The organism is Hydrogenobacter sp., assembly GCA_041287335.1.
In the GTDB taxonomy this organism is placed as follows: domain Bacteria; phylum Aquificota; class Aquificia; order Aquificales; family Aquificaceae; genus Hydrogenobacter.
The window spans coordinates 1-41,446 of the sequence record JBEULM010000009.1 but is presented as its reverse complement, the minus strand read 5'-3'; the positions used below and the strand labels follow the sequence as shown (position 1 = coordinate 41,446).

Below are 41,446 nucleotides of genomic sequence, written 5' to 3'. Positions count from 1 at the left end.
CTCAACCAGATACAGACAGTGGGTGCGGTTATATTAGGTATAGGTATACTCGTATCCCTGATAAACTGGGTAAAGAGCCTGAAGGGTCCAAAAGCTGAGGACAATCCATGGAAATCACCTTCCCTTGAATGGTCCATGACTGACACTCCTGTGGGTCCACACAACTTTAAAAAGACTCCAGTTGAAGTTCCCGACGACTGGCATCCCTATGCCTTTTACAAGGGATATCACACCCATGTGTGATGATGCACCCTTCTCCCCCTTCTGGGGGAGTTTTTTATAAAGGAGTATAACATGGATATGGACGAACTTGATCTACTTTATAGGACAAGGGTTGCACTGAGGGAAAGGGGCTTCGTCGTACTAAAGGAACCAGTACAGGAATTCTACAAAAATCTTTTCAAGTTTACCGGAGTGGGTCTTGGCGGGTTACTTTATATGGCAGGTAAAAGCGCAGGACTTATGGCCGGAAATGTGTTAAAGGATATAGCCGGATTAAGGAACATCCCACTTGATGACTTTAAAAAACTCCTTGAGGTTTTTCTCATAGAATCAGGCACTGTATCCGAAGTTATAGAGTGGGAGGTGAAGGGGGACGAAATAACCATAAGTGTGAAGGGAAGCGTTTTTGCGGTAAGCCAAGATAGCAAGAAGCCTATGTGTATACCTCTTCAGGGCGGTTTTGCAGGCACTTTTGAATCTGTTTACGGAGAAAAATGGAACTGTGGAGAAATTCAGTGCAGCACATCGGGTTATGATCACTGCAAGTTTGTTGTAGTGAAGGAAGAAAGATGAACTTTGAGGAGTTTCTTCCTAAAAATGGTGAAAAGGAACAATCAAAGAAGCTTTTAACTCAAGAAACGCTAAATTATAATCACAAAAAGGAGATGGGTTTGGTATGATAGGTGAAGAGGGTAAGAAGAGGCTTATTGGTATCCTTCTGGCTCTTTTTGTAATAGTCGGATTTATGGCTGGCTTTTTAGGTATGGCACTCTCTGAAAAGAACAGGGAATACTTTATTTATAGACTCAAGAACATAAAGAATGTGCCTTATATAATTCCGGAAAAAGAGAAACGATAATGGATCAGTTTAGCATAGGGCATGTACTTATGATCGTGTCAAGACTTTTTGAAATGCTTAGCTTTGGTATCATCCTACTCTTCGTTTTTAAAGGCATTGCCGTTAGATATATATTTTTTGTAGCGGGTGTGACGCTCCTTGGCATCTTTATATCGGTTATAAACTTCTTTTCAAAAAAATATCCAATAGAGTATTCCTTTATTTTTGAAGCTTTAGTCTTCCTTGTAGTACTCGGTACAGCCTTTTACGCCTTTATGGAAAAAAGAGAGAAAAAGTTCTTACCACCCCCACCTCCACCCAAAGGTACGAGGTGTCCAGTATGTAGTGCCTTCATTAAAAGAGAAGATGATTACTGCGTTGCACGGGAAGGTGAAGAACTTCTTTACTTCGATTCGTGTGAACACCTCTGGAGATTTTTAGAAGATTTCAGTATATACAAGGATCTCAGACGCATAAGGTTAAATAAAGTAGAAAGCATATATAAAAAGGGAAACAAAACTTGGGAAGATCTCAAATTTCCCATTTAACCTATCATTCTCCTTTTAAAATATGATTTATTAGTAAACAACTCTATTAATGATTAGCTACTAAATAGTAAATCTTGACAGTATAAGAAAATTTTTATATTATTATAAGTACAGCTTATAGTTTTATAAGCTGAATTGATAAAGGAGGTGCCACATGGAAGGACACGAGGATTTCTTTCCAAAAGGTGCGGTAGCCTTTCTGGTGTTTATGCTTGCCTTTTATGCCTTTGTATGGCTCTCTATTTACCTTACGCTTCTTGCAAGGGGGTGATACCATGGACAGGGCGGAGAAGGGTGCATTCATCACTGCAGTATTTTTTCTGGGATTTTTCTTTGCTCTCATAGTATACGCTGCCAAAGGATTAAATATTGACGTACCTACGTGTATAACGGACATCAAACCTTACACTCAAGGGCAGGTGATTCAGCATGCACCAGACAGATACGAGATCCACTACCTTGCTAAGATGTGGTACTTTGAGCCTGCAGACGTAGAAGTGCCAGCAGGTTCTACGGTGGACATTTATCTCACGAGTGGAGATGTGATTCACGGCTTTCAGATCGATGGAACTAACGTTAACCTTATGGCTGTTCCGGGTGCTGTATCTTACGCGAGGGTTAAGTTTGACAAACCGGGGGTGTATCACATAGTCTGCCACGAATACTGCGGTATAGGGCATCAGGATATGACCACAAAAATAGTGGTAAAAGGAGGTGAGCAGAAATGAAGGTAGAAGGGAGCATAAAAACGGTTATTTTGGGTGAGATCATCTTCCCTATCTTACTCCTTATCTTTGGTATCTATCACGGACTCATGCAAGCTCTTTACAGAGCCGGTATTATTAAGGACATGTCCTTTCTGGGTATAGAGTATTATCAGGGGCTTACCCTTCACGGTGTTATAAATGCTGTTGTTTTTACCACTATGGTTATAGTAGCCTTCGGTAATGCTGTCTTTCTCTATTACCTTAAAAAGCCTCTCAGACCTGCAGTTCAGTGGGTGAGTTTTCTCATGATGGTTGTAGGAACTCTGCTGGCGGCGTGGGCTATGTTTGCGGGCAGGGCTAATGTACTTTACACCTTTTACCTCCCTCTTGTAGCTCATCCTCTCTTTTACATAGGCGCGGCGCTTTTACTCGTAGGTTCCATAGTTCCCCTCTTTTTTGATTGGACACCTAACTACATATCTTGGAGGAGAGAACATCCAGGAGAGAAGGTACCTCTTGCAGTCTTCGGCGTCTTTGTAAATCATATCATGTGGGTTATAATGCTTGTCCCTGTTGTTATAACCGTTGTTTTTCAGATGCTTCCTCTGTCCCTGGGACTCGTGAGTGAGGTGAATCCATCTCTCAGTAGAACGCTCTTTTGGGCTTTTGGTCACCCACTCGTTTACTTTTGGCTTTTGCCTGCATATACTATGCTTTACACCATACTACCGAAGATAGTGACGGGTGAAGGAAAGCTCTACTCAGACAGTGCAGCCAGATTTGCCTTCATACTTTTTATCATATTCTCCTTCCCAGTAGGTCTCCACCATCAATTTACCGAGCCTGCTGTAACCAACAATTACAAACTCATTCAAGCCCTATTCACCTTTGGTGTGGCTGTTCCGAGCATTCTGACAGCCTTTACAGTGGCTGCATCCCTTGAGTATTCTATAAAGTCCAAGTATCCTGAGGTGAAAAACTCTCTCTTTTATTGGTGGACTAAGATACCTTACATAAGCTTAGAAGGTGACAAATGGCTCGTATCTTACTTTATGGCTGGACTCTTCCTCTTTTTCGTAGGAGGTATAACGGGTATAGTCAATGCCTCTTACAACGTGAATCTTGTGGTACACAATACAAGCTTTGTTCCCGGACACTTTCACACAACGGTGGGTGGACTTGTGACTCTTTCCCTTTTAGGTATATCCCTGTACCTGATCTCCAAACTCATGGGAAGAGAGATAAGGTTTAAAGGTCTTGCGGTGCTTGCTCCATGGCTATGGTGGCAGGGAATGCTCATTTTTGAGTATGCTATGTCTGTTGCAGGTCTTCACGGATTTCCCAGAAGAACTAATGCAGGCATATCTTACCTCAATCCTGACTCACCCCTTTACAGACCCGAATGGGTGGGCTATGCGGAACTTTCTGCCTTTGCAGCCTTCATAATAGTACTCGGATTTATCTTCTGGGCGTTATCCTTCTTCGGTACTTTGCTTTCTCCAAAGGTAAGAGAAGATACCCTTGAGTTCCCTACCGCAGAAGCTCTACATGATGAAAAAGCTCCAGCTCTCAATCGTCTCACTCCCTGGTTTGCCTTCAGTATATTGCTCTTTGTGATATCTTACATACCACCTCTTTATGATGTTACCAAGAGGGGTGTATTCTTTGATTCCCCAGGTTACAATGATAAAAACCCGGTTCCCATAACGAAACCTCAAAGTGCAAAACAGGAGGAAAAACCTACCGCACAGGCTAAGTGATATGCGTTCCCTCGTGCGCCTTTTGCTTGGGGGATTTTTCCCCCTCCTTTTATTTTTTGCTTTGGCGCACTCGCAAGGTACGGGCATACCTCCAAATGAATCAAAGACGATAGGAACTCATCTGCCCAACGTTAAACTTATGGATTCTTCCGGAAATATCTTTGAACTTTACCAGCTTAAAGGAAAACCGATAATTTTGAGTCCCATATACACACACTGCAGTTCAGCGTGCCCTATAATAACAGATTCCCTAAGGAAGGTAGTTTATAAGCTTGGCAGACCCGGACAGGATTTTTGGGTTCTGAGCCTTACCTTTGATCCGAAGGATAGCCTTAAAGACCTTCGGAGATTTCAAAAAGAGCATAGTATAGATGGTGTAGGCTGGAAAGTTGTGATGGCTGATAATCCAGAGGATCTCTTTAAACTCATGGATGCTATAGACTTCAGGTTTATGAGTTTACCAGAAAGCAGAGATTTTGTTCACCCTAACCTCATAGTATTCGTATCACCCGATATGACTGTAAAGAAGTACCTCTACGGTGTGGTTTTTAATGTTAAGGATGTCAAAAAGGCTTTAGAGTATGCAGAAGGTAAAGAAGATCTTCTTGAAAGAGCAAGACCTTTTCTCTTCTTCTTGAGTGTTTTGGGTTTTGGTATGTCATCCCTCTACGTACTTTTAAAACTCTTCCACAGATGAAAGAAAGGTGATATAATAAAAATAGGAAGGAGCCGTAGTTCAGCCCGGTCAGAACGTCGGCCTGTCAAGCCGAAGGGCGCGGGTTCAAATCCCGTCGGCTCCGCCACCTTAGATATGAGAGAGATACTTAGCAAGATATCCGAGTTTGAAAACTTGACAAAGGAAGAGGTAAAAACAGCTATAAAAGAAATAGTGGAGGGAAGAGCCACCGACGCTCAAATAGGTGCCTTTATCATGGGTATGAAGATGAAAGGTGAAAGTGTTGAGGAGATAGAGGGAACCGCTGAACTTTTCAGACAGTTGGCTACTAAGATAAACGTTTCTTACGCAGACAGGCTTGTAGACACCTGCGGGACAGGTGGGGACAGACAAGGAACATTTAATGTTTCAACAGTCACAGCCTTTGTACTTGCTGGTGCGGGGGTGAAGGTTGCTAAACATGGCAACAGATCTGTATCTTCAAAAAGCGGAAGTGCAGATCTGCTTGAACACCTCGGTGCAAAGATAGACTTAGCTCCCGATAAGGTAGCCTTAATGATTGAGGAGCTTGGCATAGGCTTTATGTTTGCACCTCTGTTTCACCCTGCCATGAAGAGAGTGTTGGGACCCAGAAAGGAAGTCGGGGTCAGATCGCTCTTTAATCTCGTAGGTCCCCTCTCAAACCCAGCAGGCGCAAAAAGGCAGCTCCTGGGAGTTTTTTCTGAAAAGCTGGTAGATAAGATAGCTCACGCTCTTAAGGGTCTTGGCTCTTTAATCGCGGTGGTAGTGCATGGCAAAGATGGTACAGACGAAGTTTCCATATCATCCCCAACGAAAGTGGCAGAGCTCAAAGATGATGAAGTTATTGTGTATGAGTTTTCACCTGAGGAGGTAGGTTTTAAAAGGTATCCACTGAGTTCTATATGCGTTTCAAACGTAGAAGAGGCTTCAAAGGTGGCTATATCCGTGCTAAAGGGTGAGGAGTCACCCGCTTACTATACGGTGCTTTTAAACTCCATGTTTGGAATCATGGTTTCGGGCATTACCCAGGACAGGAAAATGGCTTTGGAGCTTGCGATAGAGTCTATACATAGCGGTAAAGCTTATGAAAAACTAAGAAAATTCATAGAGATGTCCCAAAGGTTGTGATAAGGATAGGTAAAGTTTCTTATCTGAATACCATGCCACTCTTTTATAAGTGGGAAGATCCTAAGCTGGAACTTGTCAGCGGGCATCCCTCTAATCTGGTGCGCATGCTCAGAAAGGGAAGTATACACGCGGGAATAGTATCTTCCGCTGAATACCTTATAAACATGGATCTGTACACTTACGTGCCGAATGTTTCTATATCTTCAAGAGAAAGGGTATGCTCTGTGTTGTTCTTTTCAAAAGTCCCAATAGATAAGGTCAAGAAGGTTTATCTCACACCAAATTCCGTAACATCAAGATACTTGAGCGTGTACATACTTGAGGAGGTTTACCGCCTCAAACCCATCTATACGGAAGATAGAAAGGAGGCTGATTGCCTTCTCCTCATAGGAGATGAGGCACTTTTTGAAAAGAAAGCTGGAAGATACATCTACATTTATGACCTTGCGGAGGAATGGTATAGGATACATAAACTCCCATTTGTCTTTGCACTCTTCACAGTCAGAAAGGATGCTCCTTCTTGGCTTTCTGAGAGAATAGAAGAACTCTGTAAAATATCCATGGAAGCCTTTTACAAAGATCTCTTTGATGGAAAGATAGAGGTTGACGGTTTTAGGTACGACGAGCTTTTAACATACTTCACTAAGTGTCTCTACAACGGACTTCATGAAGATGGTTTGCGATCCCTCAAAATTTTCATGGAATTTTTATCCTCAAGGGGTTATACTCTTAAATAACTAAGGAGGTTTAGCATGAATAAAGTAGCCTTGTTCATGATACCGGTTATATTTCTCGTGAGCTGTGGTCAGGTAACATCTGAAAGGACTTATCAGGGTGCAGGTGTAGGTGCTGCAGGCGGTGCGATAGCGGGCGCACTCATAGATAAGAATAACAGGTGGAGAGGAGCCGTCATAGGAGGTGTTCTCGGTGCCGTTCTTGGAGGAACCATAACAGAAATAGCTGCAAGGGCTGCAAGGGAAGCAGCTGTAAACAATAGACCTGTTGAATATAGGTCCGAAGATGGAAGGGAGAAAGTTTATGCCGAACCTGTAGCCTCAAGGGGAGATTGCAAGATAGTAAAGACAAGATACTATCAGGATGGTAAGCTGGTAAAGGTAGAAGAGAAGGAAGTCTGCCCGTAAAAGCTCACATCACCTTACATTTGGTGTTTATAACACCAAAGTTCCCTCCCCTTTTTCTGTATAAGATCTTCAAAGTTCCTGTCTCCACATCCACAAAAGGTAGGAAGTATACACCTGTATCCTTAAGCTCAAACAAAGCATCCTCAAGGCTCATAGGTTTTTCAATAACGAGGTCCTCCTCAATTATCGGTGGAAGTTCTCTCTCTTCGGAAGGGATCACCTCCGCAGCTAAGATCTCCTCTTTCATTTTTGCTCCCCTTCTCCTTATCTCGTGTCTGCGCTGCTTTAACTTTATGATCTGTCTCTCTACCTCATCCATAACCCTGTCAAGCGCGGAAAATACATCTATGTCTTCTTCCCAGGCGTGAACGCTACCACCTCCCCAAGTCTTCAGGTAGATGTCTATATCTATTCTGTACAGGGTAGGTCTACTGTCACCTGCAAAATCTTTCTGTTTTGCTCTGGTGCTGGAAAGGGTAACCACAACTTCGACCTGATCCTCCTCAGCTTCCTTTAAAAACCTTGATAGCCTTTCAAGCTTACCTTCCACAAAACTTTTCATAGCATCAGTCCAGTCAACACCCTTTCCTATGAATTCCACATTCATACTAAGCCTCCTTCTGTGCACATATTCGGATATACTATCATAACATGAAATTAGGTATACTCGTGTCAGGTAGGGGGTCTAACCTACAAGCTCTCATAGACGCAATAAGCTCTGGCAAACTTCATTGCAGTATAAACATGGTGATATCTGATAGATCTGGAGCTTACGCTATAGAGAGGTGCAAGGCGCACAACATACCTTATACAATAGTAAGGAGGAGGGATTTTGATACTACGGAATCTTTTGAAGAGGAGATGCTCAGAAGGTTGGAAGAGGTAGGTGTTGATCTCATTGTACTTGCAGGTTTTATGCGCATTTTGTCTCCCTACTTTATAAGAGCTTTCCCTATGAAGATCATAAACATACACCCTTCTCTTACGCCCGCCTTTTTGGGAAAGAATGCCCAAAGACAAGCTTTAGAATTCGGCTCTAAGATAACGGGTTGTACAGTTCATTTTGTGACTGAGGAGTTAGACAGCGGACCAGTAATAGTTCAGGCTTGTGTACCTGTACTTCCGGAAGATACGGAGGACTCTCTATCACACCGCATACTTTCATACGAACACAGAATCCTTCCTCAAGCAGTAAGATGGATATGCGAAGGTAGGGTAAAAGTAGTTGGCAGGAAGGCGATAGTGGAAGGGGCAAGGTACGGTACCATTCCAGTAAATCCCGAGCTTGAGTTCTTTTAAAAACTGTATGATAATTAATTTGGGGGAATGTGATGAGTCAAAGTCTGGCTGAAAAGTTTTACTTTTATATGAGATTGGGTAGGGAGCTGGAAATGAGGGCGAAGGAAGAATACATGAAGGGGAACATAGGCGGATTTTTGCATCTTGACATAGGACAGGAAGCGGTCAGCGTAGGTGCGGTTTTTGGTTTTGGCAAAGGGGACCTCTTTTGCCCTTACAGAGAGCATGTGCTTGCTCTTGCAAGGGGTATGGATCCCAAACTCATAATGGCTGAGCTTTTCGGTAAGGTGACAGGTGTTTCAAAAGGTAAGGGTGGTTCTATGCACCTTTACGAGCCAAAACTTGACTTTTACGGAGGGAATGCCATAGTAGGCGCTCACCTGCCCCACGCGGTAGGAGCGGCTTATGCCAGAAAGTATATGGGGGAAAGAGCGGGAGTTCTTGCCATCTTTGGTGACGGAGCTACAAACGGAGGAAGCTTTTTTGAGTCTATAAATCTCGCGGTTGTTTGGGAAGTACCTGTCCTTTTTTTATGCGAAAATAACTTCTACGCAATAGGTACAAGGATAGATAGAGTTTCAGCCTTCAAAGACATATACCTGAAAGCGAAAGATTACATGCCAGCTGTACAAGTAGACGGTATGGATGTTTTTGCGGTTTACGATGCTGTCGTCGGTGCAAAAAAGTACTTGGAGGAGTATGGTAAACCCTACTTTATAGAAGCTATCACCTACAGATACGAAGGACACTCTATGGCTGACAAAGGTGACTACAGATCCCCGAGAGAGATGGAAACATATAGAAAAAAAGATCCCATAGAGAACCTGAAAATAAGAGCCTTAAAAACGGGATGGCTCACGGAAGAGCAGATAAGACTGATGGATGAGAGAGTATCCCAGATAATAGAGGAAGCTGTGGAGTTTGCTCTCAGCTCGCCCGAACCTGAACTTGAAGAGCTATACAAAGATATATACTGTGGAGTTTGTGCGGATGTTATACCGTGATGCCATAAACTTAGCTCTTGACCATGCCATGGAGACAGATCCGAGGGTAGTTATACTTGGGGAGGATGTGGGTTTTTACGGAGGTAACTACAAAGTAACGGATGGACTCTTTGCTAAGTACGGACAAAGGAGGGTAATAGACACACCTATAGCGGAAAACTCCATAGTAGGGACAGCCATAGGCATGGCGATGATGGGATTAAGACCCGTTGCGGAGATCATGACGGCGAACTTCTCTATGCTTGCCATGGATCAGATAGTAAACAACATGTCCAAACTCAGGTATATGAGTGGTGGGAAGATAGCCTTACCGCTCGTAGTACGAATGCCTCAAGGGGTTGGTAAACAGCTCGCAGCTCAACATTCTCAGAGTCTGGAACACATGTTCGCATCTGTTCCCGGCATTTATGTCTTTTGCTCTTCCGATGCAACAAGCGCCTATCACATAACACTTTACGCTATAAAGCTTGACGATCCAGTTATACTTCTCGAACACACACTCCTTTATCCTATGGATTTTGAATTTGAGTACGTGAAGAACTTTGACCCTTTTAAGGCGAGGGTTTTAAGGGAAGGCAAAGACATAACTGTAGTGTCTTACCTTAAAATGGTTCATGATGTTTTAAAAGCTTGCGAGTACTTAAAAGAAAGAGAAGATATATCGTGTCAAGTTATAGATCTTCTCTCTCTGAGACCTATAGATTTTGAAACCATATATAACTCAGTGAAGAATACAAGGAGACTTGTCATTGTTTACGAAGCACCAAAAAGTCTCGGACTGGGTGCAGAAATTTCAGCCAGAGTTAGCGAAGAGATGTTTTACTTTTTGGATGCTCCACCTTTGAGGATAGCAGGGGAGGAAGTTCCCATACCCTATAGCAGGAAACTTGAGCTCTTAGCCATACCTACACCGGAAAGTATATACCACCAGATACTCCAATGGGGGAAGAGACATGGATTATGAGGTAGTTATGCCTCAATTTTCTGACACTATGGAAAGAGGGAAAATAGTGCGTTGGATAAAAAAGGAAGGTGACTATGTGGAGAAAGGAGAAGTTTTAGCCGAGATAGAAGCTGAAAAGGCTGTTATGGAGCTTCAATCTTTTAGAAGTGGAATTATTAAAAAGATCATCACAAAGGAAGGTGAAGAAGTACCTGTAAAAACACCTATAGCCATAATAGAACTAACTGAAAAGAGACCTGCCGTAGAAAAACCTGTGGAGATAAAAACTGAAGAAAGAGTTGCGGAAAAAGTGGAAGAAAAGAGGGAGGAAATAAAAGCAGAAGGAAGGATAGAGCTTCCTCCCGGTTTTGCATCTCCGTATGCAAGGGTTATAGCTTCTAAATACGGAGTAAATATATCAGAGCTTCAAAAGGAAGGGAAACTACCTTCACCGGCGCACGAAAAAGATATAAAAAAACTCCTCAATGAGAGATACTTTACACCCAAAGCACTTGAGACTTTGAAAGATTACCCTATAGATCCAGAAAAGCTCGTAGAGTTTTTTAAGGGTGAAAAGATAAACGAGGATATGCTTTCGGAATACATTGAGGAGTTTGATATACCCAAAAAAGTACCCATATCAAGCGTTCAAAGGAGTCTAATAGCTAATCTTACTAAGAGCATACAACACCCACACTTTAGAATATACGAAACCTTTGATCTGTCTTTAATACCTTGGGACAAAGACATCACCCTAACACACTGGCTTGTAAAGATCGTAGGTGATGCGATGATGTACTTTGATAGGTTGAGAGCTACAGTTGAAGAAGATCACTACCTTATAATGCCTAATGCGAATGTTGGAGTTGCAATATCCATAGGTGACGAGCTTTATGCCCCAATCGTAAAAAAGGTAAACAGAAAAAATCTTCCCGATATAGCTAAGGAGGTGAAAGAACTTAAAGAAAAGGCGCAGACTGGTAGGCTCACCTTAGAAGACTTAAAAAGTGGAACACTCACCTTATCCAATATGGGTATGTTCGGAATAACCTCCTTTGACGCGGTCATACCCTACGGTCAGGTGTGTATAATGTCGGTTGGCGCGCTCGGTGAAGACGGCAGGGCAAGTGTAAACTTCACCTTTGATCACAGAGCGGTCAACGGTACTCACGGAGCTCTATTCGTAAAGTACCTGAAGGAGAAGGTACTTGACAAAAATTACCTGAAGTCTTTAAAGAAGGATCTATAAATGTTTGATTACGATGTGATTATACTAGGTGGAGGGCTGGCTTATACCGGTGCTGAGCTTCTCAGAAACAGAGGACTAAAGGTAGCCATAGTGGAAAAAGAAAGGGAAAACTTAGGTGGTGTATGTCTCCATTATGGATGCATACCTACAAAGCTTTATCTATTTGAGGCTCAAAAATTGTACGATATGAAAATGTCAAGACTCATAGATTGGAAGGATGGAAATCTAAAACTTAAAAGCCTTGTGGAGCATAAGGACAAACTTAGAAAAAGGCTTAGGGATGATATAGAGAAGCTCCTAAAAGGCATAGATTTACTTTACGGTGAAGGAAGGCTTACGGATAAATACACGGTAAGTGTTGGAGAAAGGTATATAAAAGGTAGGTACATAATAATAAATACAGGTAAGAGACAAGCGTCCGGCTTTGGCATTGATCCTGACGGTAGAAAGGTATTAACCACGGATCACATACTTAACTTAGATAGCCTTCCAGAAAAACTTGACATAGTAGGAGATGATCCGATCGCTTTTGAGTTTGCTACCTTTTTTGCCATACTTGGTTCTCAGGTGAGACTTTACTTTGATGATCCTCTTAGCTTCTCACATCCGAGTATAAAAAACAGATTACTTAAGAATCTTGATTCTTTAGGGATAAGTTTGTATACTTCCAGAGACTTTAAAAAGGAAGTTGAAAATACTACGCTTCTCGTTAAAAAGAGGATTCCCAATTCCGAGTACGTGGGGAATCTGTTACAAAAAGATGAGTACGGTCATATTATCGTTGATGCGCATTACGAGGCTTCAATAAGGGATCACTATGCAGTAGGTGATGTAAACGGACTTTCTCAAACTGCTCACGCTGCGAGACTACAATCCATAAGCGTTAGCAAGAGGATACTCGGAGAGAAAGGCTTTTACATAAAACCAGAAGATGTACCTTACGTGCTGTACACTTTACCCCTCTCCTATGCTAAGGTGGGACTAACTAAAGTAGATCTTGAAAAAAGGGGAATAAGATATACCGAAAAGAGTGTTAGTCTTAGAGCGTTTGCATCTTCTCACATACACCATTCGGAAGATGGTATGTGTTTTCTTTACTTTGATAGTAAGGGCTTTCTCATAGGATGCGAGATACTCTCAAAGGGTGCGGGAGAAGTGATATCAAGCATTACGGTTTCCCTTCACGCTGAGCTGGATCTCAATCTGATGTCAAGGCTTCCTATCCCCCATCCCACGCTGAGTGAGATACCTTTTTTGAGGCTTATGTGATATACTTTTTTAAACCCTATGGAAAACTTAGAAACTTTTCTCAAAGTTGCCAAAGAATCAGCTCTCATAGGCGGTTTAGTGCTGAAGGAACACTTCGGAAAGCTTTCTCAAAAGGATGTGGAAGAAAAGTCAGAGAAAGATGTGGTGAGCATTGTGGACAAAAGCTCCGAAGAGAGAATAAGAAGGTACATAAGGTTAAACTTTCCGGATCACGACATAGTAGGGGAAGAGGAAGGTGGGGCTGACAGCAACGATTATGTATGGTACATAGATCCCCTTGACGGTACAAAAAACTACATAGCGGGTTTTCCCATCTTTGGAGTATCAGTAGGCTTAACTTATCGCAGAGAACCCATAGTGGGGGCTGTTTATCTTCCTCATTTTGATGCACTTTACTGGGCTTTTAAAAATGGAGGTGCATACAAAAACGGTAAAAGAATAACGGTGAGCCAAAGAACGCATGTAAAACAGTTCTTCATTGCTTACGGCTTTCCTTCGAGGGCAAAGAGGGATCTCAACATCTACTGGAGGATATTCAGAGAGCTTTTTGATAAAGCAGGAGCTATGAGGAGACCTGGAGCCGCAGCTGTGGATCTGTGCTTTGTTGCTGAAGGAGTGTTTGATGGGCTTGTGGAGTTTGAGCTAAACCCTTGGGATATATGCGCAGGTACACTCATAGTAAAGGAGGCGGGCGGAAAAGTTTTTCTCACAAAAGGGCTATCTTTGGGAACTGACGTACTTGCAGGTACACAAGGATCTTACCCTTATATAGAAGATGCGGTAAAATCTAATTTAGAGGGTTTATAACATGAGTGAAGATACTATGAAGTTACTTGTGCCGGTAGACTTTACAGAGATAACAAATCAGATCATCAGGTTAGCAAAAAACATAGCGCAAACTCATCAAGCTAAGGTAACTCTCCTTCACGTAGTATCACCAATACTTTACCTGCCTTATCCTGAAAGTTTTGGTATGAGTGTCGTAGATCTTGAGCTTCTCTCTGACCTTGAAAAGAAGAAGGAAGAAGAAGCTATGCAAAAACTTTCCGGTCTTGCGGACTTTTTAAAACCCCTGTCTGTAGAACTTGCGGTTGATATAGGTGATCCCGCTGAAACCATCCTTGAAAGGGAGGATCTCTTTGATCTCATCTTGATGGGAAGCCATAGGAAAGGTCTTGTAGAGAAAATACTTGTAGGCTCAACTGCTGAGAAGGTAGCAAGGTACACAAAAAAACCCCTTCTTGTAATCAAGGGCAAAGAAATAGAAAGCTTCAAAAAGGTAGTCATAGCTCATGACCTTTCCAAATACGCCGACGAGGCATTTGACTTTTCTTTAAAGCTTTTAAAACCCTTCAGACCCAGCATAACGATCCTTCACGTGGAAGAAACCATAGAGCTACCTGTGGTAACAAACATAAAGGACGTGATAAGCGAGCGCTACAGAGAAGAGAAAGAAAAATACCTTGCAAAGCTCAAGAACAAAGCTAAAGAGGAGGGATTTGATACGCAAGTAAAAAAAATGGAAGGAACTCCAGTTCAAGCCATACTTGATTACCTCAGAAGTGATAAAGATGTTGACCTTTTAGTTATGGGGAGCAGGGGACTTTCCACTCTTCAAAGAGTCCTTTTGGGAAGCACATCTTCGGAAGTTCTCAGGAAGGCAGAGATCCCTATACTTATACACAGGAGTATTCAATGAGGTATCTTTTTTTAATACTTTTCCTTTTTGCACCAGCTCTTGCTTACAACCCTTATACCGATTATTTCTTCTGCAGGTACTTTCAGCAGGAAAACCCTAAGAAAGCTGAAAGCTATTGTATGAGAGCCTTGGAGAGATCCCCAACTCCCACCCTCTTTGTGGATACCGTAAGAATTGAACTCCAGCTCAAAAAGAAAGAGAAGGCTCTTGAGATAGCAAGGAGGATGAAGGGTCTATATCCAAAAGATTACGAGTCTTACCTTACACTGCACAGTGTATATTCAATGATAGGTCAATACGATAAGGCACTTTCAGTGCTTGAGGAAGCTTACCGTGTACTACCAAAATCAAAAGAGATCATGCTTTTTCTTGCGGACGAGTATCTCAGAAGGGGAGAAAACTCCAAAGCAAAGGCTGTTATTGAAAATCTCGCAAAAGAGAGTCCGGATAATCCTTTGCCTTACTACATGCTTGCGAGAATATACCTATCCGAAGGCAACAAAGAGCTTGCAATACGATACTTAGAAAAGTCCCTTCAGATAAAGAGATCCTTTGAAGCGGGATTTATAACTCTGGGCAGTATATACGAAGAGAGTGGAGAGTATACGAGAGCTGAACAGCTATATAAAGACGTACTCAAAGTTTCACCCGATAACAAGATAGCCCTTGAAAGGCTTGCCAATCTGTATGTCCTCACCAACAGACTGGAGGACGCACAGGAAATATATGGTAAACTCGCCGAGCTTTATCCTCAAGAGAACTACACGTATCAGTATGCCCTCGTGCTTATGAGAAGTTCCAAGTATGATCAGGCTGAAAAGGTATTGAGTGAGCTGTACTCCAAGTATCCTGACAATCTTGAGGTAGCCTATACATACGGTCTCGTCTTGGAAATTGAGAAAAAGTTAAATGAAGCGCGTCATATCTACGAGAAACTCTACCAAAAAGATCCGACAAATACAAAAGTTATAGAAAGGCTCGCCGGCATATACATAGATAGTAAAGAGTATCAAAAGGCACACGATGTACTCAAAAAAGGTCTTTCCATAGAGCCAAAGAGCTACCAGCTAAACCTCTTGATGGGAAGCCTTTTAAATGAAGAGGGAAGGTCAAAACAGGCACTTAATTACATAAACACGGCTATAGACCTGAATCCTAAAGATTACAGGGGGTACTTTTTGAGAGCTATAGTTTACGATAGACTTGGTCAGATCATAAGCGCCGAAGGGGATCTCAAAAAAGCTCTTGAACTAAATCCCGGTGATCCGGAGCTTCTCAACCATCTTGGATATTCGCTTCTTCTTTGGTATGGTCCTGCGAGGGTAAAAGAAGCGGAAAAGCTCATACTTGAAGCCCTATCAAAAGATAAAAATAACCCCGCTTATATGGATAGCTATGCTTGGGTACTATACTACAAAGGAGATTACAAAGGTGCATACGAGTGGTTGAACAAAGCTTATGAGAAAGAAAAGGAAGACCCCGTAATAAATGAACACATAGGTGATGTACTTGTAAAGCTCGGCAGAAAAGATGAAGCCAGAAAGTATTACGAAAGAGCTATGGAACTTTTAAAATCCGGAAAGAGAGGAGAAACTGGACAGGAAGACAGGCTGAAAGAGAAACTTAAAAACTGATGCTGTGGAGCTTTTTAGCTTGGAAGGTGTTTAAACTCTCAATTCTTGTCAGTTTTGCATTCTCTCTTGCCTTTATGCTCTTTCAGTTTCTTAGGATTGATAAAATGATCCTATCCCTTCCTTTGAGCGAAACTCTACCCTTTTTGGTACTTTGGATATCTTACTCTCTCTTTTACTTTATGCCTACATCTATGCTCATAAGCTCCTCCGTCATTTTCTTTGAATTGAAAGAGAGTAAAAGGCTTCACATAATAGAGTCTTTTGGTGTATCCACTTATCGCGCATACTCAAAAGTACTTGTAAGATTTATTCCAGTATTTGTATCCTTTCTTGTTGCTTCTTTCATGCTTTGCGAAGAGGACGTATCCTTTGTAAGAAGATACTTAACATACAAGTATTACGTAAGCGTATTTTACTCAATGCCAGAAAAAACTTTTTCCACTTTTGGGGACGTAACTTTTTACGTAGATAAGCGAAAGGACAATTATTTGAGTGATGTATTTTTCAAAAAAGATGACAGCTTAGTGATGGCAAAAGATGCAAAGCTGAGCGATGACTCTATAATTTTTATAAACGGAAGCGCACTTGTGAAAGAAGGGGACAAATTTTATTTGACAGCTTTTTCTAAGTACACAATAAACCTTGAGAAGTTTGTAAATGTAGAAAGAAAAAAGGATAACGTAAAAAGGGATCGGATACTCAACTTTATAAACGCTTCCCTCTCCCCTATGCTTATGACTTTAGGTTTTCTAATATCAAGGATAAGGTTGGATAGCTCTACCAAGCTATATTACCTCATAGGTATAGTGTCTATACTCTATCAGTTCTTTCTTGTGATACTAAAATCCGCACTTTGAAGTTTCATCAATTTTTCATTTTGACGCTTTTAGAATTATATACATCAATACTTTTAAGGAGGTAAAGTCATGAAGAAGTTTTTAGCAGCTCTGCTCACGGTAGCCTTTGCCGGTGCGGCCATAGCCGCGGAAGCCCAAGCACCCGCCGAAAAGAAAGAGGAAAAACCCGCTCAGGAGAAGAAGGAAGAGAAAGCCCATAAGAAAGTTCATAAGAAGGCTCACAAAAAGACCATGAAGAAGGAGGAGAAGAAGGAAGAAAAGAAAGAGGAGAAAAAGGAAGAACAGAAGAAGTAAGATCCTTACGGAGGGGCATCAGCCCCCTCCTTGTTTTTTATTTCTATGCTGTATTGTTTTATCTTTCTGTATAGGTTAGAAATATCCAGATTTATAACTTCTGAAACCTTTTTTAAGTCATAATTGTATTCTCTGAGCTTCCTCTCTATAAAAAGCTTTTCAAACTCTTGTTTAGCTATTTTAATATCTCTTTGAACGAAGAGTTTCTCATAGCTTTCTGGTATGTTGATACTGAGGAAAGATCTAACATCATCCGCATCTATGCGATCTTTGGTATGAAGGATCACAAGCCTCTCTATGAAGTTTTTAAGCTCACGTACATTGCCTCTCCATTCGTAACTCATAAGCAGAGCTTTTGCATCATCGGTCAAGTACATGGCAGGCTTTTTATAATCTTTGGAGAACTTTTTTAAAAAGTGTTCCGCAAGGACAATCACATCCTCTCCCCTTTCTCTGAGTGGAGGTAAACTAAGAACGAAAGCCGATATCCTGTAATATAAATCCTCTCTGAAATTACCTCTTTTTATCTCCTCACGTAGGTCTTTGTTGGATGCTGATACAAGCCTAAACTCAGAAAACACCGTCTGTGTTCCACCGAGCCTCGTAAATTGCTTATTCTCAATAACCCTAAGAAGCTTTGCCTGAGCCTTGAGGCTCATATCGCCTATCTCATCAAGGAAAAGAGTACCTCCGTGCGCAAGTTCAAGCTTACCTTGTTTTCTTGCGTATGCGGATGTAAATGCCCCTTTTTCGTACCCGAAAAGTTCAGCCTCTATAAGTTCATCGGGAAGTGAAGCACAGTTGATGTCCACAAAGGGTGCATCCCTTCGCTCAGACAGGCTATGTATCTTTCTCGCAACCAGCTCTTTGCCAGTTCCACTTTCGCCCAGTATAAGCACGTTTATGTTGGTTTTTGCTACTTTTCCTATGACCTGCTTTATTTCAAGTATGGCTTTTGATTTACCTATCAGATCATCCTCCTCCTCACTCCTGTCAGTTCTCCTTCTTAAAACTTCCTGAACTGCTCTCTCCACAGTGAGGAGTAACTTCTCTATGGAGAAGGGTTTTTCAAGAAAGTCGTACGCCCCTTCCTTTATCGCTTTAACTGCATGCTCCACCTTTCCGTGACCTGTTATGATTATTACGCTCGTATCTGGGAGGTAATTTTTTAAATAACTCAGGAAAGATATGCCGTCTCCATCAGGAAGCCACACATCAAGTAAAACAGTATGGAAATACTCAGACTGGATGAGTTTTTTTGTACCCTCTATGCTTTCAGCGGTTTTCACATAATAGCCTTCTTCCTCAAGGAGTGTTTTGAGTATCTCTCTTATGTTTTTCTCGTCATCTACAACAAGCAGTGCACCCTTCATGGTAAGATTTTACACCGTTCACCTTCCGTTCATAATGAGTATTTACATTTTAATTTAAGCTCTAACAGGAGGTAGAGAGATGAAAAAGTTAGCTATGCTTTTAATTGTCTTATCTGGTACCACACTCGCTTATCCGAAAGGCGATGGTAAGATGCGTATGTGGTGCGAACAGAACTGGGAAAAATGCAGAGAGTTTAAGCTTGAGGCTTTGAAGATAAGGGAAAAATACATTCCCAAGGAGAAGGAATGTTTGGAGAAGTCAGCTAACTTTCAGGAAATGAGAGTTTGTATGATGGATGTGAGGGAGCAGATGCGCAGAGAATTCTATGACCTTCGCAAAAGGATGCTTAAGGAGGTAAGTCCACAACCTTGAGATTACTCCTCATAGAAGATGACGTTTCACTGGCAAAGGCTCTCAAGGAAGTTCTTGAAAAGGAGGGTTATCGTGTAAGTCTTGCACTGGATGGAAGGAGGGGGTATCAGCTTTCCTTGACTGGGGAATTTGATCTCATCATACTTGACCTCCTACTTCCTTCCATGAGTGGTGATGAGGTACTAAAAGCCCTTAGGCAGTCAGGTATAAATACGCCTGTACTTATGCTTACGGTGGTTTCGGATCTTCCTAAGAAGGTTGATCTTTTTTCACTCGGAGCTGATGACTATCTTACAAAACCCTTCCATCTTGAAGAGCTTTTGGCGAGAATAAGAGCGGTTATAAGGAGAACCAAAGGTAGCGCTTCCGATGTGCTGGACTTAGGTGAGGTAAAGGTATACACAGATAAGAAGAAAGTTACCGTAAGAGAACAGGAGGTGCTTTTGACTGCAGGTGAGTTTGCAGTTCTTGAGTATCTTTGCCTGAACAGGGGCAGATACGTAAGTAGGGAAGAAATACTTGAGAGATGTTTAGGCTACAGATACGAATCGGAAAGCAACACCGTAGAGGTGCTAATTTCGAGGATAAGAAAAAAGCTCGGAATAAAAGACCTTATAAAATCTTCAAGAGGATTCGGTTACATAATAGAATGAAAAAGTCGCTGAAACTACAACTTAGCTTTCTTTTGGGCTTTTTAATCTTTTTGATCACAGTTTACCACCTACTGCTTTATATGAGCGTAAGGAAGGTGCTTCTTTCCTCAGTTGACAGACACATAATGGAAGATGCTAAAGCCTTTGAGCTTTCTTACTTTTCCGGCAAAGGTCCTGAAGATACTCACCCCAATTACGAGGTTTACACGATAAGAACGCCGAATGGTCTCATACTTGAGGGTACAGAAAATGTTTTACTTCCCTTTGATGAGAAATGGCGCTTGCCCGATGTGCGCACATTTAAGTACGGAGAAATCTTCTACAGAGTTTTGACTTATAAAAGACTGGATGGATTTTATGTTCAGTACGCGATTAACTTCACACCTGAAGCGGAATTTTTAAAAACTCTTAAGCTATCTCTTTCAATCTCATGGAGCATGCTCTCTCTGATAATCCTACTGACTTATCTTCTATTGCTCAGGTCCCTTATGACTTCCATAAAGGTCATGAGTGATGCACTTGTAAGTGGGAGATTAGATGAAAACATATATATATACGAAGAATTAAAACCCTTTTTTGAAAAAATAAGGGAAGCTCTGCTACAACTGAAAGATCTGTCTATAAGGCAGAGGAACGTGATACTGGGTCTTAGCCATTCAATAAAGACTCCCCTTTCTACAGCCATACTTATCCTTGAAGACAAAATGAGGCTTTCGGAAGATGATAAACTACGGATAATTAGGGATGAGCTTTGGAGACTTGAAAGGAACGTAAACGCTTTTTTGAGAATGTCAAAAATGGAAAATCAACAGCATCTTGCGAAGATGGAAAAGTGCGATCTTATGCCTCTGGTAAAAACTGCGGTAGAACTTTATAATGTGGAAAGTGGAAGGATAAGACTAAAAAGTACGGAAGAATCTCTCACCGTCATCTGCGACAGGGACATCCTCTTAGAGATACTTAGCATACTGATGGATAACGCACTGCTTCACAGCACAAAAGACAGTCTTATAACCATCCAGGTCAGTAAGGAAGATAAATACGCTTCGGTATGTGTTGAAAACCTCGCAGAAAGAGGTATAGATGAAGAAAAACTCTTCAAACCTTTTGAGGGCAAATACACAGGCATAGGGCTATATATAGCTCACAGACTTACACTTATCATGAACTGTAAGCTCAGGATCACACAGGCGAAGGAAGAAGAATACTTCCGTGTAAAGGTATGCGTAGACATCCCTCTCTTTGTAAATCCCTGAACCTATCTTACTTTCTATAGGTTCTCTTTGAGAGGCAGTGGAGCTATTAGGTGAAGAAGCTCATAGGTTATGGCTCTTAGAGGAAACTCATAGGTGTTGTATCCACGAGTTATCTCTACATATACACTTTTATCCTTTGACCAAAGCTCAAGCTTGCTGTAAGGTGTTTTGTGAGATTCGCTTTCATACATGGAAAGGGCAAGTACTGTAAATATAAAGAGACTTTTTCTTTCCGCATAGACCTCTTCCCTCTGCCAGCCAATGCGTTCAGTGAAGAAGACTTGAAGAGCTGTATGGTAGTAGTCTTCGTATCTTTGAGAGTTTGTAGGCTTTATAGCTATGGCGGCGGCACCCTTGTCTGTTTGAATACCAAGGGTTTCAAAGAGTTTTAGCATCTCTTGGCTGTATATCACATAACAGTCCTTATCAGCCTTCTGTGAAAAGTAGGCTGTCTTTAGCTCCTTGTAGCGTATGCGTAGCACCTTACCCTCAAGTTCAGAAGGATTCCCGAGCCTGTTTTCTAACTCTTCAAGAACAGAATCCTTCATAGCTGTAATGAAGCAAAAACGTGTGTTTTTCTTTTGAAGCTCATCTCTTATCCAGTTTTCAAGCTTTTTAGCCTCATCGCCGTAAGCACCAACCATCACAAGATACTTGTCTTCAAGCTCTACGCTTGCTTTTTTGTCTTTTACACTAATCTTATATACCTCATAAAGGATATGTCTTAAGCCTCTTTCCATAGATCGTTCACCCAATCTTGCTTTAGTGTATAGTATGGCTGGTGAAGGTTTTTCAAGTACTGCATAAACTACTGTATCTGAGGGCAAGCTAAAACCTTCAAACTCAAACTCCAGAGTTTTTGAGTCCTTATAAAGACTTATTATTATATTTTTTATAGTAGCATCTGCTTCCTTCTCTTCGCCTTCTAACAAAACCCTTAAAGATCTTTTGGTTATAGTTTGTACAGGAACACCAAAGTAGTCATACATAAAGCTAAAGTCATTCCAAAGAGCGTACTGCTCGCCATCATCAAGCTCTGTATTTAGCAAAAGCAAAATACCTTGCACCTTATTCTCTTTTTTTATTTTGCCTACAAGACCCGCAAGCCTTGTGGAGAAATGCGTGAAAGCATAAAGTAAGGAAAGGGTTTCTTTGCTTCTAACTTTTCCATTCGTTCTCCACAAATTTCCCCTTATTATATCCATTATCTTTACAGACTCCTCCCGTGAGCCTTCCTCCTTTGGCTTTGAAAAGCCAAAGAGAGCCTCAAGACTTCGCACCATACTATCTACGGTTATTTTCAATTCTCCTACAAATTTAGCATTTTCAATCTTATCCTTTAACAAATTAGCCAACTGTTGCGCATTATAGACTTTACCACCAGACTCTAAGGTTAGTCCATCTTCCGCAAAGATCAAAAGCTCCATGCGTCTGTCTGGAACACAAAACCTCCCATAAGACATAGTACCTTTGTCCTCAAGCCCTTTTCCCATAAACACACCTAAAACCTTATCTTTTTTTGATCCTTCCAGTATTTTTCTAATTACCAACTTCCAATCTTGTCTTAAACTTTTTAAAAAATCTGAAGACAAAGCCCTTCGTAAATTTTCCCTTATAAAGTCCCAGCTTAAGCCCTCCTTTTCCAAAAAGTATTCTAAGTCTTTCTTTTGTCCTTCTTCCATCTTTTGCATTATTTCGTCCCAAAGACCCTTGACTGTCTCCTCTTTTCTGAAAAAGAGACTCGCCTTTGATATGACCACTGCGTTTTCAAATCTATCAAAATCTATAGGCACAAGATAGTAAAAGAGTTTGTTAAAAGGAAACTTAAAGTAGTTATACCCAAGCCCTTCCTCTATGCACTCCACTATGTTCTTGACCTTAGTTAAGTATTCCCTAACTTCTTGATTTTGGCTTAGCTCTAACCAAAGGTATAAAACTTCCTTCCTTGCCTTCCACCTTATCTCTTCCGAAAGGTTCTCTGAATCAAAGCCCAAGAGCCTAAGAAAAACAAGTCCAGTCCTTTTTTCCATTTCATAGGAACTTTGAACCTTCAACTCAAATATGTTTACCTTTGAATCCCTTTTATACCTATCAAAACATACCCTTTTTCCACCGCTTATAAGCTTAAAGGGTTTTATCCATCTGTTTACTTCTGTCGCATAGTAGAGCGCTGTACCTTTTACTTCAAAATTTAAATCACGTAGAAAGTTTTCAAAAAGCTCCTTCGTGCCATCTTCCCTTCTGTAAATCTTATAAACCAGATTTGCCAAGCTTCTTTTGTAGCCTTCCACATTGTTGAAAAAAACACCTGCATATACAAACCTATCTGTAAATTCACCCTTGGCAAAGTAGTCAAGTTTTTCTTGCCTTTCTCTTGCTTCAAATTCAAGCCCCATATTTATCCTCCACAAGCGCTCTAATAAATTCTATAGGAAACTTGGCAAACCTTCCACTTAACACCTCTTTGTAAGGATAGTCTTCACCCAAAGGTATGCAAGCGTATCGCTTTGCGCTTCTTCCAGCATAGCATTCTGTATATATTTGCGCACCAGCACCCAAAGTCCTTGCCCCGCCTCTTCCAACCCTTGAGCTTAACTTAAACTTGACGCTTTGCCCCTCTAAAAGCATGTTTTGGACTACAGTTAAGGAGTATACAGGTAGAAGTATAGGTACTCTTTGAACTTCTACGCTGGAAGTGTTATTTAAAAAATCAACAAGCTCCTCATACCTTTCCTTGTTATGAGACTTTATCAAACTTTCAACCTTTTCTAACATCTTCTTTATTTCTTCCCTCTTTTCATTGTCCACGTTTATGTAAAGCTTTGCTCTTTCTAATAATATATAAGGATGATAGTAATTAAGATTCTCTAAGGTTTTTAAGTCCTTCGGTATATCTTCTGTATATACGCATGTAGCAGAGTAAAGTTTTTGAATTATATTAAATATAGTGCTTGCTTCCTTGCTATTTCTTTTGCTTTCCATTAGCCAAACATCGTCCAAAAAGTTTATAACAGACTCAAACTGCCTTATTCTATTAGATACATAAACGGTATTGTATTGGCTTGGCACAGGAACCAGAGCTTTTGAACCTGGGTTCGAGAGAAATTGCTCCACTATTTTTACTACTACTTTATCAAGGTCAAGCTTCTGCTTTAAATACTCCTTTTTATATATTGCTCTTATGACCTCCTCATCAACCTTTTCATTGTTATGTTTTATGCTTTCTATAACATAATCCTGCGGTTTTTGGATAAGATAGACAAGATGTAAATGTTTTTCCCTCTTTTCTGTTTGCTCATCTCCTCTTGCTCTGGATATGGCTTGTATGACCTCTACCAAGTTGTTTTCTATGCCCCAGTCCGAAATAAGTATGTATATATAATCAACAGGTTTGTGTTCCCTGCTCAAATCTATGCCTCTTGTGACTGCAGAAGTACCCAGTATAAAGTCCTGTGAACCACGAGAAATCTCTTCCTGACTTTTCTTACTACTGGCAGTTGCTATCATGCAACTGTACCCTTTTTGTTCTAACATAGAACTTAAATCCACTATAAGGTCCTTGTCTTGAATAAATACAAAAGCCGATTGCCTTTCACCTTCTTGTCGTTCTTCTAATGGCTTGCCAAAAGTTTGACAAATATAATCTACAAGCTCTTCTAATGCTTTTCCCATTCGTCTTCTAAGGTTATGCTCTCCCTTTATAAACTTCCTATACACATAAAGCTTGCTTGCTGGGTATCCGTGCTTTGCATAAAGGTAAGTGGGTATGCCTTTATACTCATACTCAAGCTCAGGCACATGCTCGCAAAGTATTAAACTTTCTGGTACCACATTATAGGCTTCGTATTCTTTTAAAATACCTAAGAGTAATTTGGGTGAGTATCCGTTGGCATCAAAAATATAGAGGTTTGCTCTTCCTCCCTTACTTTTTACATCTCTTGCAAACTCAAAGAGCTTATCTATAGCATAGAACCCATTGTTGTAGCCCAAAAACTCATCAAGTATGAAATGCAAGTGATACTGGTCAATTATCCTTTTAGATAACAGTTTTTTTAAATGTTCTGCGGTGCTTTTTTCTCCAAATTCCACAAGCGTCTGTATGGTGGCAAAGCCCCATATTTGTCTGTAACCGTCGGGCTGGCTTTTTATATCATCTATCAGGGAAGCCAACATACCCTTTTTACCACCCACGGACTCAAATCCTCTCCCTTCGTGTCTTAAAAGATCCTGCTTCTGCGCCTTTTTTTCAACTGTTATAGCCTTTATTTCCTCCTCTTCAAGCTCTTTGATCTTTTCAAACTCTCTTTCCACCAGAATCTTTCTCGTAGCCATGTAAATGACTATGTGCTTTCCATCAAGTTTTCGGATGTGCTCCCTTACCGTAGTAGTTTTACCGCTACCTGCAGAATGCAAAAGTACCAAAGCTTTGCAAGGTTCATCAATGTGCATAAATCTTTTCACACTTTCCTTTACATGACCTCTTACATCTCCTATGGGATTTACCTCAAGCTCTACGGCGTTCTCTTCAAGCTCCTTTATGGTAGCTCTATATTTTGAAATCTCTTTGCTTATTTCTTCCAAAAGCCTTCTCTTTCTTGTCTCAGAAGGGTAGTTAGCTTCCCGGTAAGGGCTTTCTCTTCTCTTTAACTCCCTGTATAGCTCTCTTATAGGCTCAAGGTATTTTCTTAGTCCCTCTCTGTTTTCTATCCTCAACCTCACATTAAAAGGCTCCTGCAAAGGATAAAGCAACTCAAGGCTCACCTCTTGGAGATCTTCAGCATTTTTCTTATCGCTTAAAAAATCCACACAATAACACAGAAGCTGTAAAAAGCCCTTTATCTCTACAAAGACTTCTTCAAGTTCATACACTTCTTCCCTTACCCTTAAAAACTTTTCAAGAAAGCCTTCGAGACTTAGCTCACCTAAAGAGACATTTACAGGATGTCCGTAGTTTATGAAGGGTATGTACTTTTCCTCCTTTCTTTGAGCTGATGCAATCAAACTTTCCATATGCCCCCTGAAACCATGTACTTTGAAATCTACCACATGGAGTGTTTTACCATCCACGAATACGAGGTCTGCATTCTCCCAAACCACCTGAGTGGACTCATCCCCAAGAGTGTATTTTTTTAAAGCTACTTCCTTGTGACTTATCCCATATAAAAGCCCTTCTTTGTAGCCCAAGGCGGAGAGGAAAAGACTTAAATTTTTGGGGTTTATATCCAAGCCCACAGGTGTAATACTTTCTAAGTCCAGATCTAAAAAAAGTGGGTACAGGGCTTGTTGCAGATCTTCGGAAGATTCTGATATTCTTTGCCTTATTTTGGAAAAGACATGCTTTTTGTAGGCTTCATAATCTTTGAGCTTATCTTTCAAAAATCCCAGCTTAAAAGTCCCCTCAAAGACGAAGCCAAGTATTATGGAAAGCTCTTCCCCCATCTTATAAATATGATAACTCTTGAGCGGTATGTATCCTGACAGAATGCTATAATTAATAGAATGAAACTCCTCGTTGTGGGACTTGGAAGGATGGGGGGAGGTATACTAAGAAGATTAAAGTCAAAAGGTTACGAGCTTGCAGGTTACGACTCAGATCCAAGAGCCAGGGAAGTTTTTAAAGATAAAGTCTTTCTTTTTGAAGATCTATCATCGCTGGAAAATTTTTTTGGAAGCCAGAGAAAAATAATATGGCTTATGGTCCCTCATCAGGTGGTGGACAAAGTACTTGAAGATCTAATTCCCCTTTTGTCTGAAGGAGATATAGTTGTTGATGGAGGAAACTCTTACTACAGAGACTCTCAAAGGAGATACACAAAACTTAAGGAAATAGGGGTTAGCTTTCTTGACGTAGGTGTAAGCGGTGGTATATATGGTGAAGAGTTTGGTTACTGTTTGATGATAGGTGGTGAACGCAAGACTTACGAGCTGTTGGAGGATCTTTTTAGGGATCTCTCATACAATGCTGAAGGATACGCATATCTGGGAGACTCAGGTGCTGGACACTTTGCCAAGATGGTACACAATGGTATAGAGTATGCTTTTATGCAAGCAATAGGTGAAGGTTTTGAACTGTTAAAAGAGAGCGAGTTTGGGTATGATCTTAAGGAAGTGGCAAGAGTATACAATACGGGTAGCGTCATAAGAAGCTGGCTGATGGAACTTACCAAAAAAGTTTTTGAAGAGTTTGGGGATCTTGAGCAGCTTGAAGCCTACGTAGAGGATACTGGAGAAGGAAGATGGACGCTCTTAGAAGCTTTGCAAAGAGCTGTACCAATGCCGGCTTTGGCGAGCGCACTCTTTATGAGGTTCAGATCAAGACAGGAGAACCCTTTCAGGGATAGGTTGCTTGCGGGACTTAGATACCAGTTTGGAAGGCACAGACTAAAGAGAAAGAATGAATAGGAAATTTTCCTTTTTCATAATTGGTGGAACTGGGGATCTATCAAGAAAAAAGCTTCTTCCGGCTCTTTACAAGCTTTACAAGGAAGGACACTTCAAAAATTTACACAAAGTTTATTCTCTGGCAAGAGAGGAAAGTAAGGAGTGGAAAGACCTTGTAGGAAGCTTTAATGAGCCTGAGAAATTCGAGAACTTCCTACACTTTGATGTGAGATCAGACAGCTCTTATCACGAGCTTGGGAAAGTTCTCCAAAGGCTCAGAGGACAAGAACTGATATTTTACTTAGCTCTCTCTCCATTCCTTTTTGAAACCACTGTAAGAAAGCTGGGAAGACTTTTAAGAACTTATACAAACCCAAGAAAGATCGTTGTGGAAAAACCCTTCGGATTTGACCTCACCTCAGCGAAGAAATTGAATCAAATACTTTACACCTACTTTGTAGAGGAAGAGATATACAGGATAGATCATTTTCTTGGAAAGGAGACGGTTCAAAATATATTCTCTTTGAGACTCTCCAACACCATATTTGAAGGGTTGTGGAACAAAAACTTCGTTGATCATGTTCAGATACTCGCTTTGGAAGATATAGGTATAGAAGGAAGGGGAGAATACTATGACAAGGTAGGTGCTGTCAGGGATATGCTCCAAAATCACATGTTACAGATGCTCTCCTTTTTGGCTATGGAACCTCCCTGCTGTATGCATCCTGAATATATAAGGGACGAGAAGGTAAAGCTTCTGAGATCCGTAAGAAGGGTGAGTGATACTGTAAAGGGGCAATACGAAGGCTACCCTTCTGAAAAGGGGGTAGGAGAAAATACAAGGACTGAAACCTTCGTAGCTATTAAGCTTTATATTGATAACCTCAGATGGCAGGATGTACCTTTTTACCTGATGACGGGGAAAAGACTATCAAAAAAACTTAGTCAGATCACAGTAGTGTTTAGGGAAATTCCGAGGAGTTTTGCAAAACTCCTTGATTGCATGCCAAAGCAAAACAAAATAGTTTTTCAAACAGCTCCAAAAAATAAGATAGCTATACATTTTGAACTCAGACCACCCGCCGGAAAGTTCATTTCATGTCCGGTAGAAACCATCATGGAATACGACATGGAAAGCTATGCAGGTACTAAACTACCGGAAGCTTACGAGACACTGATACTTGACATAGTAGAGGGTGATAGATCTCTTTTTATAAGAGGAGATGAGGTAGAGATCATGTGGGAAATAGTAGAGCCTATAATGGATGACAAAATTGAGGTATACACTTACAAGCAGGGGAGTTTGGGACCTGAAAAAGCACATAGGCTGATTGAAAAAGATGGCAAGACATGGATATTATAATTTAATTATGCTCAAAAGCTTGCCCTCTTTCCCTATTACCATAATACTTATTTTTGTGATCTTTGCTATCTTTGCAGACTTTATAGCCCCCTACCCCTACGATCTCCAAAGCAGGAGGACACCTTACCATCCTCCCACTAAGATACATATACTAAAAGATGGAAAGCTATCATTCCCTTACGTACACCTCTATGTGATGCAAGATCCCGTATTTAAGTCTTATACGGAGGACAAGCATGTATCTTGCCAGCTCATGTTTTTTACAAACACACCCTATGGTTTTAAGCTATTTGGTGTAAAAGAGCCATGTAAGATACATCTTCTTGGTGCTGATAAACTTGGAAGGGATGTATTTTCAAGACTCGTATACGGTGCGAGAGTATCTATGTTTATAGGTCTTGTGGGTGTTTTGGTAACCTTCTTCATAGGCTCTGTTGTAGGTGGCATTTCTGGATACTTAGGTGGTAAGGTGGACAACTTTATCATGCGCCTTGTTGAGGTACTTCTCGCCATACCAACCTTTTACCTCATGCTATCACTGAGAAGTGTCTTTCCCCTAACTATGGAAAGCTTTGAGGTCTTTCTAATGGTTGTATTCATAATATCCTTCATTGGATGGGCTGGTCTCGCAAGGGTGATAAGGGGTATGGTTCTATCTATCAGGGAAAAAGAGTTTGTCCAGAGTGCAAAAACTTACGGTGCAGGTACATTGAGAATTCTCAGAAAGCACATTTTACCAAACACGTATTATTATCTTGTAGTTTCTGCCACTCTCTCCTTTCCCGGTTATATACTTGGAGAATCTGCTTTGAGTTTTTTGGGGCTTGGTATACAGGAGCCTCAACCCAGCTGGGGAAACATGCTTTCAGATGCCAGAAACGTAAACCTCATATCAGCCTATCCGTGGATACTTTCACCGGGGGTTGCCATATTTTTGATAGTCATAGCTTTTAACTTACTCGGTGACGAGCTTTTGAGGAAGCACAGATGATAGATATAAAAGCTAAAGTAGTCAGAAATGTGGCACTCTCTTCAAGAACTTACATGATGGAATTGCTGGCTCCTCAGATGATACCCCTAATAAGGGCAGGACATTTCGTTATGGTAAAAGTATCAAAAACGAACGATCCCTCAGGCAGAAGGGCTTTTGCGGTAGGTGATGTGAAAGACGACAGCCTTTTTATCTTTTACGATGTGGTTGGGAAAGGAACAAGGCTTTTGAGCGATCTCCACGGAGGTGATCATGTGGAACTTTTTGGTCCTTTAGGAAAGGGTATATTCAGTCTTGAAGGAGAAAAGCACCTCCTCATAGGTGGTGGTATAGGACTTGCTGGTCTTACTCTTTTGGGAAAGGATCTTAGAAAAAGGGGCAAAAGGGTACTTTTTGTATACGGTGGGAAGGGAAAGGAACATTTAAGCATGAAGGGTTGGCTTGAAGAGGAGGGCTTTGAACACATACTTTATACGGAAGATGGTAGCTTGGGAAGGCGTGGTCTTGTTGTAGATGCTCTCAAGGAGTTTGACAGCTCATGGACCATCTCGGCGTGCGGTCCAAGGGGCATGCTTAAAGCTCTGAAGGATCTTACAGGATCGCAAAGATTATATATTTCCTTAGAATCCCGAATGGCATGCGGTTGGGGAGTGTGTCTTGGATGTGTAGTAAAGAGCAGAGAAGGACATTACGTGAGGGTGTGTTACGAAGGTCCAGTTTTTAGGGCTGACGAGGTGTGCTTGTGATGTTTACCGGACTTGTAGAAGATGTTGGGAAAGTAAAGAGTTTGAAGCTCTTACCAAAAGGAGGCGTGCTGATCATAGAAACTCTTCTTGATGATATAAAGGTGGGAGACAGCGTATCCGTAAACGGTGTTTGTCTTACAGTTACAAAGCTTGAAGATAAAGAGATATCCTTTGACCTATCACCTGAAACCTTGAAGAGAAGCAACTTAGGTATGCTTTCTGCTGGTGATCCCGTGAACTTAGAGAGGGCGGTCAAAGTAGGTGATAGGCTTGGAGGTCATATACTCGCTGGGCATATAGACTTTACCTCAAGAGTAGTATCCTTAAAAAGCCTTGGAGAACATTACGAACTTAAAATCTACGTACCGGATGCTTGGCTTGTGTATTTTGTTGAGAAAGGCTCCGTAGGTATAGATGGTATTAGCTTGACTATAAACAGCTTGGAAGAGAATCTACTACATATAAACATTATCCCTCATACTTATGAAAATACAAACCTAAAGTACAGGAAGGATGGAGATTACGTCAACGTGGAGGTGGACTTATTAGGTAAGTATGTAATAAATTACTTATATAAAAGGGAAGGGAGCAGGTTGGACAGACTTCTTGAGAAACTCTTTTGAAGGTTATAATAAATCTCATGAATGTGCTATGTAAACAGGCTATATACGACAGGAGTGGGAAAATAGCCTTTTACGAAGTTTTCATACAGGATTCATTAACAGGTAACTACCCTGAAGGATTGGATCCACTCAAGGCTACCACTATGGCTATAGATACAATAACTGAACTCAATCCCATAAGGGTTGGTAATGGGAAGATAGTGTTTGTCAATGTCCCTGCCATCTTTCTTGAAGCATCCATGTTTGATCTCCTCTCTCCTGAGTATGTAGGGATAGAACTTGTTGAAAATAAGAGGCTGTCTAACGAACTTTTTGAATCCATAAACGCCCTATTAAAGAAGGGTTTTAAGTTCTGTATAGACGATTTCGGTTTTGAGAAGATAGATTATTTACCTCTTTTAGGAAAATGCCATTATGTAAAGATAAATTTAAAGAATAGCCCTTACGATATTGAGGAATTAAAGGAAGTTATAAATATACTTAAAAATTTAAAGAAAGGTATAATAGCTAAACACATAGAAACTAAGGAAGATTATCAACTTGCACACGATCTGGGTTTCAATTTCTTTCAGGGTTTTTATCTCTCAAAACCGGTCAGAGTGAGGGATACAAGAACCATATCTTACCTTAAAGCAACCATACTGCGATTGTATAAAGCTATAAAAAACAAAGATATGAAGGGTATAGTTGACATTCTGGAGAAGGATATAGGTGCAACTTACAAGTTTTTAAAATTTTTGAACTTAGCTTATTCCCAAAAGACTAAAGACATAAGTAGGATAGATGAAGCGGTAGCGCATTTAGGGCTTGAAAACATAGCCAAGTTTACCATAGTACTTGCTCTTTCTGAAATGTTTGTAGAAGAGCATGAAATGATCTTGTGGAAGAGATCCATTTTCAGGGCGAGTTTGGCGGAAAAGTTGGCTCAGATGTACGCACCGCATGTGAAAGAAAAAGCTTATCTTGCAGGCCTTTTCTCCTTAGCTGGTGAAGCCTTAGGGCAGAAACCCGAGGATGTGGTGAAAGATCTCATGCTGGATAAAGAAATAGTTGAAGCTTTTGAAAGAAGACTTAACGAGATAGGATTCATACTTTCCTTAGTGGAGCTTCTTGAGGATAACAAAAATGAGAGGATAATAGACCGTGTCTCTAAAATAATAAATGTGGACGCAGAGGTAATAAAAAAGATTATAAGTGAAGCGGAAAGAGAATCTTCTGAACTCTTAAGCAGCATGACTTAATCGGTTGCATAACTGTGAAGTCCTGGAAAGTACAAATTTATAGCAAAGAAACATACGAGAACAGTTATAAAGCCCAAGATCACCATCCATGCTACACGTTTCCCCTTCCAGCCGAGCATCTGCCTTGCGTGAAGGTATGCTCCAAAGAAAAGCCACACGATCAAAGCCCAAACTTCCTTAGGATCCCAGCTCCAGTATCCACCCCATGCTTCGTTTGCCCAAGCTGATCCAAGTATTATAGAGGCTGTCCATACTGGGAATACAAGAATAATAGCTTTGTATGTTATTTCCTCGAGCACTTCCTGCGATGGAAGCAGTTTAGTTTCTGGAAATTTCCCTTTGATTAGATACAAAACTGCCCCCGCAAAAGCGACTGTAAAGCCCGCATAACCTACAAAGGCAGTTACCACATGAAGATAAAGCCAGTAACTCCTTAGAGCTGGCATAAGGGGAGTTATGTCCTTTGAAGCCTTGAAGATAGCAAAAGCGCTCAGAACAAACACGAGAGGTACGACAAAAGTACCGAGCATTCTTAAGGAATACTTTCTCTCTATAAAAAGGTATATTCCCCCAGCTATAAAGCTCCAAAAGGTTAGAGCCTCAAAGAGGTTGCTCCACGGTGGGTGAAAAACTCCAAGTTCATAACTCTGTATGCTTCTTCTTATCATACCTGTCAGGTTCAAAAAAAGTCCCAGGAAGAGCGTAGAAGTTGACACTTTCTCAAAAAAAGCGTTTCTGAATAAGGGATAAGACATATACATTATGGAAGATATGGCGTAAAATAGTGTGGCTGATTTATACCAGAAGATGTTATCTACACTCAAAAGGGACAAAAGAATAGCTACAAAAACTCCCGCAGATGCGATCAAGTAATTACCACCTGTCCATATACTTTTCTGATGTATTACCTGCCTCATAGTTCTGATAAGTTTAAAACATAATCCTTCTCACCGCAATATGAGATGAAACATCATGATGGTCTGATCTCCACTTTCAGTTCAACGCTCACTTGGGGATGGAGTCTGATTTGCACAGTATATATACCAACTTCCTTTATGGGATTCTTAAGAATTATGCGCCTTCTGTCTATATCAAAGCCTTTTTCCTTAAGAGCTTCTGAGATATCCGTAGCGGTAACTGAACCAAAAAGCTTGCCCTTCTCACCAACGGGTTTTGAAATTTCCAGCATAGTCCCTTCAAGAGCCTTAGCCAAAGAGAGAGCTTTCTCTTTTTCTCTTTCAAATTTTCTCATTCTCTGCTGTATTATGCTCTGAACTTGCCTGAGATTTCCCTCGGTTGCAGGCAGAGCTATACCTCTAGGAATTAGGTAGTTGTTAGCAAAGCCATCTTTTACACTTATGATATCTCCAAAGACACCATAACCTTCCAGATCTTGAATAAGTATCACCTTCATGCGCAACCTCCTTTAAGCTACGAGGTAAGGCAAGAGTGCAAGTTGTCTCGCTCTCTTTATTTCCCTTGATAATATCCTTTGATGCTTGGCACACACTCCCGTTTGCCTCCTTCCTATAATCTTTCCCCTTTCGGTCATAAACTGTTTGAGTTCTTCGTAGTTTCTGTAACTCGGATCCTTCCTTTCCTCGCAGAATTTACATGCCTTTTTTGCTGTCTTTTTTATCTCCATCTTTTACCTCCTTTAAAAGGGTATTTCATCATCCTGAGAGTTCCAGAGTTTTTCTTCCTCCCCGTGTTCATAACTGTCAGGTAGGACTTCCTCCTCTGGAGCCTCATCAAGCTTGGGTTTGTTAATTATTCTTACCGCCTCTGCGACTATCCTAACTCTGCTTTGCGCCTTTCCCTCTTTGTCCGTCCATCTGTCTTGGGTCAGCCTTCCTTCTATGACCACAGTGTAGCCTTTGGATATTTTCGTGCCAAGGTTTTCAGCCAGTTTACCGTAAGCTTTCACATCAAAAAAGTGACTCTCTTCCTTCCATTCTTCTCCTACCTTATACCTCCTGTTGTACGCTATGGAGAACTCTGTAGTCTGACTTCCCGATGGAAGATATCTTACCACCGGATCTTTGGTAAGCCTACCTATGATTAGCACCTTATTAAGCATTCTTGACCTCCTTCTCCTTTACCTGAAAGTTAAGCCACCTTATAACATCGTCATTTATCTTGTAATAGAAGTCAAGCTCATTAGGAAGCTGAGGGTTTGAAGAGGTGATGCGAAAGATAAAGTACCTGCCGTGATTAAAATTACCTATAGGATAGGCAAGTTTCTTTAAACCCCAGTCTTCCTCACGAAGTATCTCTCCGCCCTTTTTCTGAACCGTATCTCTGATCTCTTGGAGCCTTCTTTGAACCTCCTCTTCCGTAAGTGTGGGTTTGAGTATGAAGACGCTCTCATAATACCTTGTGGTCTCGTAATATCTCTTAGCCATCCTAACACCTCCTGGACTTTCTCAGGTCCCCACCTATCTGGTAGGAACGAGGTAATTTTTTTATTTTAACCCCTGTTGACAGCTTTTTCAAGTGGATTTAGATTTAGGAAAGACTATGATGGTGAGAAAGGCAGTCTTAAAGGACGCTCAGGATATTTACACCTTGATAAACGAGTACGCAAAGGAAGGCATCCTTCTGCCCAGAAGCCTAAACTCTATATATGAGAATATTAGAGATTTTTGGGTATGTGAGCGCGAAGGTGAGATTCTCGGGTGCTGTGCCCTTCACATAGTTTGGGAAGATCTCGCAGAGATAAAAAGTTTAGCTGTAAGGAAAGACGTAAGAAACAGCGGTATAGGATCTCTATTGGTGGAAAAGAGCCTTCAAGAGGCTGAAGATCTTGGCATAAAAAAGGTTTTCGTTTTAACTTACGCAACAGGCTTTTTCGGCAAGTTTAACTTTTACGAGGTAAAAAAGGAGAGTCTCCCTCACAAAGTTTGGGGTGAGTGTATAAACTGTGTAAAATTTCCGCACTGCGATGAAGTTGCAATGATATTTGAGTTTAGCACCTCCAATATAATCAAACAAGCACAGACAAAAGGTATTAGAAGCTAAGTTGATAAAACTGTAGTTCGCTAAAAAGACTGAGAGGCATAAATTTCTATTGAAGGGAGAATATGAAGTATAGCTATGTAACTTCAAGAGAGGGATTGAAAAGCGTTGAGAAACGCTTAGGTGGTGAAAGTTACATATTTTTAGATACAGAGACGGTAGGAGATAAGATCAGACTTGTACAGTTGGGTGACAGAGAAGAAGTGTTTATCATTGACCTTTTTGAGACGGTAAACTATGGGGTGGAATTTTTAAAGGACTTGCTTGGTGATAAAGGTGTGGTTGGGCATAATCTCAAGTACGACCTCAAGTTTCTTTACAGATACGGTATTGAACCTTACGCCGTTTTTGATACCATGATAGCGAGTCAACTCTTAGGAGAGATTGATAGACATTCCTTACAGAAGGTAGCTATGCACTATTTGGGAGAAGTTATGGACAAAAGCCTTCAGCTGTCCAACTGGGGAAGGACAACACTCTCAAGAGAGCAATTAGAGTATGCAGCTCTTGATGTTAAGATGGTAAAAGACCTCTTTTATGTACTGCTTGATAGATTAAATGCAACTTCCCATCAGGAAGAAACGTTAATTAAAACAAGAACATCCAAAGTATTCGGGCTTAAGAATCCAGTCGCCATAATAGAGATGGCTTTCGTACAGGAAGTTGCCAAATTGGAACTCAGCGGTATATGTGTAGACGTACAGAAATTAGAGGATCTTATAAGAGAGTATAAGAGGAAAGTCCAAAAGAGCGTTATGGACTTTATGATGCACAATAGGGTAGATCCTATGTCTCCAAAACAGCTCGGAGAGTTCCTTACTAACAAGCTGGGGCTTGTCCTTCCCAAAACTGAAAAAGGTAACATATCCACAGATGACAAGGTACTATCCCAGTTTACATATCATCCCACAGTTCAAAAAATCCTTGAAATCAGAGCTGTAAAGAAGTTACTTGATAAACTTGAAGAGATAAAGAGCTTTGTAAAAGATGATAGCGTGTATCCCGAGTTCAGACAGATAGGAGCTATAACAGGCAGGATGTCAAGCTTAAATCCTAACGTTCAAAACATACCAAAGGAACTGAGAGGTATATTCAAAGCGAGGGAAGGAAAAGTTCTCATAATATCGGATTTTTCACAGATAGAACTGAGACTTGCGAGCGAGTATGTAGGTGACGAAAGGATGATAAGGGCTTTCAGGGAAGGAAGGGATCTTCACAGATACACTGCAAGCGTGCTTTTGGGCAAAAGGGAGGAGGATGTTAGCAAAGAAGAAAGACAACTTTCCAAGGCGGTTAATTTCGGCCTCATATACGGCATATCAGCGAGGGGGCTTTCTGAGTATGCAAGGAGTTACGGTATAGACATATCAGTTGACGATGCGCAGAGGATAAGGGATAAGTTTTTTGAATACTTCAAAAGCTTTAAAGACTGGCATGAAAGAGTAAAAAGGGAACTAAAAGAGTTTGGAGAGTCAAGAGGATATACACTCTTGGGAAGGAGATACGTAGCTCACACTTTTCCAGATGCGGTGAACTATCCCATACAAGGTTCTGGAGCTGACCTTTTGAAACTTTCGGTGCTTATGTTTGATGCAGAGATAAGGAAAGAGGGGTTAAAAGCGCGAGTTGTAAATCTCGTACATGATGAGATAGTTGTTGAGTGCGAAAAAGATAAAGCTGAAGAAGTGAGGGATCTTTTAGAAAGGGCTATGAAGCATGCAGGAAAGATAATACTCAAACGAGTACCTGTTGAAGTGGAAAGCGTTACAAACGACAGATGGCTCAAAGAGTGATCACCTTCCCATACAGTAATACTCAAAGCCTACCTCTTTCATCTTTGAAGGCTCATAAATGTTTCTGCCATCTACGACGATAGGGAGTTTCAAAAGCCGTTTAACTTTGTCAAGATCAGCGTTTTTAAACTCTTCCCATTCGGTGAGTATAAGGAGAGCTTCGCAACCTTCTACCGCTTCGTACATGTCCCTTGCGTAAACGAGATTTCCACCTTCTGGAAATAACCTCTTGAAGTTATTCATAGCCTTCGGATCATACACTTGAAGTTTCGCTCCATCATTTAGAAGTGCCGATACTATCTTTATAGATGGTGCCTCCCTGATATCATCTGTATTAGGTTTAAAAGATAGTCCCCATACGGCGAGTCTTTTGTTTCGCACACTCCAAAGCACACCTTTGACTTTCTCAATAAACCTTTCTATCCTCTTAGCATTTATTTTCTCAACCTCCTTAAGAAGGGAAAAATCAACTCCATAATCCTGAGCCATCTTTATAAAAGCTTTCACATCTTTCGGAAAACAGCTCCCCCCCCAGCCTATACCCGCATTCAAGAAAGCCCTACCTATCCTTTTGTCATAACCCATACCATCAGCTACGAGCTTTACATCTGCTCCTGTTTTTTCGCACAAATCAGATACCATGTTTATAAAAGATATCTTCATAGCAAGAAAAGAATTTGATGCGTGTTTTATAAGTTCCGCAGTCGCAGGATCTGTGAATATGATAGGTGCATTTATGGGCTTGTACAGTTCCTGCATGATCTCCTTCGCTCTTTCGCTTTCAACCCCTATAACTATCCTATCAGGTTCTAAGAAATCTTTTACCGCATTTCCTTCTCTCAGAAATTCCGGATTAGAGGCCACATCAAATTCCACTTTACTTTTCATATATCTCTGAAGGGTTTTCTTCACCAGCTTATGCGTATTGACGGGAACCGTAGATTTTTCCACCAAGATCTTGTAGGACTTCATGTGTTGTGCGGTGAGTCTTGCGACTTCTTCAACTTGTGAGAGGTCTGCGGAACCATCTTCTTGCTGGGGCGTACCGACACATATGAATATGATATCGGAAAACTCAAGCCCTTCAACAAAGTCAGTTGTAAAACTTATCCTTTGGAGCTTCAGGCTCTCTTTGAGAAGCTCCTCAAGTCCCGGTTCGTATATGGGCAGTATACCCTCCTTTAATATGTTTACTTTTTCTTGCACTTTCTCTACAAGTTTTACTTCGTGTCCTAAGTGAGAGAAGCATATACCGGTGGTTAAGCCTACATATCCACCACCCACAATTGTTAACCTCATCTCTCTTCCTCCACAAGTTCAAGCTCTATCTTACCCCTCTCTTCATCAACCATCACAATCCTCACTCTGACCACATCACCCAATCTGAAAACCTTTCCTGTTCTAACCCCAACGAGCCTATGAGCTGGCTCATCGTAAATGTATTGATCATCGGTAAGCGTGCTTATACTTACAAGTCCCTCCGTAAGATACTCCTGCAGTTCTACGAAAAAACCGAAAGGAACCACACCCGTTATTATCCCTCTAAGGGTCTCGCCCAGATGTGCTTTTATAAGCCTCACTTTAAGTAAGTCTATAGCTTCCCTCTCCACATCGTCTGCGAGTCTTTCCCGCATAGAAAGATGCTGTCCAACCATCTCAAGGTAGGAAACAGTTTCCTCATAAGGCACATCCTCCCCCCTTATGGCTTTTTTGAGTAACCTGTGAACTATTATATCCGTATAGCGTCTTATAGGTGAGGTAAAGTGAGCGTAGTGTTCCAATGCGAGTCCGAAGTGTCCTACATTGTGTGGTGAGTAATAAGCTCTTTTCATGCTTCTCAAGGTTAAAAACCTCACCAAGTTTTCTTCAGGTCTACCTTCAAAATCCTCTATTATCTTTTGAAAGAATTTGGGTTCAAGAGAAAATCCCTTTATCCTGTATCCGAGACCGGAAAGTATCTCAAGTAGATTTTTTACCTTTTCCGGATCGGGCTTTTCATGCACCCTGTAAAGGCACGGATATCCCATATGATCCAGATGCATAGCCACAACCTCATTTGCCGATATCATAAAATGCTCTATGATCCTGTGGGTTACGTGTCTCTCATAAGGAACTACCGCTACAGGTTCTCCAAATTCATCCACTACAACCTCAGACTCAGGAAGGTCAAAATCAATGCTCCCCTTCTCCCAGCGCTTTTTAGCTAATATTCTGTACAGATCCTCCATAAGCCTTAAGGGTTTCACAAGGTGTGGATACTTTTCTTCAAGAGCGGGATCACCTACTATGAGCTTGAGAGCTTCGTCATAAGTGAGGCGTGCTTTGCTTCTTATCACACTCTCGTATATATCGTAGCTTAGCAGATTTCCCTTATTGTCAAAGAGCATTTCGCAGGTGAATGTAAGTCTGTCCTCATTGGGTTTTAAACTACATACATCGGAGGATAGTCTTTCCGGAAGCATGTGCAGAGCTCTATCCGGAAGGTAAAAGGTAAAACCCCTTCTTAAAGCCTCTTTATCTATATGAGAACCTTCTTTTACGAAGTAAGATACGTCAGCTATATGCACCCACAGTCTATAATGCCCTTCAGGGGTATGCTCTATAGCTACCGCATCGTCAAAATCCCTTGCCCTTTCTGGATCTATGGTAAAACACACCTGATCCCTCAGATCCCTCCTCTTTAGTTCTTTCTTTATATTCAGCTTGATCTTCTGAGCCTCTTTTAGCACTTCGTCAGGATAAGATATGGGAAGGTCGTACTTCCTAACGAGTAAGTCTATTATCAGAACCTTCTCTTCGGGATGTCCTATCACCTCTTTTACGTATCCTTTTGCAGGAGTACCATCTTTGGGATACTCTTTTATGCGAACCACAACTATGGTATCTCTTTTTAGGTTTTCACACTCTTCTTTACTCAGCTGTATTTTCTGATGAGGGCTTTCGTAAAGAGGTACACCATAGCAGGTCTTACCCTTTATTATCTTGCAAATTATTTCCTTTTTGCCCCTTTTTAATACCTTGATTATCCTGATCTCTTTTTTCCCCTTAAACTCAACTATCCTCGCCTTTACCACATCACCCCCAAAAACTTTGACCATCTCAAAAGGTGGTATATATATATCCTTTTTACCCTCACCTATCTGAAGGAATCCAAATCCAGCCGGATAAGGGATCACTGTACCGGTGACTATTTCCTCTTCAGTGAGTTTATATCTTCCCCTTTCTACAGTTATTTTGTTGGCTTTTTTTAGTGACTTTAGGAGTTTTTTAAGCAGTTTCCTGTCTTCTCTTCCAAGCCCAAGCTCTTTGAGTATCTGTTCAAAGTGCAAGGGTTTTTGGGATTTTTTTAGCAGATCAAGAACCTCATTCTCTGTTATGTGATCTTGTGCCATTTTAGAAGAGAATTATATAATAAAACAGAAACCTCTATGGTCAACAGGAGCTTTTTCTACGGTGAGGGTCTTTTTGAGACTATACTGTACATGGGAAGGACCAAAAAGCTCATGCGTCATTACGAGAGACTCTCAAAGAGCGCAAGATACTTTAGCATACCTTGCCCTGATTTTGAAACCTTCTTCCGAAAGATAGAGGCAAAAGTTAAAGGCAGAAAGAACGCGTATGTGAAGGTATGTCTCGCATCTTATGGTGGACCAAGACACTACGAGCTTCCATCAAAGGGGGAACTGAAGATTTTCGTATACAAATACAAACCTGTATATGATCCCGCACATATTTGTATATCGCGCATAGTAAGACACTCTTCGGATCCAATTATCAGGCACAAAACCCTCAACTATCTCTTGAACCTGATAGTAAAGAGGGATGCCATACAAAGGGGTTATTACGATGGTTTAATACTGAATGAGGGCGGTTACATAACCGAATGCTCTTCGGCTAATATCATACTCGTAAAAAAGGATACATTCTATACACCTCACAGGGAATCCGGTCTCCTTTTTGGTACTACACTTCAAACCATTATGGATAAAGTCAAAGTGGAGGAAGTACCCTTAAGACTTGATGACGTATTCGGGGCTGATCATATCTTTTTAACCAACAGCTTGATAGGTATTTTACCCGTTAGAAAGCTGGAAGATAGGGATTTCCTTATAAATTGGGACCTTGCCTTATATCTCAAAAAGCTAATTGAGGAAGAAAACGTGGAATGAGACTTTATATATGTGGCAAATGGATAGGGAAAGGGGGTATCTATGAAGCACGCATAAAAAGTGTGAGTTTTATGGAGGATATAAAGGGACTTTCCTTGAGGGACTTTCCCTATTTCCTTTTAGTGTCTTATCATGTAGCAAGTCAAACATTGAAGCTTCCCATAAAGAGTTCTTTG

The 41,446-nt window shown here is 41.0% G+C and carries 44 protein-coding genes and 1 tRNA gene; 34 read left to right on the top strand and 11 right to left on the bottom strand.

Going from position 1 to position 41,446, the window contains the following annotated elements:
* From ABWK04_01305 to ABWK04_01255, 11 genes are all read left to right on the top strand, one after another.
* A partial coding sequence (locus ABWK04_01305; GenBank protein MEZ0360522.1) for a cytochrome C oxidase subunit I occupies nucleotides 1-243 on the top strand: 243 nt, incomplete at its 5' end.
* Nucleotides 244-294: 51 nt separating this feature from the next.
* Nucleotides 295-795 (top strand): V4R domain-containing protein, encoded by a 501-nt coding sequence (locus ABWK04_01300; GenBank protein ID MEZ0360521.1) that lies wholly within the window; start codon nucleotides 295-297, stop codon nucleotides 793-795.
* Nucleotides 796-898: 103 nt separating this feature from the next.
* Nucleotides 899-1,081 carry a hypothetical protein gene (locus ABWK04_01295; GenBank protein MEZ0360520.1) on the top strand — a complete coding sequence of 61 codons (183 nt, stop codon included), beginning with the start codon at nucleotides 899-901 and terminating at the stop codon, nucleotides 1,079-1,081.
* On the top strand, nucleotides 1,081-1,608 hold the full coding sequence (locus ABWK04_01290) for a hypothetical protein (GenBank protein ID MEZ0360519.1): 528 nt from the start codon (nucleotides 1,081-1,083) through the stop codon (nucleotides 1,606-1,608). Before ABWK04_01295 ends, ABWK04_01290 begins: the two co-directional genes overlap by 1 nt.
* 275 nt (nucleotides 1,609-1,883) lie before the next feature.
* Nucleotides 1,884-2,336, top strand: a complete 453-nt coding sequence (locus tag ABWK04_01285; protein MEZ0360518.1) for a cytochrome c oxidase subunit II — start codon at nucleotides 1,884-1,886, stop codon at nucleotides 2,334-2,336.
* The gene (locus ABWK04_01280; GenBank protein ID MEZ0360517.1) at nucleotides 2,333-4,075 is read left to right on the top strand and encodes a cbb3-type cytochrome c oxidase subunit I; all 1,743 of its coding nucleotides are present in this window, start codon (nucleotides 2,333-2,335) and stop codon (nucleotides 4,073-4,075) included. The genes ABWK04_01285 and ABWK04_01280 overlap by 4 nt, the downstream gene beginning before the upstream one ends.
* 1 nt (nucleotide 4,076) lies before the next feature.
* Nucleotides 4,077-4,772, top strand: a complete 696-nt coding sequence (locus ABWK04_01275) for an SCO family protein (protein MEZ0360516.1) — start codon at nucleotides 4,077-4,079, stop codon at nucleotides 4,770-4,772.
* Between the two features lie 28 nt (nucleotides 4,773-4,800).
* A tRNA-Asp gene (locus ABWK04_01270) sits at nucleotides 4,801-4,878 on the top strand.
* Between the two features lie 8 nt (nucleotides 4,879-4,886).
* A complete protein-coding gene (gene trpD, locus ABWK04_01265; protein ID MEZ0360515.1) occupies nucleotides 4,887-5,900 on the top strand; it encodes an anthranilate phosphoribosyltransferase in 1,014 nt (337 codons plus the stop codon).
* Complete coding sequence (locus ABWK04_01260) at nucleotides 5,897-6,637, top strand: menaquinone biosynthesis protein (GenBank protein ID MEZ0360514.1); 741 nt, start codon at nucleotides 5,897-5,899, stop codon at nucleotides 6,635-6,637. Before trpD ends, ABWK04_01260 begins: the two co-directional genes overlap by 4 nt.
* A gap of 15 nt (nucleotides 6,638-6,652) precedes the next feature.
* Complete coding sequence (locus ABWK04_01255) at nucleotides 6,653-7,042, top strand: YMGG-like glycine zipper-containing protein (protein MEZ0360513.1); 390 nt, start codon at nucleotides 6,653-6,655, stop codon at nucleotides 7,040-7,042.
* A 4-nt stretch (nucleotides 7,043-7,046) separates the two neighbouring features.
* Here ABWK04_01255 and raiA read toward each other — a convergent pair whose 3' ends face one another.
* Nucleotides 7,047-7,649 (bottom strand): ribosome-associated translation inhibitor RaiA, encoded by a 603-nt coding sequence (gene raiA, locus ABWK04_01250; GenBank protein MEZ0360512.1) that lies wholly within the window; start codon nucleotides 7,647-7,649, stop codon nucleotides 7,047-7,049.
* A 44-nt stretch (nucleotides 7,650-7,693) separates the two neighbouring features.
* On the opposite strand from raiA, the gene purN reads away from it, so the two are divergent.
* The 10 genes from purN (at nucleotide 7,694) to ABWK04_01200 (ending at nucleotide 17,290) form a co-directional block, all read left to right on the top strand.
* The gene (gene purN / locus ABWK04_01245) at nucleotides 7,694-8,341 is read left to right on the top strand and encodes a phosphoribosylglycinamide formyltransferase (GenBank protein ID MEZ0360511.1); all 648 of its coding nucleotides are present in this window, start codon (nucleotides 7,694-7,696) and stop codon (nucleotides 8,339-8,341) included.
* Nucleotides 8,342-8,373: 32 nt separating this feature from the next.
* Entirely contained in the window at nucleotides 8,374-9,345 is a 972-nt protein-coding gene (locus ABWK04_01240; GenBank protein ID MEZ0360510.1) for a thiamine pyrophosphate-dependent enzyme, read from the top strand.
* Complete coding sequence (locus ABWK04_01235; GenBank protein MEZ0360509.1) at nucleotides 9,332-10,309, top strand: alpha-ketoacid dehydrogenase subunit beta; 978 nt, start codon at nucleotides 9,332-9,334, stop codon at nucleotides 10,307-10,309. Before ABWK04_01240 ends, ABWK04_01235 begins: the two co-directional genes overlap by 14 nt.
* Complete coding sequence (locus ABWK04_01230; GenBank protein ID MEZ0360508.1) at nucleotides 10,299-11,537, top strand: dihydrolipoamide acetyltransferase family protein; 1,239 nt, start codon at nucleotides 10,299-10,301, stop codon at nucleotides 11,535-11,537. Before ABWK04_01235 ends, ABWK04_01230 begins: the two co-directional genes overlap by 11 nt.
* Nucleotides 11,538-12,806 carry an NAD(P)/FAD-dependent oxidoreductase gene (locus ABWK04_01225; protein MEZ0360507.1) on the top strand — a complete coding sequence of 423 codons (1,269 nt, stop codon included), beginning with the start codon at nucleotides 11,538-11,540 and terminating at the stop codon, nucleotides 12,804-12,806.
* Nucleotides 12,807-12,824: 18 nt separating this feature from the next.
* The gene (locus tag ABWK04_01220) at nucleotides 12,825-13,613 is read left to right on the top strand and encodes an inositol monophosphatase family protein (protein MEZ0360506.1); all 789 of its coding nucleotides are present in this window, start codon (nucleotides 12,825-12,827) and stop codon (nucleotides 13,611-13,613) included.
* A 1-nt stretch (nucleotide 13,614) separates the two neighbouring features.
* Complete coding sequence (locus ABWK04_01215) at nucleotides 13,615-14,505, top strand: universal stress protein (GenBank protein MEZ0360505.1); 891 nt, start codon at nucleotides 13,615-13,617, stop codon at nucleotides 14,503-14,505.
* Nucleotides 14,502-16,139 carry a tetratricopeptide repeat protein gene (locus ABWK04_01210; protein MEZ0360504.1) on the top strand — a complete coding sequence of 546 codons (1,638 nt, stop codon included), beginning with the start codon at nucleotides 14,502-14,504 and terminating at the stop codon, nucleotides 16,137-16,139. Before ABWK04_01215 ends, ABWK04_01210 begins: the two co-directional genes overlap by 4 nt.
* Entirely contained in the window at nucleotides 16,139-16,996 is an 858-nt protein-coding gene (locus ABWK04_01205) for an LptF/LptG family permease (protein MEZ0360503.1), read from the top strand. Before ABWK04_01210 ends, ABWK04_01205 begins: the two co-directional genes overlap by 1 nt.
* A 69-nt stretch (nucleotides 16,997-17,065) precedes the next feature.
* Entirely contained in the window at nucleotides 17,066-17,290 is a 225-nt protein-coding gene (locus tag ABWK04_01200) for a hypothetical protein (protein ID MEZ0360502.1), read from the top strand.
* A 5-nt stretch (nucleotides 17,291-17,295) separates the two neighbouring features.
* On the opposite strand, the gene ABWK04_01195 is transcribed toward ABWK04_01200, so the two are convergent.
* Nucleotides 17,296-18,663: a sigma-54 dependent transcriptional regulator gene (locus ABWK04_01195; GenBank protein MEZ0360501.1), complete on the bottom strand. Its 1,368-nt coding sequence runs from the start codon at nucleotides 18,661-18,663 to the stop codon at nucleotides 17,296-17,298.
* A gap of 79 nt (nucleotides 18,664-18,742) precedes the next feature.
* Here ABWK04_01195 and ABWK04_01190 point away from each other — a divergent pair, with 79 nt between their 5' ends.
* From ABWK04_01190 to ABWK04_01180, 3 genes are read left to right on the top strand one after another with little or no spacing between them, the layout of a single operon-like run.
* Nucleotides 18,743-19,036 carry a hypothetical protein gene (locus ABWK04_01190; protein MEZ0360500.1) on the top strand — a complete coding sequence of 98 codons (294 nt, stop codon included), beginning with the start codon at nucleotides 18,743-18,745 and terminating at the stop codon, nucleotides 19,034-19,036.
* Nucleotides 19,033-19,689: a response regulator transcription factor gene (locus ABWK04_01185; protein MEZ0360499.1), complete on the top strand. Its 657-nt coding sequence runs from the start codon at nucleotides 19,033-19,035 to the stop codon at nucleotides 19,687-19,689. The genes ABWK04_01190 and ABWK04_01185 overlap by 4 nt, the downstream gene beginning before the upstream one ends.
* Complete coding sequence (locus tag ABWK04_01180) at nucleotides 19,686-20,945, top strand: HAMP domain-containing sensor histidine kinase (protein MEZ0360498.1); 1,260 nt, start codon at nucleotides 19,686-19,688, stop codon at nucleotides 20,943-20,945. Before ABWK04_01185 ends, ABWK04_01180 begins: the two co-directional genes overlap by 4 nt.
* A gap of 14 nt (nucleotides 20,946-20,959) precedes the next feature.
* Here ABWK04_01180 and ABWK04_01175 read toward each other — a convergent pair whose 3' ends face one another.
* Together ABWK04_01175 and ABWK04_01170 are read right to left on the bottom strand one after the other, a co-directional pair.
* Nucleotides 20,960-23,341 (bottom strand): hypothetical protein, encoded by a 2,382-nt coding sequence (locus ABWK04_01175; protein MEZ0360497.1) that lies wholly within the window; start codon nucleotides 23,339-23,341, stop codon nucleotides 20,960-20,962.
* Complete coding sequence (locus ABWK04_01170) at nucleotides 23,331-26,384, bottom strand: helicase (GenBank protein MEZ0360496.1); 3,054 nt, start codon at nucleotides 26,382-26,384, stop codon at nucleotides 23,331-23,333. The genes ABWK04_01175 and ABWK04_01170 overlap by 11 nt, the downstream gene beginning before the upstream one ends.
* A gap of 60 nt (nucleotides 26,385-26,444) precedes the next feature.
* Between ABWK04_01170 and gnd the strand changes: the two genes are divergently transcribed.
* From gnd to ABWK04_01140, 6 genes are read left to right on the top strand one after another with little or no spacing between them, the layout of a single operon-like run.
* Nucleotides 26,445-27,347, top strand: coding sequence for a phosphogluconate dehydrogenase (NAD(+)-dependent, decarboxylating) (gene gnd / locus ABWK04_01165; protein MEZ0360495.1), 903 nt, complete (start codon nucleotides 26,445-26,447; stop codon nucleotides 27,345-27,347).
* Complete coding sequence (gene zwf, locus ABWK04_01160) at nucleotides 27,340-28,689, top strand: glucose-6-phosphate dehydrogenase (GenBank protein MEZ0360494.1); 1,350 nt, start codon at nucleotides 27,340-27,342, stop codon at nucleotides 28,687-28,689. The genes gnd and zwf overlap by 8 nt, the downstream gene beginning before the upstream one ends.
* Before the next feature lie 7 nt (nucleotides 28,690-28,696).
* Nucleotides 28,697-29,680, top strand: coding sequence for an ABC transporter permease (locus tag ABWK04_01155; GenBank protein ID MEZ0360493.1), 984 nt, complete (start codon nucleotides 28,697-28,699; stop codon nucleotides 29,678-29,680).
* Complete coding sequence (locus ABWK04_01150; protein MEZ0360492.1) at nucleotides 29,677-30,426, top strand: dihydroorotate dehydrogenase electron transfer subunit; 750 nt, start codon at nucleotides 29,677-29,679, stop codon at nucleotides 30,424-30,426. Before ABWK04_01155 ends, ABWK04_01150 begins: the two co-directional genes overlap by 4 nt.
* Nucleotides 30,426-31,049 carry a riboflavin synthase gene (locus ABWK04_01145; protein MEZ0360491.1) on the top strand — a complete coding sequence of 208 codons (624 nt, stop codon included), beginning with the start codon at nucleotides 30,426-30,428 and terminating at the stop codon, nucleotides 31,047-31,049. Before ABWK04_01150 ends, ABWK04_01145 begins: the two co-directional genes overlap by 1 nt.
* Before the next feature lie 17 nt (nucleotides 31,050-31,066).
* A complete protein-coding gene (locus ABWK04_01140) occupies nucleotides 31,067-32,290 on the top strand; it encodes an HDOD domain-containing protein (protein ID MEZ0360490.1) in 1,224 nt (407 codons plus the stop codon).
* Here ABWK04_01140 and ccsB read toward each other — a convergent pair.
* The 5 genes from ccsB to rpsF are packed head-to-tail and all read right to left on the bottom strand — an operon-like array spanning nucleotide 32,287 to nucleotide 34,695.
* Nucleotides 32,287-33,207 (bottom strand): c-type cytochrome biogenesis protein CcsB, encoded by a 921-nt coding sequence (gene ccsB, locus ABWK04_01135; protein MEZ0360489.1) that lies wholly within the window; start codon nucleotides 33,205-33,207, stop codon nucleotides 32,287-32,289. The genes ABWK04_01140 and ccsB overlap by 4 nt on opposite strands.
* 53 nt (nucleotides 33,208-33,260) lie before the next feature.
* Nucleotides 33,261-33,704 carry a 50S ribosomal protein L9 gene (gene rplI / locus ABWK04_01130; GenBank protein MEZ0360488.1) on the bottom strand — a complete coding sequence of 148 codons (444 nt, stop codon included), beginning with the start codon at nucleotides 33,702-33,704 and terminating at the stop codon, nucleotides 33,261-33,263.
* 12 nt (nucleotides 33,705-33,716) lie between these two features.
* A complete protein-coding gene (gene rpsR / locus ABWK04_01125) occupies nucleotides 33,717-33,935 on the bottom strand; it encodes a 30S ribosomal protein S18 (GenBank protein ID MEZ0360487.1) in 219 nt (72 codons plus the stop codon).
* Nucleotides 33,936-33,947: 12 nt separating this feature from the next.
* Nucleotides 33,948-34,370: a single-stranded DNA-binding protein gene (gene ssb / locus ABWK04_01120; protein ID MEZ0360486.1), complete on the bottom strand. Its 423-nt coding sequence runs from the start codon at nucleotides 34,368-34,370 to the stop codon at nucleotides 33,948-33,950.
* The gene (gene rpsF / locus ABWK04_01115) at nucleotides 34,363-34,695 is read right to left on the bottom strand and encodes a 30S ribosomal protein S6 (protein MEZ0360485.1); all 333 of its coding nucleotides are present in this window, start codon (nucleotides 34,693-34,695) and stop codon (nucleotides 34,363-34,365) included. Before rpsF ends, ssb begins: the two co-directional genes overlap by 8 nt.
* 115 nt (nucleotides 34,696-34,810) lie before the next feature.
* Here rpsF and ABWK04_01110 point away from each other — a divergent pair, with 115 nt between their 5' ends.
* Nucleotides 34,811-35,311 (top strand): N-acetyltransferase, encoded by a 501-nt coding sequence (locus ABWK04_01110; GenBank protein ID MEZ0360484.1) that lies wholly within the window; start codon nucleotides 34,811-34,813, stop codon nucleotides 35,309-35,311.
* A gap of 62 nt (nucleotides 35,312-35,373) precedes the next feature.
* Entirely contained in the window at nucleotides 35,374-37,101 is a 1,728-nt protein-coding gene (locus tag ABWK04_01105; GenBank protein ID MEZ0360483.1) for a bifunctional 3'-5' exonuclease/DNA polymerase, read from the top strand.
* On the opposite strand, the gene ABWK04_01100 is transcribed toward ABWK04_01105, so the two are convergent.
* Nucleotides 37,102-38,400 carry a UDP-glucose/GDP-mannose dehydrogenase family protein gene (locus ABWK04_01100; GenBank protein MEZ0360482.1) on the bottom strand — a complete coding sequence of 433 codons (1,299 nt, stop codon included), beginning with the start codon at nucleotides 38,398-38,400 and terminating at the stop codon, nucleotides 37,102-37,104.
* Nucleotides 38,397-40,493, bottom strand: a complete 2,097-nt coding sequence (gene rnr, locus ABWK04_01095; GenBank protein ID MEZ0360481.1) for a ribonuclease R — start codon at nucleotides 40,491-40,493, stop codon at nucleotides 38,397-38,399. Before rnr ends, ABWK04_01100 begins: the two co-directional genes overlap by 4 nt.
* A 36-nt stretch (nucleotides 40,494-40,529) precedes the next feature.
* Here rnr and ABWK04_01090 point away from each other — a divergent pair, with 36 nt between their 5' ends.
* Both ABWK04_01090 and ABWK04_01085 read left to right on the top strand, forming a co-directional pair.
* On the top strand, nucleotides 40,530-41,270 hold the full coding sequence (locus ABWK04_01090) for an aminotransferase class IV (protein ID MEZ0360480.1): 741 nt from the start codon (nucleotides 40,530-40,532) through the stop codon (nucleotides 41,268-41,270).
* On the top strand, nucleotides 41,267-41,446 hold a 180-nt coding region (locus ABWK04_01085; GenBank protein MEZ0360479.1), incomplete at its 3' end, for an anthranilate synthase component I family protein. The genes ABWK04_01090 and ABWK04_01085, both read left to right, overlap by 4 nt.

Coding starts and splice junctions, on each gene's coding strand:
- ABWK04_01300 (MEZ0360521.1), top strand. CDS start 295: ATGGATATGGACGAACTTGATCTACTTTATAGGACAAGGGTTGCACTG.
- ABWK04_01295 (MEZ0360520.1), top strand. CDS start 899: ATGATAGGTGAAGAGGGTAAGAAGAGGCTTATTGGTATCCTTCTGGCT.
- ABWK04_01290 (MEZ0360519.1), top strand. CDS start 1,081: ATGGATCAGTTTAGCATAGGGCATGTACTTATGATCGTGTCAAGACTT.
- ABWK04_01285 (MEZ0360518.1), top strand. CDS start 1,884: ATGGACAGGGCGGAGAAGGGTGCATTCATCACTGCAGTATTTTTTCTG.
- ABWK04_01280 (MEZ0360517.1), top strand. CDS start 2,333: ATGAAGGTAGAAGGGAGCATAAAAACGGTTATTTTGGGTGAGATCATC.
- ABWK04_01275 (MEZ0360516.1), top strand. CDS start 4,077: ATGCGTTCCCTCGTGCGCCTTTTGCTTGGGGGATTTTTCCCCCTCCTT.
- trpD (MEZ0360515.1), top strand. CDS start 4,887: ATGAGAGAGATACTTAGCAAGATATCCGAGTTTGAAAACTTGACAAAG.
- ABWK04_01255 (MEZ0360513.1), top strand. CDS start 6,653: ATGAATAAAGTAGCCTTGTTCATGATACCGGTTATATTTCTCGTGAGC.
- raiA (MEZ0360512.1), bottom strand. CDS start 7,649: ATGAATGTGGAATTCATAGGAAAGGGTGTTGACTGGACTGATGCTATG.
- purN (MEZ0360511.1), top strand. CDS start 7,694: ATGAAATTAGGTATACTCGTGTCAGGTAGGGGGTCTAACCTACAAGCT.
- ABWK04_01240 (MEZ0360510.1), top strand. CDS start 8,374: ATGAGTCAAAGTCTGGCTGAAAAGTTTTACTTTTATATGAGATTGGGT.
- ABWK04_01235 (MEZ0360509.1), top strand. CDS start 9,332: ATGTTATACCGTGATGCCATAAACTTAGCTCTTGACCATGCCATGGAG.
- ABWK04_01230 (MEZ0360508.1), top strand. CDS start 10,299: ATGGATTATGAGGTAGTTATGCCTCAATTTTCTGACACTATGGAAAGA.
- ABWK04_01225 (MEZ0360507.1), top strand. CDS start 11,538: ATGTTTGATTACGATGTGATTATACTAGGTGGAGGGCTGGCTTATACC.
- ABWK04_01220 (MEZ0360506.1), top strand. CDS start 12,825: ATGGAAAACTTAGAAACTTTTCTCAAAGTTGCCAAAGAATCAGCTCTC.
- ABWK04_01215 (MEZ0360505.1), top strand. CDS start 13,615: ATGAGTGAAGATACTATGAAGTTACTTGTGCCGGTAGACTTTACAGAG.
- ABWK04_01210 (MEZ0360504.1), top strand. CDS start 14,502: ATGAGGTATCTTTTTTTAATACTTTTCCTTTTTGCACCAGCTCTTGCT.
- ABWK04_01205 (MEZ0360503.1), top strand. CDS start 16,139: ATGCTGTGGAGCTTTTTAGCTTGGAAGGTGTTTAAACTCTCAATTCTT.
- ABWK04_01200 (MEZ0360502.1), top strand. CDS start 17,066: ATGAAGAAGTTTTTAGCAGCTCTGCTCACGGTAGCCTTTGCCGGTGCG.
- ABWK04_01195 (MEZ0360501.1), bottom strand. CDS start 18,663: ATGAAGGGTGCACTGCTTGTTGTAGATGACGAGAAAAACATAAGAGAG.
- ABWK04_01190 (MEZ0360500.1), top strand. CDS start 18,743: ATGAAAAAGTTAGCTATGCTTTTAATTGTCTTATCTGGTACCACACTC.
- ABWK04_01180 (MEZ0360498.1), top strand. CDS start 19,686: ATGAAAAAGTCGCTGAAACTACAACTTAGCTTTCTTTTGGGCTTTTTA.
- ABWK04_01175 (MEZ0360497.1), bottom strand. CDS start 23,341: ATGGGGCTTGAATTTGAAGCAAGAGAAAGGCAAGAAAAACTTGACTAC.
- ABWK04_01170 (MEZ0360496.1), bottom strand. CDS start 26,384: ATGGGGGAAGAGCTTTCCATAATACTTGGCTTCGTCTTTGAGGGGACT.
- gnd (MEZ0360495.1), top strand. CDS start 26,445: ATGAAACTCCTCGTTGTGGGACTTGGAAGGATGGGGGGAGGTATACTA.
- zwf (MEZ0360494.1), top strand. CDS start 27,340: ATGAATAGGAAATTTTCCTTTTTCATAATTGGTGGAACTGGGGATCTA.
- ABWK04_01155 (MEZ0360493.1), top strand. CDS start 28,697: ATGCTCAAAAGCTTGCCCTCTTTCCCTATTACCATAATACTTATTTTT.
- ABWK04_01150 (MEZ0360492.1), top strand. CDS start 29,677: ATGATAGATATAAAAGCTAAAGTAGTCAGAAATGTGGCACTCTCTTCA.
- ABWK04_01145 (MEZ0360491.1), top strand. CDS start 30,426: ATGTTTACCGGACTTGTAGAAGATGTTGGGAAAGTAAAGAGTTTGAAG.
- ABWK04_01140 (MEZ0360490.1), top strand. CDS start 31,067: ATGAATGTGCTATGTAAACAGGCTATATACGACAGGAGTGGGAAAATA.
- ccsB (MEZ0360489.1), bottom strand. CDS start 33,207: ATGAGGCAGGTAATACATCAGAAAAGTATATGGACAGGTGGTAATTAC.
- rplI (MEZ0360488.1), bottom strand. CDS start 33,704: ATGAAGGTGATACTTATTCAAGATCTGGAAGGTTATGGTGTCTTTGGA.
- rpsR (MEZ0360487.1), bottom strand. CDS start 33,935: ATGGAGATAAAAAAGACAGCAAAAAAGGCATGTAAATTCTGCGAGGAA.
- ssb (MEZ0360486.1), bottom strand. CDS start 34,370: ATGCTTAATAAGGTGCTAATCATAGGTAGGCTTACCAAAGATCCGGTG.
- rpsF (MEZ0360485.1), bottom strand. CDS start 34,695: ATGGCTAAGAGATATTACGAGACCACAAGGTATTATGAGAGCGTCTTC.
- ABWK04_01110 (MEZ0360484.1), top strand. CDS start 34,811: ATGATGGTGAGAAAGGCAGTCTTAAAGGACGCTCAGGATATTTACACC.
- ABWK04_01105 (MEZ0360483.1), top strand. CDS start 35,374: ATGAAGTATAGCTATGTAACTTCAAGAGAGGGATTGAAAAGCGTTGAG.
- ABWK04_01100 (MEZ0360482.1), bottom strand. CDS start 38,400: ATGAGGTTAACAATTGTGGGTGGTGGATATGTAGGCTTAACCACCGGT.
- rnr (MEZ0360481.1), bottom strand. CDS start 40,493: ATGGCACAAGATCACATAACAGAGAATGAGGTTCTTGATCTGCTAAAA.
- ABWK04_01090 (MEZ0360480.1), top strand. CDS start 40,530: ATGGTCAACAGGAGCTTTTTCTACGGTGAGGGTCTTTTTGAGACTATA.